Origin of the sequence: Streptomyces sp. NPDC001381 (genome assembly GCF_042895685.1) — a bacterium.
Lineage (GTDB): Bacteria > Actinomycetota > Actinomycetes > Streptomycetales > Streptomycetaceae > Streptomyces.
In genome coordinates, this window is sequence record NZ_JBIAWO010000015.1 from 55,948 (window position 1) to 110,355 (window position 54,408).

57 protein-coding genes (2 of these 57 cut by a window edge) are annotated in these 54,408 nt (G+C 72.8%); 26 read left to right on the forward strand and 31 right to left on the reverse strand.

Translation table 11 applies throughout. From position 1 onward, the window contains the following. Nucleotides 1-564: the beginning of a streptophobe family protein gene (locus ACFY2L_RS36450; RefSeq protein ID WP_390824484.1), read on the reverse strand. The gene continues 741 nt to the left of window position 1, outside the view; 564 of the gene's 1,305 nt are visible here — the first part of the coding sequence; its start codon is at nt 562-564; its stop codon lies beyond the left edge, outside the window. Between the two features lie 206 nt (nt 565-770). On the opposite strand from ACFY2L_RS36450, the gene ACFY2L_RS36455 reads away from it, so the two are divergent. Then, on the forward strand, nt 771-2,123 hold the full coding sequence (locus tag ACFY2L_RS36455) for a DUF6777 domain-containing protein (RefSeq protein ID WP_390824485.1): 1,353 nt from the start codon (nt 771-773) through the stop codon (nt 2,121-2,123). Nucleotides 2,124-2,241: 118 nt separating this feature from the next. Further along, nucleotides 2,242-2,694 (forward strand): ATP-binding protein, encoded by a 453-nt coding sequence (locus ACFY2L_RS36460; protein ID WP_390824486.1) that lies wholly within the window; start codon nt 2,242-2,244, stop codon nt 2,692-2,694. Between the two features lie 19 nt (nt 2,695-2,713). Here the strand turns inward: ACFY2L_RS36460 and ACFY2L_RS36465 are convergent, their stop codons facing one another. After that, nucleotides 2,714-3,601 (reverse strand): RNA polymerase sigma factor SigF, encoded by an 888-nt coding sequence (locus ACFY2L_RS36465; RefSeq protein ID WP_390657811.1) that lies wholly within the window; start codon nt 3,599-3,601, stop codon nt 2,714-2,716. Nucleotides 3,602-3,888: 287 nt separating this feature from the next. On the opposite strand from ACFY2L_RS36465, the gene ACFY2L_RS36470 reads away from it, so the two are divergent. Next, on the forward strand, nt 3,889-4,278 hold the full coding sequence (locus tag ACFY2L_RS36470; RefSeq protein WP_390657812.1) for a helix-turn-helix domain-containing protein: 390 nt from the start codon (nt 3,889-3,891) through the stop codon (nt 4,276-4,278). A gap of 22 nt (nt 4,279-4,300) precedes the next feature. On the opposite strand, the gene ACFY2L_RS36475 is transcribed toward ACFY2L_RS36470, so the two are convergent. The 3 genes from ACFY2L_RS36475 to ACFY2L_RS36485 form a co-directional block, all read right to left on the reverse strand. Then, nucleotides 4,301-4,903: a ClpP family protease gene (locus tag ACFY2L_RS36475; RefSeq protein ID WP_390657813.1), complete on the reverse strand. Its 603-nt coding sequence runs from the start codon at nt 4,901-4,903 to the stop codon at nt 4,301-4,303. Continuing rightward, on the reverse strand, nt 4,903-5,541 hold the full coding sequence (locus tag ACFY2L_RS36480) for an ATP-dependent Clp protease proteolytic subunit (protein ID WP_390657814.1): 639 nt from the start codon (nt 5,539-5,541) through the stop codon (nt 4,903-4,905). The genes ACFY2L_RS36475 and ACFY2L_RS36480 overlap by 1 nt, the downstream gene beginning before the upstream one ends. Before the next feature lie 128 nt (nt 5,542-5,669). Next, nucleotides 5,670-6,872, reverse strand: a complete 1,203-nt coding sequence (locus tag ACFY2L_RS36485; RefSeq protein ID WP_390657815.1) for an epoxide hydrolase family protein — start codon at nt 6,870-6,872, stop codon at nt 5,670-5,672. 121 nt (nt 6,873-6,993) lie between these two features. On the opposite strand from ACFY2L_RS36485, the gene ACFY2L_RS36490 reads away from it, so the two are divergent. After that, on the forward strand, nt 6,994-7,476 hold the full coding sequence (locus ACFY2L_RS36490; protein WP_390657816.1) for a VOC family protein: 483 nt from the start codon (nt 6,994-6,996) through the stop codon (nt 7,474-7,476). A 20-nt stretch (nt 7,477-7,496) separates the two neighbouring features. On the opposite strand, the gene ACFY2L_RS36495 is transcribed toward ACFY2L_RS36490, so the two are convergent. From ACFY2L_RS36495 to ACFY2L_RS36505, 3 genes are all read right to left on the reverse strand, one after another. Next, nucleotides 7,497-8,387: an aminoglycoside phosphotransferase family protein gene (locus tag ACFY2L_RS36495; protein WP_390657817.1), complete on the reverse strand. Its 891-nt coding sequence runs from the start codon at nt 8,385-8,387 to the stop codon at nt 7,497-7,499. Between the two features lie 75 nt (nt 8,388-8,462). Then, on the reverse strand, nt 8,463-9,341 hold the full coding sequence (locus tag ACFY2L_RS36500; protein WP_390657818.1) for a geranyl diphosphate 2-C-methyltransferase: 879 nt from the start codon (nt 9,339-9,341) through the stop codon (nt 8,463-8,465). 318 nt (nt 9,342-9,659) lie between these two features. Beyond that, nucleotides 9,660-10,676, reverse strand: coding sequence for a zinc-binding alcohol dehydrogenase family protein (locus tag ACFY2L_RS36505; RefSeq protein WP_390824511.1), 1,017 nt, complete (start codon nt 10,674-10,676; stop codon nt 9,660-9,662). Between the two features lie 147 nt (nt 10,677-10,823). On the opposite strand from ACFY2L_RS36505, the gene ACFY2L_RS36510 reads away from it, so the two are divergent. Beyond that, a complete protein-coding gene (locus ACFY2L_RS36510; protein WP_390824487.1) occupies nt 10,824-11,618 on the forward strand; it encodes a VOC family protein in 795 nt (264 codons plus the stop codon). 23 nt (nt 11,619-11,641) lie between these two features. Then, the gene (locus ACFY2L_RS36515) at nt 11,642-12,355 is read left to right on the forward strand and encodes a ribonuclease H (protein ID WP_390657820.1); all 714 of its coding nucleotides are present in this window, start codon (nt 11,642-11,644) and stop codon (nt 12,353-12,355) included. Between the two features lie 38 nt (nt 12,356-12,393). Here ACFY2L_RS36515 and ACFY2L_RS36520 read toward each other — a convergent pair whose 3' ends face one another. Together ACFY2L_RS36520 and ACFY2L_RS36525 are read right to left on the reverse strand one after the other, a co-directional pair. Further along, complete coding sequence (locus ACFY2L_RS36520; protein ID WP_390657821.1) at nt 12,394-13,218, reverse strand: tyrosinase family protein; 825 nt, start codon at nt 13,216-13,218, stop codon at nt 12,394-12,396. A gap of 32 nt (nt 13,219-13,250) precedes the next feature. Beyond that, nucleotides 13,251-13,637: a tyrosinase cofactor gene (locus ACFY2L_RS36525; RefSeq protein ID WP_390657822.1), complete on the reverse strand. Its 387-nt coding sequence runs from the start codon at nt 13,635-13,637 to the stop codon at nt 13,251-13,253. A gap of 356 nt (nt 13,638-13,993) precedes the next feature. On the opposite strand from ACFY2L_RS36525, the gene ACFY2L_RS36530 reads away from it, so the two are divergent. From ACFY2L_RS36530 to ACFY2L_RS36540, 3 genes are all read left to right on the forward strand, one after another. Further along, nucleotides 13,994-15,205, forward strand: a complete 1,212-nt coding sequence (locus ACFY2L_RS36530) for an FAD-dependent monooxygenase (RefSeq protein ID WP_390657823.1) — start codon at nt 13,994-13,996, stop codon at nt 15,203-15,205. Nucleotides 15,206-15,365: 160 nt separating this feature from the next. After that, nucleotides 15,366-16,349 carry an aldo/keto reductase gene (locus ACFY2L_RS36535; RefSeq protein WP_390657824.1) on the forward strand — a complete coding sequence of 328 codons (984 nt, stop codon included), beginning with the start codon at nt 15,366-15,368 and terminating at the stop codon, nt 16,347-16,349. 154 nt (nt 16,350-16,503) lie between these two features. After that, nucleotides 16,504-16,944 (forward strand): DUF6328 family protein, encoded by a 441-nt coding sequence (locus ACFY2L_RS36540; RefSeq protein WP_390657905.1) that lies wholly within the window; start codon nt 16,504-16,506, stop codon nt 16,942-16,944. Here the strand turns inward: ACFY2L_RS36540 and ACFY2L_RS36545 are convergent. The 5 genes from ACFY2L_RS36545 to ACFY2L_RS36565 all read right to left on the reverse strand — a co-directional run bounded on the left by ACFY2L_RS36545 (nt 16,862) and on the right by ACFY2L_RS36565 (nt 22,903). Next, complete coding sequence (locus tag ACFY2L_RS36545) at nt 16,862-17,554, reverse strand: DUF2238 domain-containing protein (protein WP_390657825.1); 693 nt, start codon at nt 17,552-17,554, stop codon at nt 16,862-16,864. The two genes, ACFY2L_RS36540 and ACFY2L_RS36545, sit on opposite strands and share 83 nt — an antisense overlap. Nucleotides 17,555-17,630: 76 nt before the next feature. Further along, entirely contained in the window at nt 17,631-18,677 is a 1,047-nt protein-coding gene (locus tag ACFY2L_RS36550) for a hypothetical protein (protein WP_390657826.1), read from the reverse strand. A 91-nt stretch (nt 18,678-18,768) separates the two neighbouring features. Beyond that, nucleotides 18,769-19,740: an LLM class F420-dependent oxidoreductase gene (locus ACFY2L_RS36555; protein WP_390657827.1), complete on the reverse strand. Its 972-nt coding sequence runs from the start codon at nt 19,738-19,740 to the stop codon at nt 18,769-18,771. Nucleotides 19,741-19,784: 44 nt separating this feature from the next. Beyond that, entirely contained in the window at nt 19,785-21,446 is a 1,662-nt protein-coding gene (locus ACFY2L_RS36560; protein WP_390657828.1) for a serine/threonine protein kinase, read from the reverse strand. Between the two features lie 263 nt (nt 21,447-21,709). Further along, nucleotides 21,710-22,903, reverse strand: coding sequence for a serine hydrolase domain-containing protein (locus ACFY2L_RS36565; protein ID WP_390824512.1), 1,194 nt, complete (start codon nt 22,901-22,903; stop codon nt 21,710-21,712). Nucleotides 22,904-23,253: 350 nt separating this feature from the next. Here ACFY2L_RS36565 and ACFY2L_RS36570 point away from each other — a divergent pair, with 350 nt between their 5' ends. Further along, the gene (locus ACFY2L_RS36570) at nt 23,254-25,047 is read left to right on the forward strand and encodes a M4 family metallopeptidase (RefSeq protein WP_390824488.1); all 1,794 of its coding nucleotides are present in this window, start codon (nt 23,254-23,256) and stop codon (nt 25,045-25,047) included. A gap of 18 nt (nt 25,048-25,065) precedes the next feature. On the opposite strand, the gene ACFY2L_RS36575 is transcribed toward ACFY2L_RS36570, so the two are convergent. The 5 genes from ACFY2L_RS36575 to ACFY2L_RS36595 all read right to left on the reverse strand — a co-directional run bounded on the left by ACFY2L_RS36575 (nt 25,066) and on the right by ACFY2L_RS36595 (nt 29,827). Beyond that, complete coding sequence (locus tag ACFY2L_RS36575) at nt 25,066-25,614, reverse strand: hypothetical protein (RefSeq protein ID WP_390824489.1); 549 nt, start codon at nt 25,612-25,614, stop codon at nt 25,066-25,068. A 202-nt stretch (nt 25,615-25,816) separates the two neighbouring features. Next, on the reverse strand, nt 25,817-26,170 hold the full coding sequence (locus tag ACFY2L_RS36580) for a UBP-type zinc finger domain-containing protein (protein ID WP_390657831.1): 354 nt from the start codon (nt 26,168-26,170) through the stop codon (nt 25,817-25,819). Beyond that, nucleotides 26,167-27,654, reverse strand: coding sequence for an ATP-binding protein (locus tag ACFY2L_RS36585; protein WP_390657832.1), 1,488 nt, complete (start codon nt 27,652-27,654; stop codon nt 26,167-26,169). Before ACFY2L_RS36585 ends, ACFY2L_RS36580 begins: the two co-directional genes overlap by 4 nt. Further along, nucleotides 27,651-29,327 carry an FAD-dependent oxidoreductase gene (locus ACFY2L_RS36590; RefSeq protein ID WP_390657833.1) on the reverse strand — a complete coding sequence of 559 codons (1,677 nt, stop codon included), beginning with the start codon at nt 29,325-29,327 and terminating at the stop codon, nt 27,651-27,653. Before ACFY2L_RS36590 ends, ACFY2L_RS36585 begins: the two co-directional genes overlap by 4 nt. A 143-nt stretch (nt 29,328-29,470) precedes the next feature. Then, nucleotides 29,471-29,827 (reverse strand): VOC family protein, encoded by a 357-nt coding sequence (locus tag ACFY2L_RS36595; RefSeq protein WP_390824490.1) that lies wholly within the window; start codon nt 29,825-29,827, stop codon nt 29,471-29,473. Nucleotides 29,828-29,897: 70 nt separating this feature from the next. On the opposite strand from ACFY2L_RS36595, the gene ACFY2L_RS36600 reads away from it, so the two are divergent. After that, nucleotides 29,898-30,770 (forward strand): universal stress protein, encoded by an 873-nt coding sequence (locus ACFY2L_RS36600; RefSeq protein WP_390657835.1) that lies wholly within the window; start codon nt 29,898-29,900, stop codon nt 30,768-30,770. Nucleotides 30,771-30,785: 15 nt separating this feature from the next. Here ACFY2L_RS36600 and ACFY2L_RS36605 read toward each other — a convergent pair whose 3' ends face one another. The 3 genes from ACFY2L_RS36605 to ACFY2L_RS36615 all read right to left on the reverse strand — a co-directional run bounded on the left by ACFY2L_RS36605 (nt 30,786) and on the right by ACFY2L_RS36615 (nt 33,578). After that, a complete protein-coding gene (locus tag ACFY2L_RS36605) occupies nt 30,786-32,021 on the reverse strand; it encodes a DUF4032 domain-containing protein (RefSeq protein WP_390657836.1) in 1,236 nt (411 codons plus the stop codon). 9 nt (nt 32,022-32,030) lie between these two features. Beyond that, nucleotides 32,031-32,780: an MBL fold metallo-hydrolase gene (locus tag ACFY2L_RS36610; protein ID WP_390824491.1), complete on the reverse strand. Its 750-nt coding sequence runs from the start codon at nt 32,778-32,780 to the stop codon at nt 32,031-32,033. A 162-nt stretch (nt 32,781-32,942) separates the two neighbouring features. Next, a complete protein-coding gene (locus ACFY2L_RS36615) occupies nt 32,943-33,578 on the reverse strand; it encodes an alpha-ketoglutarate-dependent dioxygenase AlkB (RefSeq protein WP_390824492.1) in 636 nt (211 codons plus the stop codon). A gap of 121 nt (nt 33,579-33,699) precedes the next feature. On the opposite strand from ACFY2L_RS36615, the gene ACFY2L_RS36620 reads away from it, so the two are divergent. Together ACFY2L_RS36620 and ACFY2L_RS36625 are read left to right on the forward strand one after the other, a co-directional pair. Next, nucleotides 33,700-34,335, forward strand: coding sequence for a TetR/AcrR family transcriptional regulator (locus ACFY2L_RS36620; protein ID WP_390657839.1), 636 nt, complete (start codon nt 33,700-33,702; stop codon nt 34,333-34,335). A 17-nt stretch (nt 34,336-34,352) separates the two neighbouring features. After that, nucleotides 34,353-36,026: an FAD-binding dehydrogenase gene (locus ACFY2L_RS36625; RefSeq protein ID WP_390824513.1), complete on the forward strand. Its 1,674-nt coding sequence runs from the start codon at nt 34,353-34,355 to the stop codon at nt 36,024-36,026. A 51-nt stretch (nt 36,027-36,077) separates the two neighbouring features. On the opposite strand, the gene ACFY2L_RS36630 is transcribed toward ACFY2L_RS36625, so the two are convergent. Then, nucleotides 36,078-36,425 (reverse strand): DUF488 domain-containing protein, encoded by a 348-nt coding sequence (locus tag ACFY2L_RS36630; RefSeq protein ID WP_390657840.1) that lies wholly within the window; start codon nt 36,423-36,425, stop codon nt 36,078-36,080. A 133-nt stretch (nt 36,426-36,558) separates the two neighbouring features. Between ACFY2L_RS36630 and ACFY2L_RS36635 the strand changes: the two genes are divergently transcribed. The 4 genes from ACFY2L_RS36635 (at nt 36,559) to ACFY2L_RS36650 (ending at nt 40,894) form a co-directional block, all read left to right on the forward strand. Then, the gene (locus tag ACFY2L_RS36635) at nt 36,559-37,974 is read left to right on the forward strand and encodes a M1 family metallopeptidase (RefSeq protein WP_390824493.1); all 1,416 of its coding nucleotides are present in this window, start codon (nt 36,559-36,561) and stop codon (nt 37,972-37,974) included. An 84-nt stretch (nt 37,975-38,058) separates the two neighbouring features. Continuing rightward, nucleotides 38,059-38,427: a hypothetical protein gene (locus ACFY2L_RS36640; RefSeq protein WP_390824515.1), complete on the forward strand. Its 369-nt coding sequence runs from the start codon at nt 38,059-38,061 to the stop codon at nt 38,425-38,427. Further along, nucleotides 38,376-39,071 carry a response regulator gene (locus ACFY2L_RS36645; protein WP_390824494.1) on the forward strand — a complete coding sequence of 232 codons (696 nt, stop codon included), beginning with the start codon at nt 38,376-38,378 and terminating at the stop codon, nt 39,069-39,071. Before ACFY2L_RS36640 ends, ACFY2L_RS36645 begins: the two co-directional genes overlap by 52 nt. Continuing rightward, nucleotides 39,068-40,894: a sensor histidine kinase gene (locus tag ACFY2L_RS36650; RefSeq protein ID WP_390824495.1), complete on the forward strand. Its 1,827-nt coding sequence runs from the start codon at nt 39,068-39,070 to the stop codon at nt 40,892-40,894. Before ACFY2L_RS36645 ends, ACFY2L_RS36650 begins: the two co-directional genes overlap by 4 nt. Before the next feature lie 218 nt (nt 40,895-41,112). Here the strand turns inward: ACFY2L_RS36650 and ACFY2L_RS36655 are convergent, their stop codons facing one another. Together ACFY2L_RS36655 and ACFY2L_RS36660 are read right to left on the reverse strand one after the other, a co-directional pair. Continuing rightward, a complete protein-coding gene (locus tag ACFY2L_RS36655) occupies nt 41,113-41,361 on the reverse strand; it encodes a WhiB family transcriptional regulator (protein WP_390657843.1) in 249 nt (82 codons plus the stop codon). 129 nt (nt 41,362-41,490) lie between these two features. Further along, nucleotides 41,491-42,708 (reverse strand): saccharopine dehydrogenase family protein, encoded by a 1,218-nt coding sequence (locus ACFY2L_RS36660; RefSeq protein WP_390657844.1) that lies wholly within the window; start codon nt 42,706-42,708, stop codon nt 41,491-41,493. A 151-nt stretch (nt 42,709-42,859) separates the two neighbouring features. Here ACFY2L_RS36660 and ACFY2L_RS36665 point away from each other — a divergent pair, with 151 nt between their 5' ends. Continuing rightward, nucleotides 42,860-43,567, forward strand: coding sequence for a TetR/AcrR family transcriptional regulator (locus tag ACFY2L_RS36665; RefSeq protein ID WP_390824496.1), 708 nt, complete (start codon nt 42,860-42,862; stop codon nt 43,565-43,567). Nucleotides 43,568-43,601: 34 nt separating this feature from the next. Here the strand turns inward: ACFY2L_RS36665 and ACFY2L_RS36670 are convergent, their stop codons facing one another. Then, complete coding sequence (locus tag ACFY2L_RS36670) at nt 43,602-44,501, reverse strand: LysR family transcriptional regulator ArgP (protein WP_390657908.1); 900 nt, start codon at nt 44,499-44,501, stop codon at nt 43,602-43,604. Nucleotides 44,502-44,570: 69 nt separating this feature from the next. On the opposite strand from ACFY2L_RS36670, the gene ACFY2L_RS36675 reads away from it, so the two are divergent. Both ACFY2L_RS36675 and ACFY2L_RS36680 read left to right on the forward strand, forming a co-directional pair. Continuing rightward, nucleotides 44,571-45,188 carry a LysE/ArgO family amino acid transporter gene (locus ACFY2L_RS36675; protein WP_390657846.1) on the forward strand — a complete coding sequence of 206 codons (618 nt, stop codon included), beginning with the start codon at nt 44,571-44,573 and terminating at the stop codon, nt 45,186-45,188. A 104-nt stretch (nt 45,189-45,292) separates the two neighbouring features. Beyond that, nucleotides 45,293-46,600, forward strand: coding sequence for an MFS transporter (locus ACFY2L_RS36680; protein ID WP_390824497.1), 1,308 nt, complete (start codon nt 45,293-45,295; stop codon nt 46,598-46,600). A gap of 42 nt (nt 46,601-46,642) precedes the next feature. On the opposite strand, the gene ACFY2L_RS36685 is transcribed toward ACFY2L_RS36680, so the two are convergent. Both ACFY2L_RS36685 and ACFY2L_RS36690 read right to left on the reverse strand, forming a co-directional pair. Next, nucleotides 46,643-47,098, reverse strand: coding sequence for a cyclic nucleotide-binding domain-containing protein (locus ACFY2L_RS36685; protein WP_390657848.1), 456 nt, complete (start codon nt 47,096-47,098; stop codon nt 46,643-46,645). Nucleotides 47,099-47,438: 340 nt separating this feature from the next. Continuing rightward, nucleotides 47,439-47,660: a hypothetical protein gene (locus tag ACFY2L_RS36690; RefSeq protein WP_390657849.1), complete on the reverse strand. Its 222-nt coding sequence runs from the start codon at nt 47,658-47,660 to the stop codon at nt 47,439-47,441. Between the two features lie 249 nt (nt 47,661-47,909). Here ACFY2L_RS36690 and ACFY2L_RS36695 point away from each other — a divergent pair, with 249 nt between their 5' ends. The 6 genes from ACFY2L_RS36695 (at nt 47,910) to ACFY2L_RS36720 (ending at nt 52,102) form a co-directional block, all read left to right on the forward strand. After that, a complete protein-coding gene (locus tag ACFY2L_RS36695; protein ID WP_390657850.1) occupies nt 47,910-48,353 on the forward strand; it encodes an ATP-binding protein in 444 nt (147 codons plus the stop codon). A gap of 211 nt (nt 48,354-48,564) precedes the next feature. Then, nucleotides 48,565-49,404, forward strand: coding sequence for a SigB/SigF/SigG family RNA polymerase sigma factor (locus ACFY2L_RS36700; protein ID WP_390824498.1), 840 nt, complete (start codon nt 48,565-48,567; stop codon nt 49,402-49,404). 44 nt (nt 49,405-49,448) lie between these two features. Beyond that, the gene (locus tag ACFY2L_RS36705) at nt 49,449-49,787 is read left to right on the forward strand and encodes a DUF5133 domain-containing protein (RefSeq protein ID WP_390657852.1); all 339 of its coding nucleotides are present in this window, start codon (nt 49,449-49,451) and stop codon (nt 49,785-49,787) included. A gap of 68 nt (nt 49,788-49,855) precedes the next feature. Continuing rightward, nucleotides 49,856-50,725: an ANTAR domain-containing protein gene (locus tag ACFY2L_RS36710; protein WP_390824499.1), complete on the forward strand. Its 870-nt coding sequence runs from the start codon at nt 49,856-49,858 to the stop codon at nt 50,723-50,725. Between the two features lie 80 nt (nt 50,726-50,805). Beyond that, nucleotides 50,806-51,642, forward strand: a complete 837-nt coding sequence (locus ACFY2L_RS36715; protein WP_390657854.1) for a DUF1206 domain-containing protein — start codon at nt 50,806-50,808, stop codon at nt 51,640-51,642. Between the two features lie 28 nt (nt 51,643-51,670). Beyond that, a complete protein-coding gene (locus ACFY2L_RS36720) occupies nt 51,671-52,102 on the forward strand; it encodes a hypothetical protein (protein WP_390824500.1) in 432 nt (143 codons plus the stop codon). Nucleotides 52,103-52,117: 15 nt separating this feature from the next. On the opposite strand, the gene ACFY2L_RS36725 is transcribed toward ACFY2L_RS36720, so the two are convergent. Next, entirely contained in the window at nt 52,118-54,328 is a 2,211-nt protein-coding gene (locus tag ACFY2L_RS36725; protein WP_390824501.1) for an FUSC family protein, read from the reverse strand. Between the two features lie 11 nt (nt 54,329-54,339). Beyond that, nucleotides 54,340-54,408 carry the end of an NAD(P)/FAD-dependent oxidoreductase gene (locus tag ACFY2L_RS36730; RefSeq protein ID WP_390657857.1) on the reverse strand. It continues 1,305 nt past the right edge of the window, so only the last 69 of its 1,374 coding nucleotides appear in the window; its start codon lies off the right edge, out of view; its stop codon occupies nt 54,340-54,342.

Below are 54,408 nucleotides of genomic sequence, written 5' to 3' on the forward strand. Positions count from 1 at the left end.
CAGCCCGACGAGCAGGGTGAGCGGCACATCGGTGGTGAAGCCGACCTCGGGGCGGACCCCGAACAGATCGCCGAGGTCGTTCAGCGTGTCGCCGCCGAGGGAGACCTCGAAGGTCTGGCGCGCGGCGAGTGCCAGGGCCAGCAGACCGAGCAGCCACACCACGGCGATCCGGGCCGCCCAGCCGGCCAGTTCCCGGGCGCCGGCGACCGCCCGGTGCCGCAACGGCCGCAGGAACCCGGCGGCGACTACGAGCGCCCCGACGAGGGTCACGGACAGCGGGATCACCGTCAGGCCGGCCCGGGTGTCGGCGAGGCCGCCGGCGTTCCCGGAGAGTTCGACGGTGCCGCCGACGGCCGTGACGACGGTCGCCGCCACCACCCGGGGGAACGCGTCCTGGGGCAGATCCGTGGCTCCCGCCGCCCACAGGCCCAGCGCGGCCACCACCACCATGGCGCCCAGACCGGCCAGCGCCACGGAGAGCGCGCTCACCCAGCCGTGACGGCGGACTGCCCGGTCGAAGCCGTGACGGCCGACCGCCTGGTCGGAACGGGTGCGCGGGCTCACCCTGCCACGCTAAGCAGCACCGCCACGGCCCGCCCGTCGGGAGGGGCCGTCCGCGTCCCGCTTGCGGGCGGTACCCGACCGGAGCACACAATGATTGCGTTGTGTCAGAAAGCGGTGCGTGTCGGACATTGATGGACAGATCACTTCGCCGGGCCGGACGAGGCCGGGCGGACGGGCACCGCCGGACACCCACTTCGGGAGAGCATGTGAGCGTCGAACCTCCGTCCTCCGGCCGCCCCACCGGACCGCCCTCCGGCCCGCTGTCGGGCCCCTCGCACCCGCCCCCCTCGGGACCGCCCGCCCCACCGCCCGGCGGTGGTTCGTCCGGTGGTTCCTCCGGCGGATCCTCGGGCGGCTCCTTCCCGGACGGAGCGCCCGGACCGGAGCCCGGGCCGGAACCGGGCCGGCCGTGGTGGAGGTCCACCCCCCGACTCGCCCTGCTCGGCACCGCCCTCGTGGCCGCGGTCGCCCTCGCCGTCCTGCTCACCCTGCCCGACGGTGGCGGCTCCGGCGGCGGCAGCAAGATCTTCACCTTGGCCGCGGCCAAGAGCGGCCCGGACCCGTTCACCGAGTCCACCGCCACCGACAGCACCACCGCCACGGCCTCGGCCGCCCCCGCGCGGGGCTCGGCCGAGCCGACGGGCAACGCCCTCAAGGGCGTCAACGGCGGTGCCGCCGGGGTGTACGGCGGCACCCGCAACGTGGCCAGCTGCGATGTGGAGAAGCAGATCGGCGCACTCCGGGCGGAGCCCGCCAAGAACCAGGCGTTCGCCTCCGTGGCCGGGGTGCAGCCGGCCGATGTCCCCGCCTATCTGCGCTCGCTCACCCCGGTACAGCTGCGCATGGACACCTGGGTCACCAACCACGGCTACCGCGACGGCGCCGTCACCACCTACCAGGCCGTCCTGCAGGCCGGTACGGCCGTCCTCGTCGACGCGCACGGCGTGCCCCGGGTGCGCTGCGCCTGCGGCAACCCGCTCACCAAGCCCGTCCCGCAGCGGACCGAGCCGGAGCGCACGGGGGACACCTGGCCGTCGTACGACCCCTCCGACGTCGTCGTGATCACCCCCGCGGTCAAGGTGGTCAAGCAATTCGTCCTCTACGACCCCGACCACGGCCACCACTGGTTCGCCCGGCAGCGGGGCGACACGCACGGCACGCTGGACCGGCCCGCCCCGCCGCCGAAGGAGCCCCTCCAGTTCGTGATCATCACCCCGCCGCCGGTCACGTCGACCGGTCCCTCCAGCCCCAGCCCCTCGACCTCGCCGTCGCCCTGCGACCCGAAGCGGACGACGTCCTGCCCTCCGGCCTCGCCCTCGTCGTCCTCCGAGTCGCCGAGCTCCAAGGCGCCCTCGTCCGAGTCGCCGAGCTCCGAGTCCCCGGCCTCCCCGTCGACCTCCGAGCCGCCCTCCTCCTCGCCGCCGAGCCCGCCGGAGTCGTCGGCCTCGAAGACGCCCCCGCAGCCGGAGGAGCCCGAGCCGCCGAGCACGTCGCTGCTCAGCTCCTCCAGCACCCCACCCCCCGCCCCCGGGTCCCCGTCCGGCTCCCCCGCCCTGTGAGACACGGCATGCGCCCGGCGCGCACAGGATGACGCGGACGGGGACTGCGCGGCGCGGCACGGGGTACGAGCACAGGTGCAGTAGCGTCCGGCCAGTCCGGCTTCCCAGAGAGAAACGCATGATCGAGCACCTGGACGGGGCAGTGATACCGACTGGTTTCGACGTACCCGTGGAACCGCTGCGGCGCGCGGCGCACTACACCGGTGAACCCGGTTGCATCGCCGAGGCCCGCAGTTTCGCCGCGCACTTCGTCGACCAGCTCAGGACCGAGTGGTGCGCGCGCATCGGCGAGCGCACCAGCGGCGAGGTGATGCTCGTCGTCAGCGAACTCGTCACCAACGCCGACCGGCACAGCAACGGCCCGTACATCCTGGAACTGGAGGGGACGGACTCCACCGTGACGGTGTCCGTCTACGACAGCAGCGACGCGCTGCCCCTGCGGTTCCCGAAGGACCCCGAGCGCGTCGGCCACCACGGGCTGGAGATCGTGCACGCGATCGCGGCGGAGGTCACCGCCGAGCGCGTGCCGGTCGGGAAGCGGGTCCGCGCCCGGCTGACGCTCGGCGGGTGAACCCCCGCCGGCGGGTCGCTCAGGCGCAGCCCAGCTCGCCGAGCATGCCCTGACGCAGCCGGGTGATGATCCGCTTGATCAGGCGGGAGACATGCATCTGGGAGCAGCCGAGCCGCTCGCCGATCTCCGCCTGGGTGGCCTCCTCCACGAACCGCAGATGCAGGATCTGCCGGTCGCGTTCGCTGAGTTCGGCCATGAGGGGGGCGAGCGACTGGAAGTCCTCGACGAGCCGCAGCCCGTTCTCCTCGACGCCGATGAAGTCCGCGAGGACCGCCTCGCCGTTCTCCGGACCGTCGCCGGTCAGGGCCGCGTCCAGCGAGGAGGAGTTGTAGCCGTTGGCGGCGATCTGTGCCTCCACGACCTCGTGCTCCGAGAGGTTCATCAGCGTGGCCAGCTCCGCCACGGTCGGCTCCCGGTCGAGTCGGCTGGCCAGCTCGTCACGTGCCTTGGCCAGCTCCACCCGCAGCTCCTGCAGCCGCCGCGGCACGTGCACCGCCCAGGTGGTGTCCCGGAAGAAGCGCTTGATCTCGCCGACGATGTACGGCAGCGCGAACGACGTGAACTCCACCTCGCGGGAGATCTCGAACCGGTCGATGGCCTTGATCAGGCCGATCATCCCGGTCTGGACGATGTCCTCCATGTCGTCCCCGCGCCCGCGGAACCGTCCGGCCGCGAACCGGACCAGGGACATGTTCATCTCGATGAGGGTGTTCCGCGCGTACTGGTATGCGTGCGTGCCCTCTTCGAGCTCGGTCAGCCGCTTGAAGAACTGGCGGGACAGCTCCCGTGCGTCGCGCGGAGCCACGCTCCGCGGGTCCTCGACTCCCGGCAACGATGCTCCACCCGTGCTGGTCCCGGCAGCGTCCTCGACGACCTGAGCCTCCGACCCGATCACGGCGGTGTGCATTCCCTCTCCCCACGAAGTCACGGTTCGACGTCTTCTGCTCTCGTTCCGTGAGCGGGCGCGCATGAGCCCGATCCGCTCAGGGGGCGGGTACCCCGACTCGCACGAGGCATGCGTCCCTCATCCGAGGGATGCGTTCCGGTTGCCGGGAGTGGCGCAGGAACACGCGCCGGCGCAACCCGCCGGGGGACCGGACCGGAGGGGAGGAGTCCGATCCGTGGGACACCGATTCCACCGAGGGCGGAACGCCGGCCCCTTCCCGTCACGGGCCGGACTCCTAGGCTGGAGCGGTGAGCAACCAAGCGCCGAACCGAGCCCGAGTGATCCCGCTGCGCCCGCCCGCCGAGCGCCCGGCCCCCGAGCGGTCCGCGCCCAGAGAGCCGCTCTGGCGCGACCTGGTCGGAGACGTCCTGCGCCGTGAGCGCCAGGCACAGGAACGCACCCTGAAGGACGTCGCCGACCAGGCCCGCATCTCCATGCCGTATCTGTCGGAGGTGGAACGCGGCCGCAAGGAGGCCTCCTCGGAGGTCCTCGCGGCCGCCGCCCACGCCCTCGGCCTGAGCCTCGGCGACCTGCTCGCCCGGGCTCAGGGCGAACTGGTCCGGCTCGGCAGCCGGCTTCCCGCCCGGAGCCGTACGACGACGACCTCCTCGTACGACGGCCTCTGCCTGGCCGCCTGACGAACCCGCGCCGGCCGGCGTCTCACCCGGTCACCAGACGCCGGCCCAGCACCTCGTCGGCCAGCCCGTACTCCACCGCCTCCCGCGCGGTGAACACCTTGTCGCGGTCCATGTCCGCGCGCAGGGTGGCGGGATCGTGCCGGGTGTGCCGGGCGAGCACCTCCTCCACCTGGGCGCGGATGCGGACCATCTCCCTGGCCTGCAGCGCCAGGTCCGACACCGTGCCCTGGCGGCCGCCGCTGGCCGGCTGCCCCAGCAGCACCCGCGCGTGCTCCAGCACGAACCGCCGGCCCGGGTCCCCGCCCGCCAGCAGCACGGCCGCCGTCGAGGCCGCCTGTCCGACGCAGAACGTGGAGATCGGCGACCGCACGAACGTCATCGTGTCGTAGATCGCCATCAGCGAGGTGAACGAGCCGCCGGGGGAGTTGAGATAGACCGAGATCTCGCTCTCCGGGGCCGCCGACTCCAGATGGAGGAGCTGCGCGATGACGACGTTGGCCACGCCGTCGTCGATCTCCGTGCCGAGGAAGATGATCCGCTCCGACAGCAGCCGGCTGAACACGTCGTAGGACCGCTCGCCCTGCGGGGTGCGCTCGACGACGTTCGGAATCGTGTAGGTCCCCATCACAGCCCCATCCGTCGCCGCGCCGGGACCGGCCGGATGTCGGCGAGCGACTCCACCACCCGGTCCACCATGCCGTACTCCCGGGCCTCCTCGGCCGTGAACCAGCGGTCGCGGTCGCCGTCCCGGGAGATGGCCTCCGGCGTCTGGCCGGTGTGCTCGGCGGTGATCCGCTCGATGGTCCTCTTCGTGAACTCCAGGTTCTCCGCCTGGATCTCGATGTCCGCCGTGGTGCCGCCGATCCCGGCCGACGGCTGGTGCATCATCACGCGCGCGTGCGGCAGGGCGTACCGCTTGCCCGGCGCGCCGACGCTGAGCAGGAACTGGCCCATGCTGGCCGCGAACCCCATCGCGAGCGTCGACACGTCGTTGGGGATCAGCCGCATCGTGTCGTAGACGGCCAGCCCCGCGTGCACCGACCCGCCCGGGCTGTTGATGTACAGGGCGATGTCGGTGCGCGGGTCCTCCGCCGAGAGGATCAGCAGCTGCGCGCAGACCCGGTTGGCGGAGACCTCGTCGACCTGCGTGCCGAGCAGCACGATGCGCTGCGCGAGGAGCTGGGCGGCGAGGTGGTCGTCGAACCGGGTGGGCGGGGTGTCGCCCTCCTCGGCCCGTGGAGCGAGCGCGCTGAGTGGGGTCATCGGTTCTCCTCGTGGTCGCGGGGATGCCGTCGACTCCACTCTTGACCTCGGACGACACCCGCAGACGGATTCTCTGCCCGGGGCAGATCGGCCACGGGCAGAGCGTCCGCCGCCCGGGCCGAGCCGTCTCAGCCGCGGTCGCGCAGCCGGCGGAAGAAGGCCCGGACGTCGTCCACCAGCAGATCGGGCTCCTCCATGGCCGCGAAGTGACCACCGCGGCCGAACTCCGTCCAGCGCACCAGGTTCTCCGTCCGCTCCGCCTTCCTCCGCAGCGGGATCTGCGGCTCCGCCGGGAAGAGCGCGAGCGCGGTCGGCGCGGCCGACGGCTCCTGCGGCGCGGCCGTCCGGCCGGTGGCGTGCTGCCGCTCGTAGTAGATCCGTGCGGACGAACCGGCCGTCCCGGTCAGCCAGTACAGCATCACGTTGGTCAGCAGCCGGTCCCGGTCGACGGCCTCCTCCGGCAGCTCCCGGGAGTCCGTCCACGCCTGGAACTTCTCGACGATCCAGGCGAGCTGACCGACGGGGGAGTCGGTGAGCCCGTACGCCAGGGTCTGCGGGCGGGTGGCCTGCTGCGCGTAGTAGCCGGTCCCCTCGGCGGAGAACTCCGCCCACCGGCGCCAGGACCTGAGCGTGCGCTCCCGCTCCTCGGGGCTCATCGCCGCGAGCTCCTCGGCCGTCGGCTCCCGGGTCGCCTGTGCCCCCGGCAGCAGGTTCAGATGGACCCCGATCACCCGGCCGGGGTGGGCACGGCCCAGCTCGCGGGAGATCGCGGCGCCCCAGTCGCCGCCCTGCGCCCCGAAGCGTTCGTAGCCGAGCCGGGTCATCAGCTCCGCCCACGCGTCGGCGACCCGGCCCGCCTCCCAGCCGGCGCCGGTGAGCGGGCCGGACAGCCCGAAGCCCGGGATGCCCGGCACGACCACGTGGAAGGCGTCGGCCGGATCCCCGCCGTGCGCCGCCGGATCGGCGAGCGGGCCGGCCACGTCCAGGAACTCCACGATCGAGCCGGGCCAGCCATGGGTGAGGATCAGCGGGGTGGCGTCCGGCTCGGGGGAGCGGACGTGGGCGAAGTGCACGTTCGTGCCGTCGATCGTGGTCGTGAACTGCGGCCACTCGTTCAGCCGCGCCTCGGCCGCCCGCCAGTCGTACGTGTGCCGCCAGTGCCGTACGAGGTCCCGCAGATAGCCGGTCGGCACGCCGTAGTCCCAGCCGGTCTCGGGCAGTCCCCTGGGCCACCGGGTCCGGTCCAGTCGTTCGTGCAGGTCGTCGAGGTCGCTCTGCGGGATGTCGAGACGGAAGGGCCGGATGTCTTGGTCGGGGCTGGATGAGGTCATGAACCGGATGCTAGTTCCGTCCCGGGCGCGCCCGTACGGGTCAGTCACCGGCCCGACCGATGAGTTCCGCGTCGCGCTCCGGTCGACACTGATGACAGCGATCCACGTCCAGGAGGTACTCATGAGCACCGACGGATTCACCACGTGTCTCTGGTTCGACGGCAAGGCCGAGGAAGCCGCCCACCACTACGTGTCGATCTTCAAGAACTCCAGCGTCGGGCGCATCGCCCGCTACACCGAGGCAGGGCCCGGGCCCGCCGGATCCGTGGTCACCGTGGAGTTCACCGCGAACGGCCAGAAGTTCGTCGCGCTCAACGGCGGCCCGGAGTTCACGTTCAGCGAGGCGATCTCCTTCCAGATCGACTGCGCCGACCAGGAGGAGGTCGACTACTACTGGGGCAAGCTCACCGAGGGCGGCGGCGAGCCCGGACCCTGCGGCTGGCTGAAGGACAAGTACGGCGTGTCCTGGCAGGTCGTCCCCCGCGTCCTGCTCGAGATGGTCACCGGCGCCGACCAGGAGAAGGCCGCCCGCGCCACCAAGGCCATGCTCGCGATGGGCAAGCTCGACATCGCCGCCCTGCGCAAGGCCTACGACGGCGAGTAGGAGCCGGGTGGCAGGGCGCGCTAACGGGTCTCGGCCAGGATCTCCCTGATCACATGCCGGGAGTTCTCCGCCAGCGGCGGATTGGTCTCCCAGTAGAACGGCAGCTGGATCAGCGAGATCGACAGCGCCCAGCCCCGGCCGCGCGCCCATTCGTCGTCGTCCGCGCCGACCGCTTCGCGGAACGTGCCGCGGGCCGAGGCGGGCAGCAGGTTCCAGGCCACGACGAGGTCGACCGCCGGATCGCCCACGCCCACACAGCCGAAGTCGATCACCGCCGCCAGCCGTCCGTCCGCGACCAGCACGTTCCCGGGCGACAGATCGCCGTGGGCCCACACCGGCGGCGCCGTCCGCCCCGGCACCCGCAGCGCCTCCTCCCACAGCGCGGTGACCGCGCCGGTGTCGATCCGCCCGTCGAGCCGCGCGATGGCGTCACGGGTGAACGCGTCCCGCTCGCGCAGCGGCACACCCCGGTGGTTCGGCGGCCCGTCCCGTCCGTCGGCCTCCCGCAGCCCCGCCACGAACGCCCCCAGGTCCGCCGCCAGCGACTCCGGCTCCTCCACGGCACCCGCCACCGGGTTGTGCCCGTCCAGCCACCCGTAGACGGACCACGGCCAGGGGAACCCCTCGCCGGGGCCGCCCTCCGCCAGCGGCACCGGCGTGGCGACCCGCAGGCCCGGGCCCAGCCGGGCCAGCCAGCGCCGCTCGTGCGCCACGCTCTCGACGGCGCCGGGGTACCGGGGAAGGCGGACCACCTTGTCGGGGCCCAGCCGGAACATCGCGTTCTCGGTCCCGGAGGACGTCAGCCGCTCCACGGGCTGCCCCGCCCACCGGGGGAACTGGGCGGCGACCAGCCGGCCCACCAGCGCGGCGTCGACGTCGACTTCGTCCGGGCGCATCCTCACGGCACACATGCCGCTCATTCCACGGGATCAACGCCCGTGCCGTCCAACGAGAATCAGGTGTGCGGAGCGGGAGACGTCACCCCCTCAGACCCGGTCGGCCGCGATCAGCAGGTACTGCAGACTGCCGTTCCTGTAGGCGTTCAGGAACGTCTCCTCGATGCCGGTGACCAGATGGTCGGCCTGCCGGCGCAGTTCCCAGTAGGGCACGGCCACCTGGGTCAGGTCCTCCACATGGACCGGCACCAGCCGGTGACGGGCCAGCGCCCGGAAGTAGGCGGACCGGCGGTGGATCTCACACATGTAGTGGGCGTTGATGAGGGACACCTCGCGCGAGGCCTGTCCGTAGGTGTCGTTGTGGCAGCCGGTGATGACGACATAGCGGCCGCCGCGGCGCAGCAGCCGGGCGTGCTCGGCGAACAGCAGGTCCAGCTCGACGTACATGGTCGACTCGTTGTTCCACGAGGCCGTGTACGCGCCCGTCTCCAGCCCGGTGTCCAGCATGTTGCGGTGGTGGTGGCGCACCTTGTCGTCGATGCCCCGCCTGCGGGCCTGCTCGTTGGCGAAATCCGCCTGCTTGGCGGAGATCGTGACCCCGTCGGCGTGGCAGCCGTAGCGCAGATGGGCCGTGACACTGCCGCCGCCGCGTCCGCACCCGGCGTCGAAGACACGGTCGGACGGGGTGAGCGGGCCGAGGCGGGCCACGAGGAGTTCGGCCTGAGCGTGCTCCAGCCGGTGCAGCTCGCCGGTGATCCGCTCCCTGCGCAGCGCGGGATCGGGCTCGTCGAGCACGGACCAGTCGGCGTCGCCCACGCCGTGATGGTGGTGGTAGAGGTCGTCGATCCGGCCGAGTTCGAGGTTGACCGGCTTCTCCTCGGCGTTCCAGTAATCCGCGACGCGGCGCTGGTAGATCGACTGGGTCGGAAGCTGCACGGCCGCGGTGATGGCGTCGGGTGTCGTGGTCAACGGTGACTCCTTGCGGTGCTGTGCGGGTCGCTGTGTCGACAGGCGGCTGTTCACCAGGAGGCGGAGGCGGGTTCGTCGACGGCGGGACCGGTGGCGCTGTCCGGTGTGGACACATTGCCTCCAGGAAGGTGCGCAGGACGGTTGCGGATCCGTGAAGCCCGGTCGGTGATCCACGGACACCAGACAAACACCCTCCGTGACGGACGCATACCGCGCGAAAGGGGCGGTTGCGCGCCTTGGAGGTGCAAACCTTCGGAAAGGTGCGGAAGGCGCACCATGTGTGCAACCGCTTCCCCCATGTGCTCCCGCACGCCGCGATCAAGGGGATTGGGACAGGTCGTTCACCAGAACGGCGGCCCCGTCGAAACGGCCGGCCGCGAGGTCCCGCAAGGCCTGCGGGGCCGTCGAGAGGGGATAGGCGTGGGTCGTCGCACGGACACCGAGCCGGGCCGCCAGCGTCAGGAACTCCCGCGCGTCGGCCCGGGTGTTCGAGGTGACGCTGCGCACCTCCTTCTCGTAGAACAGCTCGCTCTCGTAGTGCAGCGGCGGTACGTCGCTGAGGTGGATCCCGGCGACGGCCAGCACCCCGCCCCGGTCCAGCGCCCGCAGCGCGACCGGGACCAGGTCGCCGACCGGCGCGAAGAGGATCGCGCTGTCCAGCGGCTCGGGCGGCATCTCGTACGCGTCCCCCGCGGAGGCCGCCCCCAGCTTCAGCGCCAGCCGCCGGGCCGCCGCCCCGCGCGTCAGGACGTGCACCCGGGCGCCCATGGCCAGGGCCAGCTGTGCGCACAGATGGGCGCTGCCCCCGAAGCCGTACAGCCCGAGCCGTCCGCCCGGCGGCAGCGCGGCCCGCCGCAGCGCGCGGTAACCGATGATGCCCGCGCACAGCAGCGGCGCGATCGCCACGTCGTCCAGGCCGCCCGGCAGGGGGTGGGCGAACGACGCCGGTACGGTCGTGTACTCGGCGTAGCCGCCGTCGGCGTCCCAGCCGGTGTAGGCCGACCGGGGGCACAGGTTCTCGGCTCCCCGGGCGCAGTACGCGCACACCCCGCAGGTGCGCCGCAGCCAGGCCACCCCCACCCGGTCGCCGAGCGCGAACCCGCTCACCGCGGAGCCCACACCCGCCACCGCCCCGACCACCTCGTGGCCGGGCGTCACCCCGGGGCGCCGCACCGGCAGGTCCCCCTCGGTGACGTGCAGGTCGGTCCGGCACACGCCGCAGGCGCGCACCCGTACGAGCAGCTCGTCCGGGCCGGGCACCGGCACCGGCCGCTGGACCAGCCGCAGGGGCTCGCCCGTCACGGGCCCCGGCTCGGCCACCGCCCACGCGCGCATCGATCCGTCCGTCATGACCCGCCCCGTTCCGCCGGAGACCCGTTCCCTACCAGTCTGGGGCGGAGGGACGCGTTCGGCGCGCGAGCCGACGGGCGGGTGACTAGCGTGAGGAACCGGACAAGTCGTCTCACCGGAAGGGCCGCCGTCATGGCCGTGCAACCAGAGGGAACCCCGTGCTGGGCCGACGCGATGTTCAGCGACGTCGAGGGCGCCAAGAACTTCTACGGCGACGTCCTCGGCTGGACGTTCGGTGAGTCGCGGTCGGAGTACGGCAACTACACGCAGGCCTACGCCGACGGAAAGGCGGTCGCCGCGGTCGTCCCGCCGATGCCCGGGCAGGAGGGCCACTCCCAGTGGTGCCTGTACTTCGCCTCCCCGGACGCCGCCGCGACCGCGGCGAAGATCCGGGCGCACCACGGCGAGGTGCTGATGGAGCCGACGCAGGTCGGCGAGTTCGGCACGATGTGCCTGGCGCGGGAGCCCAGCGGCGCGGTGTTCGGCGTCTGGCAGGCGGGCACCCACGAGGGCTTCGAGGCGCAGGCCGTCCCCGGGGCCTACGGCTGGGCCGAGGTCTTCACGCGTGAGCCCGAGCGGGCGGACACGTTCTTCTCCTCCGTCTTCCCGTACACCGCGCGGCAGATGGAGGACGACAACATCGACTTCCGCATGTTCAACGTGGGCGACACCACGGTCCTCGGCAGGATGAGGATGACGGAGGAGTTCCCGCCCGAGGTGCCCTCGTACATCAACGTCTACTTCGTCGTCGAGGACTGCGACGACGCCGTGGCGAAGGCGACCAAGCTCGGCGGGATCCTGCGGTTCGGGCCGATGGACAGCCCCTACGGCCGGTTCGCGGCGCTCAGCGACCCGCAGGGGGCGAACTTCTCGGTCATCGACCTCGCGAACACGAAGGGTGAGCTTCCCGAGACCAGGCCGGTCTGACCGGACCCCCGCCCGGCCATGGCATGATCGTGCTCATGCGTGAACGTGTGGTGGCCGCCTGCGACGGGGCTTCGAAGGGGAACCCGGGGCCGGCGGGCTGGGCATGGGTGGTGGCCGACGACGCGGAGGCGCCGGCCCGCTGGGAGGCGGGAGCGCTCGGCAGGGCCACCAACAACGTCGCCGAACTCACCGCGCTGGAGCGCCTGCTGGCCTCGACCGACCCGGCCGTGCCGCTCGAGGTCCGGATGGACTCGCAGTACGCGATGAAGGCCGTCACCACCTGGCTGCCCGGCTGGAAGCGCAACGGCTGGAAGACCGCCGCCGGCAAGCCGGTCGCCAACCAGGAACTCGTCGTGCGGATCGACGAACTGCTCGACGGACGCTCCGTCGAGTTCCGCTACGTCCCCGCCCACCAGGTCGACGGCGACCGGCTCAACGACTTCGCCGACCGCGCCGCCAGCCAGGCGGCGAGCGTCCAGGAGGCGGCGGGCAGCGAACTGGGCTCCCCGGAGCCGCCGCCCTCGCCGGACACCCCGAAGAGCAGGACCTCGTCGAATCCGGCGCGCTCCGGCGCGGCGAAGTCCGCCCGGCGGAGCGGCGGTTCCTCGTCCCGCACCATCAAGGCCAAGTTCCCCGGCCGCTGCGTGTGCGGGCGGACGTATGCCGCGGGGGAGCCGATCGCCAAGAACGACCAGGGCTGGGGTCACCCGGAGTGCCGGACGGCCGCCGCCGGGTGACCGCCGCGCCGGACGGGCGGGTCGAACCGCTTCGCCGGTCAGTCCGTGTCGAACGTGTAGTGAGCGGTGTGGTCGAGCAGCGCCGCCGGGGTCGTGTCGTTCCAGGGCTTCATCGTCTCGTTCAGATCGACGACGTTCGGCGTCCCGGCCGCGGGGACGTACGAGGACCCCGGGTGCCGGCGCTGCCACTCGGCCCACAGCTTGTCGATGTAGGCGTGGTGCAGCCAGAACACCGGATCGTTGGGGGAGACCCCGGTGGCCATCTGCCCGCCGACCCACACATGCACCCGGTTGTGCAGATTGACCCCGCGCCACCCTTCCAGATGGTTGCGGAAGCCGTCGGAGGCGCTGTTCCAGGGCGCGGTGTCGTACGTGGCCATCGCCAGCACCGAGTCGACCTCGGCCCGGGTCGGCAGCTCACGCACGCCGGTGCCGAGGGACCGCCGCAGGAAGGTGCGGCCGTCCACCCGGACGTTGATCGGCCACTTCCCGGCCGGTGCGGCGAACGGACCGTCCGTCACCTGTCCGTCCCGGCTGCGTCCGGTGCCGCCCAGGAAGTCCGGTGCCCACAGCGAGGAGCGCGGCGAACGGTCGGTGGTCCAGTCCCAGTACGGCAGCGCCACCGACGCGTCCACCGACTGCAGCGCCCGCTCGAACTCCAGCAGGAACCTGCGGTGCCAGGGCAGGAAGGACGGCGAGCGGTGGCCCGTCCGCTCGCCGTTGTCGGTGTCCCCGACGATGAAGGCGTTGTGCGTGGTGACGAAGGTGTCGTAGCGGCCGCTGCGCTTGAGTTCGAGGACGGCGGCTACGAAGCGCCGCTTCTCCTCCGCGCTGAGGGACGCCTGGTTCTTGCGGACGGTCATGTGCGGATGCTCCCGAGGTGCGTGCGGGCGGGTCAGTGGGCGGAGGGGGCGGGGAAGGGCAGCAGCCGGGCGCCCTGTAGTTCGTCGACCGCGGCACGGGCGGCGGCCCTCGGGGTGGGCACCGGGTCGTAGTGGCTGACCACGCTGATCCAGCTGCCGTCGGCGTTGCGCATCACGTGCAGCTCGACGCCGTCCACGTACACGGCGTAGCCGCCGCCGTGGTGATGGCCGCCCCCGGAGGACGGCCGGCCCTGTATCCGGCGGCCCTTGTAGACCTCGTCGAAGGATTCGGGGGAGCCGGTGCCGTGGTCGTGGTCGCTCGCCCGGGCGGCGGTGGCGGTGGCGGCGGCGGTGATCATCGTGGCGCCGGCGAGGGCGGTGGCGGCCGTGAGCGCGCGGCGACGGCTGAGCTCGGGCATGCGGCATCTCCTGGGGTGGGTTCGGTGGACGACCCCGCATGCCTATCGAGCGCTCCGAGCGCGGGAGAAATCCTTCGGGACCGGTTGGCTGCGATCCGGACAATCCCGCACATGTAGTGCAATCTTTAACCGAGATGATCTTGGCGCTTTCGGGCTCCCGAGGAGGCGGAAGGGGCAATTCCTTTCCGTGGAGGCCCCCCTTCCGGTGATCTTTCGCCCGGAGAAGGCGCGCCCGTGGTGTGGCTCACGTGCGGAAAGTGGCGGAATCGAGGGGATGGGGTGTCCGGGACGGGGCTCCGTGCGCTGCTACCCTGCGTCGTCCCTTGCTCACGTCCGGTCATTCCTAGGGGTAATGCGTGAAGGTCGCCTGTGTCGGCGGCGGGCCCGCCGGCCTGTATCTCTCGATCCTGCTCAAGCGGCAGGACCCGTCCCACGACGTCACCGTCTTCGAGCGCGACCCGGAGGGCTCGACCTACGGCTGGGGCGTCACCTACTGGCAGGGACTCCTCGACAAACTCCGTGTCCACGACCCCGAGTCGGCCCGCGCGATCGAGGAACACTCCGTCGTGTGGAACCAGGGCGTCGCCCATGTGGGGGACCTGTCGACCCGTCAGCCCGGCGACGAGGGCCACGGCATCGGCCGTCACAAGCTTCTGGAGATCCTCGCCGCCCGCGCCCGCGCACTCGGCGTCCGCCTGGAGTTCGACCACGAGATCACCGCCGAGGACCCGCCGGACGCCGACCTGCTCGTGGCCGGCGACGGCGTCCACAGCGCCCTGCGCACCCACCACGCCGACCACTTCGGCGCGGAGCTCACCCCCGGCCGCAACTCCTACGTCTGGCTCGGCACCACCAAGGTCTTCGACTCCTTCACCTTCGCCTTCGTGGAGACCGAGCACGGCTGGATCTGGTGCTACGGCTACCCCTTCAGCCCCGTACAGAGCACCTGCGTCATCGAGTGCGCCCCCGAGACCCGCGCCGGACTCGGCCTCGACCGGGCGAGCGAGGCCGACGCGCTCGCCCGTCTGGAGAAGCTGTTCGCGCACATCCTCGACGGCCACCCCCTGATCGGCCGGTCCGCCGCCGACGGCAGCTCCCAGTGGCTCACCTTCCGCACCCTCACCAACCGCACCTGGCACCGCGGCAACCTGGTCCTCCTCGGCGACGCCGCCCACACCACCCACTACTCCATCGGCGCGGGCACCACCCTCGCCCTGGAGGACGCCATCGCCCTGGCCGACGCGCTGCGGGAGAACGACGGCCTCCCACGGGCCCTCGCCCGCTACGAACGGGAACGCCGGTCCGCCCTGCTCTCCCCGCAGAGCGCCGCCCGCTACAGCGCCCAGTGGTACGAGAACCTCACCCGGTACATCCACCTGCCCCCGGAGCGGATGTTCGCCCTGCTCGGCCAGCGGCACTCGCCCCTGCTGCCGTACGTCCCGCCCCAGCTGTACTACCGCCTCGACCGGGCGGCCGGACAGCTGGAGGCCCTGCGCCGGTTCAAGCGCTGGCTCGGGCCGAAGATCGCCCGGAGCGCGCACACGAGGGCCCTGGCCTCCCGCAAGTAGCGCCCCGCCCGGGTGAGGGCGGGCGTCCCGTCGCAGGCCGGCAGCGGGAACCGCTCCGTTGAACGCATCCTCGATGGGGGCCGTGATCACCGTGCCGGGGCGCAGGCGGGACGGAGCCGCCGGTTCCGCGCCCGGCCACGACGGATGACAGACTGACGCCATGGAAGAGCGCGAATTCGGCAGGTCCGGTCAGCACGCATCCGTCATCGGTCTCGGCACCTGGCAACTGGGCGCCGACTGGGGCGACGTGGACGACAAGCAGGCCCTCACGGTCCTGGAGGCGGCGGCCGAGTCGGGGGTGACCTTCTTCGACACCGCCGACGTCTACGGCGACGGACGCAGCGAGCAGACCATCGCCACCTTCCTGAGCAGCCGTCCCGATCTGCACGTGCTGGTCGCCACCAAGATGGGCCGCCGCGTCGAGCAGATCCCCGAGAACTACGTCCTGGACAACTTCCGCGCCTGGAACGACCGCTCCCGCCGCAACCTCGGCGTCGACCGCATCGACCTGGTGCAGCTGCACTGCCCGCCCACCGCCGTCTACTCCAGCGACGAGGTCTTCGACGCCCTCGACACCCTCGTCGAGGAGGAGCGGATCGCCCACTACGGGGTCAGCGTGGAGACCTGCGCCGAGGCGCTCACCGCCATCGCCCGGCCCGGAGTGGCCGGCGTGCAGATCATCCTCAACCCCTTCCGTATGAAGCCCCTGCTCGACGTGCTCCCGGCGGCCCGGGAGGCCGGCGTCGGCATCATCGCCCGCGTCCCGCTCGCCTCCGGCCTGCTGTCCGGCAAGTACACCAAGGACACCGTCTTCCCGGAGAACGACCACCGCACCTACAACCGGCACGGCGAGGCCTTCGACCAGGGCGAGACCTTCTCCGGCGTCGACTACGCCACCGGCGTCGAGGCCGCCGCCGAGTTCGCCGCCCTCGCCCCCGAGGGGTACACCCCGGCCCAGCTCGCCCTGCGCTGGATCGTCCAGCAGCCCGGGGTGACCACGGTGATCCCGGGGGCCCGCTCGCCCGAGCAGGCCCGTGCCAACGCGGAGGCCGCCAGGCTGCCCGAACTCTCCGGGGAGACCCTCGCGGCGGTCCGCGACCTCTACGACCGGAGGATCAGGGAACAGGTCGAGAGCCGCTGGTAGCGGGCCACGGGAGCCGATCGGAGAAGATCGCCGTTCTCGGGGTACTCGCGGGGAGAGACGGACCAGTCACGAACCGGGAGGACACGTGTCGGACACGGCGGGGACCGAGCGGCGCAGAGGGCGCGACGAGACCGAGGAGGAGAGAGCGGACCGGATGTGGGGCGAGCTGATCCAGGAGGTCCGCGTCGCCCAGACCGGTGTGCAGATCCTCTTCGGTTTCCTGCTGACCGTCGTGTTCACCCCGCGCTACGCGGACCTGCAGCAGATCGACAAGAACATCTACATCGTGACCGTGGTGCTCGGCGCCTGCGCGACCGGTGCCCTCATCGGGCCCGTCTCCCTGCACCGCATCGTCGCCGGGCGGCAGGTCAAGCCGCAGGCCGTGCGGTGGGCGTCCCGGCTGACCTTCGTCGGCCTGATCCTGCTGCTCGCCACCATGACGGCCGCGCTGCTGCTGATCCTGCGCGTGGCCACCCACGACGCCTTCGTGCCCTGGCTCGTCGCGGCCGTGTTCATGTGGTACGCGCTGTGCTGGTTCGGAATACCGCTGTGGACGCGCCGCCGTCATACGTCGCGCTCGGAGCGAGCGCGCTGAGCTGACGGTCGTGCAGCCGCGCGAGCAGCAGCACCGAGACCGTGGCGCCGATCAGCGCGCAGAACATGTCCCACTGCGTGTCCCACACATCGCCCTGGGTGGCGAGGAACGCGTCCGCGGCCTGCCCGCCGATCACCGCCGCCGCCCATTCGAACATCTCGAAGACGGCGCTGAACGCCAGGCAGGCGCACACGGTCAGCGGCGCCAGCCAGCGGCTGCCGCGCAGCGGCGACGTACGGCTGAGCAGCTCCCGTACCAGGATCGCCGGTACGAACCCCTGCATGAGGTGGCCGAACCGGTCGTACGGATTGCGCTCCAGGCCGAACGCGTCCCGCGCCCAGTCGCCGAGCGGCACACGCGCGTACGTGTAGTGGCCGCCCAGGGCGAGGACCAGCGCATGGCACGCGAGCAGACAGCACAGCAGACCGGTGAGGGGGAACCGCCGCCAGGTCAGCACGATCACCGGCAGACCGACCAGCGCCCACACCGTCTCCAGGAGCCAGGTGGTGGGGTCGTAGGCGTGCCAGGCCGACAGGGCCAGGCCCGCGACCACCAGCCCGGCGCACACGGCGGGCAGGGAACTGCGCGGTGCGGGACGTACAGCGGACATCGGGGCGCTCCTTGAAGGATGAACGTCTTGGAGCCCCCATCGTCGGGCCGGGTGTCCGGCGGCGGCATGAGTACGGCTACTCAGCTCCGGCTGTGTGTCCGCGCGCTCCGCGCAGGGCCGCGATGCAGGAGCCGAGCGCCTGCTGGAGTTCCTCCAACTGCCGCACCATGTCGTCCTCGTAGAACTCCTGGGCGTCGTCGAAGGTCAGCTCCTCGAAGACCTTCGTCGCGCGCTGCAGGCCGCTGTAGAACCTGGTGCGCCGCTCCTGGACCCGCAGTTCGGGATCGGCCTCCACGGTCTCCACCACGAGGGTCCGCATCGTGTCGTAGGCCTCGGCCGCCCACTCGCCGGCGTCCTCGCCCTCGTCCAGCTCGTCGATCAGCGACAGGTGCCGCTCGGCCTCCCGGCGCAGCGCGGCGGGCGCGTCGACGATCTGTCCGGCCGGGGTCTTGACCTGCCCCGACTCGGCGATCTGGCGGACATAGCCGATGCGGTCCGCCGAGCGGCTCTCGGTCGCCACGGCCTTCTTCAGGTCGTCGGTGCGCACGACGTCCCGCGCCAGCTCGGCCTGGAGCTCCGGGTCCTCCTTGAGGCGGTCCAGAAGAGCGGCGCGGGCCGCGCGGGCGGTGGAGGGGTCGGCGAGGATCGCGGCGCGCAGGGCCGTCGGGTTCTCGGCGACCTCCAGCGCCTTCGTCGGCCGGATGCCCTCCGCCTCGGCGGCCTCGGCGATCGCCGTACCGCGCTCGGAGGCGGCGCTGGACCGGGAGGCGTAGTACGCCGGCCAGACGTCGGCGTCCGGCAGCTCGACCTCCTGGCCCGGCGCCAGCTCCTCGAAGTGCGGGACGAGACCGTCGTCGGCGGCGCGGTCCCAGGCCTTGTAGTAGCGCATCACGCGCTCCGGCGAGCAGCCCGCCAGCTCCGCGAACTCCCGCGCGGACACCTTCGGGGTCTCGTCCGCGCCCTGCCCGCCCGGCCGGACACTGCGCGCCACCCTCAGTCCGAAGGCCCACCCGCCGGTGCGCGCGTAGACTCCGAACTCCCGCGCGTCACGCGTCACGAGGTCGGACAGCGGCGCGGGGCCGTCCTCGGCGGACGTCTCGGGCAGGTCGATCGCCAGGGTCACGGAGGGTCTCCTCGGGAGGCTGCGGGCGTGGGCAGGTGCCGACCGGCAGCCTATATGCACCCGTTGACCCTGGTTTGCCGGACGGTGACGGTCAGCCGAAGGCATCCCGCAGCGCGGGCAGCAGCGTCTTCTCCGACCAGTCCAGATACGCCGGCTGCGTGTCCCCGCCGATCTGCACCAGGGCGACCTCGGTGAACCCGGCCTCCGCGTACGGGCGTACGGCCTCGACGAAGTCGTCCGGGTCGTTCCCGCAGGGGATCGAGGCGGCCACGTCGTCGGGTGTCACGAACTGCGTCGCGGACTCGAAGGAGTCGGGGTGCGGCAGTTCGGAGTTCACCTTCCAGCCGCTGCCGAACCAGCGGAACTGCGCGTGCGCCCGCTTCACGGCCGTGTCGCGGTCGGGGTCGTGGCAGACGGGGAGCTGCCCGACCCGTGGCTTGCCCGTTCCGCCGTGCCGGTCGAACGCCTCCAGCAGACCCGCCTTGGGCTCGGTCGCGATCACGAGGTCGGCGAGCCGCCCCGCGATCCCGCAGGACCGCTCGCCCGACACGGCGATCCCGATCGGCGGCGGCTCGTCGGGCAGGTCCCACAGCCGCGCCGAGTCCACGTCGAAGTGGGTGCCGTGCCGTGTCACATGACCGCCCTCGAACAGCGCGCGGATGATCTCCACTGCCTCCTCGAGCATCTCGTGCCGTACGTCCACCGACGGCCAGCCGCCGCCCACCACGTGCTCGTTGAGGTTCTCCCCGGAGCCCAGGCCCAGCCGGAAGCGCCCCTCGGACAGCAGTTGCATGGTCGCCGCCTTCTGCGCCACCACCGCCGGGTGGTAGCGGAAGGTCGGACACGTCACGTACGTCATCAGCGGAATGCGCGAGGTGGCCTGCGCGGCCGCGCCGAGCACGCTCCACGCGTACGGCGAGTGGCCCTGGGAGCGCAGCCACGGGAAGTAGTGGTCCGACGTCACCGAGAAGTCGAAGCCCGCCTCCTCCGCGCGCACCAGATGGCCGACCAGTTCACGCGGGCCGGCCTGCTCGGTCATCATCGTGTATCCGATTCGCACCATGGGGCCCGAGTCCCCGTCGGCCCGGGGAGGAAACCGGCCCCGGGTCAGGCGGCCGAGCCCGGCCGGAACGTCCTCAGGAACGTGTCCAGTGCCTGCCGGTTGGCAGCCTCGTCCCAGTCGGCGGCGGGCGTCGTCCAGCGCAGCGAGAAACTGCGGTTCCCGCCGAGCAGGAAGCCCCGCCCGAAGGTGCGGACCTGCTCGCCGTCGAGGTCCGTCACCCACTCCATGTCGGCGGCCCTGTACCCCTGGTAGGTGGTCGCCTCGATCGCGCCGATCCGCCGGAATCCCGCCTCCTTGCGCAGGCTCGGCTCCACGTCGTCGCGCCAGACGGCCACCGGGTCCGTTCCGGCCCGCGTGCTGTAGGTCACCGCGAGGGTCCGCGGATCGCCGTCCGCACCGAAGGTGACCCGGTACGCCACATCGGTCTGTTGCCGCGTGTCCAGCCGCTTCCACCCCTTGGGCAGGGCGACCGAGAAGCCCTCGGGCGCGCGGTAGACGCGGTATCCGGCCGGGAGGGCGTCGACGGAGGCCGTGGGGGAGGGAGTGGGGGAGGCCGTGCGGGAGGGCGGGGTGGCGCCGGGTGACGCCGTGGGTGCGGCGGAGGGGGCGCCGGTGGACGCGCCGGCCGTCGGAGTGGCTCTGTCGCCCGCCTCACCGGAGTCCTCGCCGGAGGACGTGGCGGACACCGACGGCTGGGCCTGGGGTCCGCCGGCCGACGTGTCCTCGGCGCCGGGCAGCTGGTGGGTCACGGCGAGGGCGGCGACCGCCACCGTGACGACGGCCAGCGCCGTCCCGGCGGCCATGGCCCGGCCGCTCCACTGCGGCCCGATGTGCCGGGCCGCGGCGCAGGCGCGCCGCAGCCGGGGGGCCGGCAGGACGGCGTGCGGGTCCTCGTCCAGCACCCGGGTCAGGGCCTGGCGCACCGCCGTCCGGGTCAGCCGTTCCCGGGAGTCCTTGCGCAGCAGCCCCTGCACGGTCGGGGCGAGCGGGCCCGCCCGCAGCGGGGTGCGCAGCGGCAGCCGGTCCACGCTCCGCAGGGTGCTCTCGGGCCGGTCCCGGTCCCGGTACGGCGGCCGCCCCTCGACCATCGTGTAGAGGATCGCGCCCAGCGCCCAGAGGTCGGCCGCCGGACCGATCCGCTCGTCACGGGCCTGTTCGGGGGAGGCGTACGCCGGGGCCGCCAGCCTCGGCACGAGCGTCGCGCCCGCCAGACCGAAGCCGGTGACCACGAGCGGGCCCCGTGCCCGTACGAACAGCTGGCCCGGGCTGAGCTCGCCGTGGGTGATGCCCTCGCCGTGCGCGGCCTCCAGCACGTCGAGCAGCCCGAGTCCGATCGTGGCCGCCCTGGCCGGGCTGAAGGGGCCCTTCTGGTCCATGAGCTGGCCGAGCGGCAGACCGTCGATCCACTCGGTGACGGTCCACAGGGAACCCCCTTCCGTCAGCGCGTCGACGACCGTGGCGATCCGGCCGGGGCACACCGCGGCCATCGTCTCCGACATCCGCACCACCCGGTCGGCGGCCTGGCCGGCCTCCTCCTCGCCCAGGCCGGGCGGCAGCGCGATCCGGGTGACCAGGCACGGCCGCGCCCCCTGCACGTCCTCGCCGTACCAGCTGACCCGGTTGGTCTCGCGGTGTACGACGTCGAGGAGCCGGTACCTGCCGGCGATCAACTCGTGCGTGGAGTCATGCGCCTTGACCATCGTCATCCTTCGCTGAACCCCCGGTGTTCTCCTTTCCCGGGAGTACGGGGGGCGCGTGGGGGTCCGTTCAAAGGAACCGTGACTCCGGCGTGATTCCTGTCTTTCATTCAAGGGTGCCGAGCGTGTGTGCGAAGAAATGAATTACCGAGAGGCGTCCGGGCGTGTAACCAGCGGTAAACGGCTCCCGGACGGCCGGACCGTGCCACCGGTGAAATCGCTCCAGCGGCGCGCGTCCCCTTTCGTCCGGACGCCCCCGGGGATTTCTCCTTTTATCGGCGCGGGTGCTCGGCGTCGTCCTGTGGAGCGACGGCCGCGCGGGTGGCCGCGTCCTTGCCGCAGAACGCCGCCTCCAGGGTGCGCAGCATCGTGGCGTGCAGGCGGGCGTTGTTCGAGGCGTTGGCGAGCGCCGCGAGGCTGCGCCGGCCGTCGCCGGAGGTGAACGCGTAGGTGTAGTAGCCCTGCACGGCACCCGTGTGACCGTACACGGACACCCCGCACGACAAGGTGCGGCGCCGCAGCCCGAGGCCGTAGGACTGGGTGCCGCCCGCCGGGATCCAGCGCCGCATCTCCTTCAGGGAGCCGGAGGACATGAGCCTGCCGCGCAGGAGTGCCGACAGGAACGTGTCGAGGTCCTTCGTGCTGGAGATGAGGGCGCCCGCGCTCTGCGCCCAGGACACCGTCTGCCGGGTCGCGTCGACCAGGGCGCCGCCGGTGGTGTCCGGGGTGAGGTAGCCGTGGGTGTGACGGCCGGGGACGGCCGTGCCGGGGTGCACGTAGAAGGTGTCGCTCAGCCGCAGCGGCTCGATGACGCGCTTGCGGTACGCCGTGGCCACGGGCTGCCCCGTCAGCTTCTCGATGAGCAGGCCCGCGACGACGAAGTTGGTGTTGGAGTAGGAGTAGGCGCCGCCCGGCGCGGTCGTGCGTGCGTGCCGCAGGGAGCGGTCCACCAGCTGACGGTAGGTGAACACCTTGGTCCGGACCGCCTCGAAGCCGGAGACGGACCGGGCGAACATGTCGTCGCTGTAGTCGTACAGGCCGCTGCGGTGGCTCAGGACGTGCCGCACGGTGATCCGGTCGTCGGGCAGCAGCCCCGGCAGATAGCGGTTGACCGGCGCGTCGAGCACCAGCCGCCCCTCGTCGACGAGTTGCAGCAGTACGACGGCGGAGAACGTCTTGGTGACACTGCCGATGCGGAAGCGGTCGGCGTTGCTCAGCGCCCGGCGGGTCTGCCGGTCGGCGACACCCGCGGCGGCCTTGTGCACGGTGCCCCGGTCGTCGAGCCGCGCCATCGCTCCGGGCGCGCCCTGGTTCACCGCCGTGCGCAGCACGCCCCGCAGCGCGGTCAGGTCGGGTCGCGGCAGCGCGGCGGCGGCCGGCGCGGGACGTGCCGGGGTGGGGAGAGCCGGGGCGGGGAGCGGACGGGCCGGCGCGGCGTGGGCCGAGGCCGGCAGGAGGGACACCAGCGCGGCGGCCGCGCACAGCGCCGTCGGGACACCGCCGAACCGTCCTGGCCGGCGCGCCGCCCGGCGGTCGTTCGATGCGAGATCGGTCACATTCACCCGGGGCAACCTTCTTCCGTCATGTCACATCTCCACAGACGACGCACAGTTGGTCGCTCGGCGCCCACCCTGCGTCACGGTTTCGCCAAGTATTGCCATGAAGGACCGGTAAAGCGATGATTTCCGCTTTACATGCACATGACTCATCCGTAAGGGTGGGGCTCCGGGGCCCGACCAGCCCCCTTGGCGCTCAACGGCGCCATGTCTCACGGCGGTTGGGGATCCCGGCCGCCTGAACGAAGGAACCCTCACCTTTGCGTAGAGCAGCCATACGCAGCCTGGCGGTCGCCGTCGCCGTCACCACGGCCGCAACGGGCCTGGCAGGCACGGCCTTCGCGGGCCCGTCCGCGGGGGAGACGCGGGCCACGACCTCCGCCGACGCGCAGGGCACCGCCGTGGTGCGGGCCGCCCGCGCCGCCGCGTTCGCCCACGCCGCCGCCACCGGCGTCGGCCAGGACGACGAACTGCAGCCGCAGGACGTGCTGATCGACCCCGAGGGCGGCCGTCACGTCCGGTTCGTGCGGACCCATCAGGGCCTGCCGGTCCTCGGTGGCGACCTCGTCGTCCACCTCACCAGGAGCCTCGCCTACGCCGGCGTGACCCGCGCCGCCGACCACACGGTCGCTCCCGGCACCGCCAAGGCCAAGCTGACGGCCGCCCAGGCCGAGGCGAAGGCCGCCGCCGTCGCCAAGGGCGACGCCGAGAGCGCCGAACTCGTGGTCGACGCCCGCGGCGGCGCCTCGGCCCTGGCCTACCAGGTCCGGGTGACCGACAGCGACACCACCGAGGCCGGCGGCTCCCGCACGGTCGTCGTCGACGCCGTCACCGGCAAGGTGCGCAGCAACACGCCCGACAGCGACGAGTTCCTGTCGCCCAAGCTGGTCGACACCCTGCGCGAGCGCGGGGAGACCCTCGACCCCGCCACCGGCACCGCGCCGCTGTCCTCGGGCCTCACCGCGGCGCCCTCGGCCGCCGCGCGGTACCCCACCACCGCCAAGGGCACCGGCAACTCGCTCTTCGTCGGCAAGGTGCCGCTCACCACCACCCGCACCGCGGCGCGCAGCTACCTGCTGAAGGACCCCACCCACTGGGGCACCGAGACGCGGGACGCGAAGAACAAGGAGCAGGAGAACTTCGCGCGCGGCACGAAGTTCACCAGCAGCACCAACAAGTGGGGCAACGGCGCCGTCTCCAGCCGCGCCAGCGCCGCCGTCGACGCCCAGTACGGCATCACCCAGACGCTGGACTTCTACAAGAAGACCTTCGGCCGCAAGGGCATCGAGAACAACGGCAAGGGCGCCCGCGCCATGGTCCACTTCGGCAACAAGGTGGCCAACGCGTTCTGGGACCCGGCCTGCGACTGCATGCTGTACGGCGACGGCGACGGCCAGATGTTCAAGAAGCCCCTCGTCGTCCTGGACGTCACCGGGCACGAGCTCACCCACGGCGTCGTCGACGCGACCGCCCGTCTCGAGCCGACCTTCGTGGACGGCGAAGGCAACCAGTACGGCGAGCCGGGGTCGCTGAACGAGTCCCTCGCGGACATCTTCGGCTCCAACGTCGAGTTCAGCGCCAACAACCCCAAGAACCCGCCGAACTACCTGATCGGCGAGAAGCTGGGGCTCGACCAGAAGTTCCTGCGCCGCCTCGACAAGCCGTCCCTGGACGTCCTCGAGGGCACGATCGACTACTGGTCGCCGGAGACGTACTACACCGAGGTCCACGCCGGCTCGGGTGTCTCCTCGCACGCCTACTACCTGCTCGCCGAGGGCAGCGGGGTCAAGAAGATCGGCACGGTCACCTACGACTCGCCGACCTACAACGGCGCCGCGGTGAAGGGCATCGGCCGCGCCAAGGCCACCAAGATCTTCTACCGGGCCCTGACCCGCTACATGGTCTCCTCGACCGACTTCCACGACGCGCGCGTCGCGACGCTGAAGGCGGCCCGGGACCTGTACGGCCAGGACAGCGTGGAGTTCAAGACGGTGAACAAGGCCTGGGCCGCCGTCAACGTGACCTCGGCGAACGTGCCGCCCGCCGTGCGCTGACGGCGACGGCCCGCCCCGTCAGTAGTCGGGGCAGAGGTTGGTGTGGACGGCGTCGACGATCCGCGTGCTCTTGACGCGGCCGAAGCCGTCCGGGTGGCCGGGAGAGGTGAAGCGCTGCATCGCGGCGCCGATCTGCTTCTCCCGGTCACCGGGGTGGTCGTGGATCGTGGCGCACTGGTCCCGGCCGCGCTCGACGGCCTTGTCCTCCTCGTCGTGCACGATGTCCGGATCGATCGCGGTCAGCGCGCGGACGTAGGCGGCCTCGCCGTTGGCGTCGGGGCGGGGCGGCAGAGCCGCCCCGCCCTTCTTCGTCTGCCGGCTCGTCGCGGACGGGCGCGCGGACGTGCCGCTCGCCGGCTCCGGAGCGGCGGAGGCGGAGGCCGTGCCGGAGGCCGCCGGCGCCTTCGTGCCGGCCGGCGGAGCCGTCGTACGCGCGGCGGCCGAGGTCTGTCCACCGGCCGCGGGCTCCCGGCCGCTCGCGGCCGGCTCGCCCGAGCCGCAGGCGGTGAGGACGGCGGCGGCGAGCGCGCAGGACGCCAGAGCGGCTGCGGTGGTGCGGTGGTTCACGGGTCTCCTGGTGCCTGCGGTACGACGGCTGAGCTCCGTGAGCATATGGGCTGCTTGTATGCCCGCGAGAGGCGTTCACCTCCCTTGCCGGGGTGGTGAGGAGGTGTCAGGGGGCGTGCGGACCTGGCGCGCGCGCCCATGCCTGCGGAAACCCCGCGAGAGGACGCACCTCGCCCGACCACCCGCGGCCCCCGGCGCCGCCTCAGCGGTGCAGTGCCCGTGCCCAGTCCGCCGGCACCCGGCCCGCCGGCCCCGGTGCCGGCTGGTCCGCGGGACGGCTGACCGGCGGCGCCAACTCCGGCCCCGATTCGTAGAGTTCGTCGGTCGAGTAGTCCCAGAACCACTCCTCGCCCGGCTCGAAGCTGCGCACGATCGGATGCCCGGTCGCCCTGTAGTGGGCGGTGGCGTGCTGGGCGGGGGAGGAGTCGCAGCAGCCGATGTGGCCGCAGTCGGCGCAGCGCCGCAGATGGAACCACCAGCCCCCGGCCTCCTCGCACTCCACGCAGCCGGTGCCGCTGGGCGGGACGGTCGGGTCGATGGCGTTGCCGTCGGTCATGCGGGCTCCTCGGCGGGCTGGGACTCGGGCTCCGGCCCGGGATCCGAAGGGGGCGCGGGCGCGGTCAGCGGCAGCAGGACCTGGAAACGGGTGTCGCCCGGCGCGGACTCCACCTGGAGGCTGCCGTGGTGCTTGTTGACGACGATCCGCCAGGAGATGTCCAGACCGAGACCGGTGCCCTCGCCCACCGGCTTGGTGGTGAAGAACGGGTCGAAGATACGGCCGCGGATGTCCGGCGGGACACCGGGTCCGGTGTCGCGGAACTCCACCAGCAGCCGGTCGCCCTCCCGTGCCGTGCGCACGGTCAGCGTGCCGTCCCCGCCCGCGCTGTCGATCGCGAACACGGCGTTGTCGACGAGGTTCGTCCACACCTGGTTCAGCTCCGCCGGGTAGGCCGGCACCTCCGGCAGCGTCCGGTCGTAGTCCTTGACGACCTCGATGCGCTGCCCGATCTTCCCCGACAGCATCAGCAGGGTGCTGTCGAGGAGTTCGTGGACGTCGACGGTCCGGAACGGCGCGCGGTCGAGCTGCGAGTACTGCTTGGCCGCGTCGACGAGGTGGGAGATGCGGTTGGTGGAGTCGTCGATCTCGTCCATCAACAGCTCTGTCTCGACCGTGTAGTTGAGCCACCCGACCGCGCCCGGCAGGGTGTCCTCGTCGACGGCGTCGGCGACCTGCTCCAGCCAGTCCACGTCGAGTCCCGCCTGCACGAAGGTCGGCGCGATCCGCCAGCCCTCCGGAATGCCGTGGTCGTCCAGCCAGTCGCCGAGCGCGTCCTCCCGGTCGGACGCCTCAAGGGGGCTCAGCACCGGTGCCTTGGCGACCAGTTCGGCCGTGCGCTCCTGGATCTCGATCAGCCGGGTCAGCGCCTCCGGGTCGTACGCGCCGGAGGCGATCACGGCGAGCTTGTGCCGCATCTTCGCCACCCGCTCGCGCAGCGTGGCGGTGGCCCGGACGGCCGCCGCCGCCGGGTTGTTCAGCTCGTGCGTGAGCCCGGCCGACAACGACCCCAGGGCCAGCAGACGCTCCCGCTGGCCGATGGCCCGCTGCGTGTTCTTCGAGCCGAAGAACAGCCCCTCCAGCAGATGCGCGGCCATCGGGAACCACTCCTGCATGACGGCCGCGAACGACTCGGCGGGCAGCACGAAGAACCGCGTCGGCTCGGTCACCCGCATCGAGTTGTTGTAGACCTGCGGCACCCGGTCCCCGAGATACGCCTGCATGGCCCCCGAGTACACCCCGCGCTGCGAGGTGCGGCTGACCTCCACGTCGTCCCCGCCGACCCGGCGGGACAGCACGACCGTGCCCTCGATCATCACGTAGAAGCAGGTCGCCGGATCGCCCTCGGTGTAGACCGGTCCGGGATCGAACCGCTCCACCCGCCCCTCCTGGCACAGCCGTCCGAGCTGCTCCGGGGAGAGCTTCTCGAACAGGAACAGCGAGCTGATCTCCGCCGGGTTGCACGGCAGCGGACGCCCGCTCATGACTGCTCCAGATACCGGTGGACGAGCATCACGGCCATGGCTCCCTCTCCTACGGCGGACGCGACCCGCTTCGCGGACTCGGCGCGCGCGTCGCCCGCCACGAACACGCCCGGAACGCTGGTCTCCAGGTGGTACGGCGGCCGGTCCAGCTCCCAGCCCGCCGGCGGCCGCCCGTCCGGCGTGAGGTCGGGCCCGGCCAGGATGAATCCGCGCTCGTCGCGCAGGACGGTGCCGTCCAGCCAGTCGGTCAGCGGGGCCGCGCCGATGAACACGAACATCCACTGGGCGTCGACGAGTTCGGTCTCGCCCGTCGTCACGTCCCGCAGCGTCAGCCGCTCCAGATGGCCGTCGCCGTGCGCGGACTCCACGACCGTGCGGCCGCGCACGAAGATGTTGGGCGACTCCTCGATCTGCTGGATCAGGTAGTGCGACATCGACGCCGCCAGGGACTCCCCGCGCACCAGCAGCGTCACCGACTTGGCGCCCCGCGCCAGGTACATCGCCGCCTGCCCGGCCGAGTTGGCCCCTCCCACGATGTACACGTCCTGCCCCTGGCAGGACGCCGCCTCGGTCAGCGCCGACCCGTAGAACACCCCGCAGCCGGTCAGGTCGTCACAGCCCGGTGCCGCCAGCTGCCGGTAGGACACGCCCGTCGCGAGGATCACGCTGTGCGCGGCCACCGCCGAGCCGTCCGAGAACCGCACGACCCGCGCTGATCCGCTGACCTCCAGCCCGGTCACCTCGCGCGCGGTGAGGATCTCGGCGCCGAACTTCGCCGCCTGCCGGCGCGCCCGGTCGGTGAGCTGCGCCCCGGACACGCCGTCCGGGAAGCCCAGGTAGTTCTCGATGCGCGAGCTCTGCCCGGCCTGCCCGCCGGTCGCCGACCGCTCCACGAGCACCGTCCGCAGGCCCTCGGAGGCCCCGTACACCGCCGCGCCCAGCCCCGCCGGACCGCCGCCGATGACGACCAGGTCGTAGAAGCCGGCCGTCGGCGTCGTCGCCAGACCCACGTGCGCGGCCAGCTCCGGCGCGTCCGGCTCGACCAGCGGCCGGCCCTCCGGGGTGATCACCAGCGGCAGGCGCTGCCCGTCCGCCCCCGCCGCGGCGAGCAGCCGCTGTCCCTCCGGCTCGTCGGAGGAGTACCAGCGGTAGGGCACCTGGTTGCGGGCCAGGAACTCCCGTACGTCCGAGGAGCGGGCCGACCAGCGGTGCCCGACCACCTTCGTCGCGGGCACGGGCCGGTGGTCGCTCGCCCGCCAGGCCTCCAGCAGATCGTCCAGGACCGGGTAGAGCTTCTCCTCCGGCGGGTCCCAGGGCTTGAGCAGGTAGTGGTCGAGGTCCACGACGTTGATGGCGTCGATCGCCGCGTTGGTGTCCGCGTACGCGGTCAGCAGCACCCGGCGGGCGCCCGGATACACGTCCAGGGCCTGTTCGAGGAACTCGATGCCGTTCATCTGCGGCATGCGGTAGTCGGCCAGGATCACGGCCACCAGGTCACCGCGCAGCTTCAGCTCGCGCAGCGCCTCCAGCGCGGACTCGCCGGACTCCGCCCGCACGATCCGGTACGAGGCGCCGTAGCGGCGCCGCAGGTCACGGGCGACGGCACGGGAGACCCCCGGGTCGTCGTCCACGGTCAGGATGACGGTCCGCGCTGTTTCGGCGGCCTGTGCCATACGTCTCCCACCCCGAGAGCGGTCAGGACTCGCGGACGCGGCGTACCCCGCGCCGGCTCCGCCCATCGTATGTTCGATCGTGGCGGTCCGCGCAGGCATGACCGGAGGCGGTGCGCTCCCGGTTCAGAACGGGGCGCGGGCGGTCAAGGCGCCGGCCGCTCGCCCAGCACACAGAACTCGTTGCCCTCGGGGTCGGCCAGCACCACCCAGGGCTGCTCGCCCTGGCCGACGTCCGCGTGCCGCGCCCCCAGGGACAGCAGCCGGTGCACCTCGGCCCGCTGGTCGTCGGGGCGGAAATCCAGATGGAGCCGGTTCTTGCCCTGCTTGCCCTCCGGGACCGGGGCGAAGAGCAGGCCCGGCAGCCGGTCGGCGGCCGGACGGATCTCGTACTCGTCGGGCGCGTTGCTGACCACCACCCAGCCGAGCGCCGTCGCCCACCAGCTGCCCAGAGCCACCGGATCGAGGGCGTCCACGTTCACCTGTTCCCATTCCAAGGTCATGTTCCGCAGCGTAGTGAAGGTAGTGAAGACTGTGCGGGAACGAGTGATCACCACACGAGGAGGCAGCGTGATGACGGGCCCGATCACGGCAGGGGTCGACGGGACCGACGAGAGCCTCGCGGCGCTCGCCTGGGCGGCCCGCGAGGCCGTACGGCGGGACACGGCGCTGCGGGTGGTGCACGCCTGGCGGTTCGAGCCGGACACGGCGCCCGAGGTGGCCGACCGGGACGCCCAGCAGGAGTGGGTGCGGGACGCCGTCGAGCGGGCCGTCGCGACCGCCACCGGGCGGTACCCGGGGCTGTCCGTCACCACCGACGTCGTCGAGGGCCACCCGGTGGAGACGCTGGTCGCCGCGGCGGCGGACGCAGAGCTGCTGGTGCTCGGCTCGCGCGGGCACGGCCCGGTGGTCGGGTTCCTGCTGGGCTCCGTCGGCCAGCAGGTGATCGCCGAGGCGACCCGCCCGGTCGTCCTCGTCCGGGCCGGCGACAAGGCGTCCTCCGAGGTGGCCGGGCACGAGATCGTGGTCGGCCAGCAGGGCGAGCCCGAGGACAGCGCCCCCACGCTGCGGTTCGCCTTCGAGACGGCCGCCGCGCGCGGCGCGAGCGTGCGTGTCGTCCGCGCCTGGACCCTGCCCCCGGTGTTCGCCTACAGCCCCGGTTCGCTCAGGCTGCTCGACGAGGCCGGCGGCCTGGAGCCGTTCGAGCGCAAGGCCCTCGCCGACGCCGTGCGGCCGTGGCGCGAGCGGTATCCGGACGTGCACGTCGTGGAGCACGTGGAGATCGGCAGCGCGGGGCAGGTGCTGCTGTCGGTGGCCGGCCGGGCCCAGCTGATGGTCGTCGGCCGGCGGGCCCACCGCACCGCCGTGGGCGCCCGCATCGGTTCCGTCGCCCACGGCGTCCTGCACCACGCCGACTGCCCGGTCGCCGTCGTCCCCCACGACTGAACCCGGCGCCCCGGCTCACTCGGGCACGGTCGGCTCCAGGGTCTCCCGTGCCCGGGGCAGGATGTTCCTGATGTAGTCCTCGACCGCCGTGTCGAGGCCGATGTCGTGCTGCGCCTGCTCCGACAGGTACCAGCGGTGCTCCAGCAGTTCGTGGTAGATCTCCGCCGGATCCATGGAGCCGCGCAGTGCGAGCGGTACTTCGCGCACGGTGGGCCGGAACACGTCCCGCACCCACCGGTGCGCCAGCACCTCGGGCCGCGCGGCGAGGGGGTCGCCCGGCGCGTAGTCGTCCTGGGTCGCCATCCAGCTCTCCAGGTCGTTCAGCAGCCGCCGGGCCTGGTTCTCCTCGGTGTCCAGACCGGTCAGCCGCAGCAGTTGCCGCTGGTGGTGGCCGGCGTCGACGACCTTGGGCACGAAGGTGACGGTGTCGCCGTTGGAGGAGTGCTCGATCTGCATCTCGGCGACGTCGAAGCCGAGGTCGTTCAGCCGGCGGATCCGGCGCTCGATGTAGTGGTACTTGCCCGCCGGGTACACCGAGGTGCGGGTCAGCTCCTCCCACAGCGCGCCGTACCGGGCGCAGATCTCCATGCCGAACTCGATCGGGTCCACCGAGGGGTGCAGCGCCCCGGACGCCTCCAGGTCCAGCAGCTCCCCGCTGATGTTGACGCGGGCGAGGTCGAGGTCGTACTCCCGCTGGCCGGGGCTGAGCTGCGGGTGCAGATCGCCGGTCTCGGCGTCCACGAGATAGGCGGCGTAGGCGCCCGCGTCCCGCCGGAACAGCGTGTTGGACAGCGAGCAGTCGCCCCACGCGAACCCGGCGAGATGCAGCCGCACCAGCAGCACGGCGAGGGCGTCCATCAGCCGGTGCATGGTCGCCGGGCGCATCGTCGTCTCGAACATCGACCGGTACGGCATCGAACCGCCGAGATGCCGGGTGACCAGCACCGACTCCAGCGGGTCGCCGGAGCCGTCGGTACGGCCGGTGACCACGGCCAGCGGATCCACGGAGGGGATGCCGATCCGGTCCAGGTCGCGCAGCAGCTCGTACTCGCGCAGCGCCGGACGCTCGGCCAGCTCCTTGACGGCGATCACCTCGTCACCGGCGCGCGCGTAGCGCACCACGTGACGGGAGATGCCGCGCGGCAGCGGGACGAGGACCTCCTCGGGCCACTCCTCCAGGGGCAGGTGCCAGGGCAGCTCCAGGAGGAGTGCCGGATGCTCCGGGTTCGTGGCGCTGATCTGCAAAGCCATGGCCCGACCTTAGACGGCGCGTTCGCGGGCCTGCTGGGCGGCCGCCTTGACGGACCCCCGGTGCAGCGGCCCGTGCCCCGGCAGCAGCACGTCGGCGTCCAGCGTCTCCAGCACGTCCAGCGAGGCCACCGCGCGGGCACGCTCGTGGTGGAACATGTCCGGCAGCAGCTGCGGCCCCCGCAGCCGGGAGGTCCGGTGCCCGCTCACCAGGGCGTCGCCCGAGATCACCATCCCGGCGTCCGGAAGGTGGAAGACGGTGTGACCGACCGTGTGTCCGGGGGTGTGCACGGGAACCGGCCGGCCGGGCAGGTCGAGCGGCGCGTCCGTGACCGGGAACGCCTCGGGCGCGGTCACCGGGTGCTGCTCGGTGCCGCCGCGGCGCAGCACGTGCACCGTCCACGGCAGCACCCCGGGGCGCCAGGCGTTCCGCAGCACCTCCCCGACGGTGACCTGCTGGAGGAAGTCCCGGCGGGCGTGCGGGACTTCGGCCTCGTGGAGAAGGACCGGGGTGCCGTACACCGAGCGCAGATGCTCCGCGGAGCCCAGGTGGTCGTTGTGGGCGTGCGTGATCAGTACGGCCGCGACCGCCTCCGGCGAACTGCCCACCGCCGCCAGGGAGTCCAGCAGCTGCCGCCGGTCGCCGGGGTAGCCGGTGTCGACGAGGGTGACCGCGTCGCCCTCGCCGAGGATCACCCAGTTGGTGTGGGAGCCGTGTACCAGGTGGATGCCGTCCGCCACGTGCCGTACGTCCACGCCCATGATCGTCGTCCCGAGTGGTGAGAAGCCTGTCCGACGAGCACAGCAAAGCAGATCAGGACGGGGATGCCGACGGCGGGGCGGCGCGCATCCCGAAGAGGAACCTCGTCACCCCGGTCCGCCGCACCAGGGGGTCTTCGCCGCACCGGCCCGGCCCGCCCCGGCTCACCGCACCCCGCGCGGCCGGAACTGGACGCTGATGCGCGGTCCGGCCGCGCGCGCCGACTTCGGGACGCAGTGCTCCCAGGTGCGCTGGCAGGAGCCGCCCATCACGATCAGGTCGCCGTGGCCCAGGGAGCGCCGTACGGTCTCGCCGCCGTGCCCGTGCGCGGGGCGCAGCAGCAGGTCGCGCGGTGCTCCCACGGAGAGGATCGCGACCATCGTGTCCTCCAGGGCGCCCCGCCCGATGCGGTCGCCGTGCCAGGCGACGCTGTCCCGGCCGTCGCGGTAGTAGCACAGGCCGGCCGTCACGAAGGGCTCGCCCAGCTCCTCGGCGTAGTGCGCGCTCAGCGCCCGGCGGGCTTCCGTCAGCAGGGGGTGCGGCAGGTCCTCGTCCGCGGCGTAGAAGGCCAGCAGGCGCGGTACGGCGACGACGTTGTCGTACATCTTCCGGCGCTCCGCGCGCCACGGCACCTCGGTCACCAGGTGTTCGAACAGCGTGTCCGACCCGGTGAGCCAGCCCGGCAGTGCGTCGATCCACGCGCCCGAGCCGAGCGCGCTGCGCCGCAGCCCGGTCAGCGGGCCGAGCCGCGGCTCCTCGGTCTGGTCGAAGAGCGAGCCCTGGAGGTGGTGCGCGGTCATGGTGCCAGCCTACTGCTAATCGAAAGTGTGTTCCATGCGACCGATTTCGAGCGGGACTGTCCGAGCTCTTTCGATACATCGGTGTATCCGATACATTCGCGTATCGAACGGAGGTCCGGCAGTGGCGACGGAACAGAACGAACGAGCGACCGGGCGGGTCACCAGACGCCGGGTGCGGACCCGTTCCAACCTGCTCGACGCCGCCTTCGACGTGTTCGCCGCCAAGGGCTTCGGACGGGTCTCCATCGAGGAGGTCTGCGAGGCGGCCGGCTACAGCCGAGGCGCCTTCTACTCCAACTTCGCCACCCTGGACGAGCTGTTCTTCGCGCTCTACCGCCAGCGCGCCGAGCTGATCGCCCGGCAGGTCGCCGACGCCCTCGCCGGCGACGGACCCGACCTGGACGTGCCGGCCTCCGTGGACCGCGTCACCGACGTGCTCCTCCTCGACCTCGACTGGCTGCTGGTGAAGACGGACTTCCTGGTGCACGCCGCCCGTGACCCGGGCGTCGCGCAGAGCCTCCTCGAACACCGGGCCAGGCTGCGCCGCGCGATCGCCGACCGGCTCGCCCGGGCCCGCGGCCACACGCCGCTGCCCGCCGTCCTCGGCGACGCCGATGCCGCCGCCCACGCGGTCGTCGCCGCCTACGACGGCGTCACCACCCAGCTGCTGCTCGACAAGGACGTGGACGGTGCCCGCGCCTGGCTCAAACAACTGCTCACCGCGCTGCTGACCGACGGCAGCACCCCTACCGAATGAGAAAGGCAACGGTCGCCATGGACGCGGACGTCATCGTCGTCGGAGCGGGCCTCGCGGGCCTCGTCGCGGCGCACGAACTCACCAGCAGGGGCAGGCGGGTCGCCCTGGTCGACCAGGAGAACGCCGCCAACCTCGGCGGCCAGGCGTTCTGGTCCTTCGGCGGGCTGTTCCTCGTGGACTCCCCGGAGCAGCGCCGGCTCGGCATCAAGGACTCCCTCGACCTCGCCTGGAACGACTGGCAGGGCAGCGCGCGCTTCGACCGTACCGAGGACGAGGACTCCTGGGCGGTGCGCTGGGCGCGTGCCTACGTCGAGTGGGCGGCGGGGGAGAAGCGGAGCTGGCTGACCGGGCACGGGATCAGCCTGCTGCCCACGGTCGGCTGGGCCGAGCGCGGCGATCTGCGCGCCGACGGGCACGGCAACTCCGTCCCCCGCTTCCACGTCGCCTGGGGCACCGGGACCGGAGTGGTCGAGCCGTTCGTCCGCCATGCCGAGCAGGCCGCGAAGGACGGGCTGCTGACCTTCCACCACCGCCACCGCGTCGACGAACTGGTCATCGAGGGCGGCACGGCCCGCGGGGTGCGGGGCACGCTCCTCGCCGCCGACGACTCGCCACGCGGTGTCGCCTCCAACCGCGACGTCGTGGGCGAGTTCGAGCTGACCGCCCAGGCGGTGGTCGTCACCAGCGGCGGCATCGGCGCCAACCACGAGATGGTGCGCCGCTACTGGCCCGAACGGCTCGGCACCCCGCCCACCGAGATGGTCACCGGTGTCCCCGCCTACGTCGACGGCCGCATGCTCGACATCAGCGCCGAGGCGGGCGTCCGGCTGGTCAACCGCGACCGCATGTGGCACTACACCGAGGGCATCCAGAACTGGGACTCCATCTGGCCCGGCCACGGCATCCGCATCCTGCCCGGCCCGTCCTCGATGTGGTTCGACGCCCTCGGCCGCCGGCTGCCCGACCCGTGCCTGCCGGGCTACGACACCCTCAACACGCTCAAGCACCTGCGCACCACCGAGGACATCGCCGCGTACGACCACTCCTGGTTCGTGCTCAGCCGGAAGATCGTCGAGAAGGAGTTCGCGCTCTCGGGCTCAGAGCAGAACCCCGACATCACCGCCAAGGACCGCAGGGCCGTCCTGCGCGACCGGCTCCTCGGCAAGGGAGCCCCCGCCCCCGTGCAGGCGTTCCTCGACCACGGCGCCGACTTCGTCGTCGCGGACACCCTCGACCGGCTCGTCGAGAAGATGAACGCCCTGACCGACAAGCCCCTGCTCGACGCGGACGGCCTGCGCCGCCAGATCCGGGCCCGCGACCTGCAGATCGACAACCCGTACAGCAAGGACGCCCAGGTGCAGGGCATCCGCAACGCCCGCCGCTACATCGGCGACCGCCTCGGCCGCGTGGCGACCCCGCACCGCATCCTCGACCCGCAGGCCGGCCCGCTGATCGCGGTCAAGCTGCACGTCCTCACCCGCAAGACCCTCGGCGGCATACAGACCGACCTCGACTCGCGCGCCCTGGGCGCCGACGGACAGCCGGTCGAGGGCCTGTACGCGGCCGGCGAGGTGGCCGGCTTCGGCGGCGGCGGGGTCCACGGCTACAACGCGCTCGAAGGCACCTTCCTCGGCGGCTGTCTGTTCTCGGGCCGCGCGGCGGGCCGGGCGGCGGCGAAGCAGACGGGCTGACAACCGCGACCGGAGCGGCCGGGACCGGCGTCCGCGGCGCGAGCCGGCGGACTAGTCGAGCAACCCGAGCAGTACGGCCGCGTGGCTCTCCTGCGGAGTCTTCGCGGCCGTCAGCAGCGTCACCGGTCCCTCGCGGACCGACGCGCGCAGGCGGTCGAGGAGTTCGGCCGCCTCGGGAGCGGCCAGCTCCGCCTCGTAGCGGCGGGCGAACTCGTCGTAGGACCCCTCGCCCGCGTGGTACCACTTGCGCAGCTCCGTCGAAGGGGTCACCGCCTTCGGCCACTCGTCGATCCGCGCCGCTTCCCTGGCCAGGCCGCGCGGCCACAGCCGGTCGACGAGGACACGGACGCCGTCCTCGGGCTCGGGCGGATCGTAGACACGGCGCACACGCACACTCATGCCGCCGAGCGTAGGGTCTGTCCGCGGCGGCCCGGCGACGGCACGCGGCCCGACCTGAATCAGGAGGTGTCCCGGCGTCACGTTGCCTACGCTGAGGGGCGTTTGATCACCCGCCACCCCCCAAGGAGCGCACGTGACCCACCCCCGCAGACGCCCGGCCCCGCTGCGCCGCGAAGCCGTCCTCGCCACCGTCCCCGTCGCCGTGGCGGCCCTGCTCACGGCGGCCGGACCCGCCACCGCGGCCGGCACCGCGGGCGCCTCCGGCGTCGGCGACCCGTACTTCCCGCTGGCCGGCAACGGCGGCTACCACGTCTCCCACTACGGTCTGACCCTCGGTTACGACCCGGCGAGCCGCCACCTCACCGGCAAGGCCGTCCTCACCGCCCGCGCCACCCAGCGGCTGAACCGCTTCGACCTCGACTTCAAGGGCCTGAAGATCACCGGCCTGACGGTCGATCACGTCAAGGCCGGCTACCGGCGGGACGGGCAGGAACTCGTCGTCACCCCCGCCCGCCCGCTGCGCAAGGGACGGTCCTTCCGCGTCACCGTCACCTACCAGGGCAGGCCCGGCCCCGTCACCGACCCCGACGGCTCCCTCGACGGCTGGATCCCCACCGACGACGGTGCCTTCGTCGCCGGCGAACCCCAGGGCGCCATGACCTGGTTCCCGGCCAACAACCACCCCCTCGACAAGTCCTCCTACGACATCACCGTCACCGTCCCCAAGGGCAGCACCGCCGTCGCCAACGGCGTCCTGCTCGGACAGCGCACCAGGAACGGCAGGACCACCTTCCACTGGCGGCAGAAGGAACCCATGGCCGCCTACCTCGCCACCGCCACCGTCGGAAAGTTCCAGGTCAAGCAGTACACGACCCGCGACGGGCTCAAGGTGTACGACGCCGTCGACCCGCGCGAGGCCGCCGCCGCCGCGCCCGTGCTGAAGAAACTGCCGTCCGTCCTGGCGTGGGAGAGCAAGCTGTTCGGGCCCTACCCGTACCGTGCCGCCGGCTCCATCGTCGACCACGCGCCGAACGTCGGCTACGCGCTGGAGACCCAGTCCCGGCCGGTGTACGACGGCGCCCCCGACCTGAGCACGCTCGTCCACGAGAGCGCGCACCAGTGGTTCGGCGACTCCGTCTCCCTCACCTCCTGGAAGGACATCTGGCTCAACGAGGGCTTCGCCACCTACGCCGAATGGCTGTACGCCGAGCAGCACGGCGGCGACAGCGCCCAGAAGGCCTTCGACGCCCTGTACGCCCGGCCCGCGACCGACGGTCTGTGGGCGTTCCCGCCCGGCAACCCCGGCAGTGGCGCCAACATCTTCGGCACCCCCGTCTACGCCCGCGGCGCCATGACCCTGCACGTCCTGCGCACCACCGTCGGCGACCGCGTCTTCCTGCGCATCCTGCGCGCCTGGGCCGAGCAGCACCGCTACGGTCACGGCACCACCGCCCAGTTCGAGCGACTGGCGGAGCGGCAGTCGGGGAAGGACCTCGGCCGGCTGTTCCAGACCTGGCTGTACGACCAGGGCAAGCCGCAACAGCCGTAGAAGACGGCCTGAAGACAGCCGTAGAAGTCCGAACAGGCCCCGGAACCTGACAGGTTCCCCACATCCGTGGGGCAGGGTCGACTCATGACCAGGCACCGTCCCCGTGTCGCGCTGCTCGCCGCATCCCTCCCGCTCACCGGATGCGGCAGCGGCGCCACGGCCTCACCGGGACCCGAGCCGTCCGCCACGGCCCCGGCCACACCGAGCGGCCCCGCACCCTCGGCCGCGGCGGAGACGGTGCCGCGGTTCCACGTCGGCCACGGCGGACCCACGCACGGACGCGTGAGCGTCGCCGGCAACCACGTGAAGGAACTGCTGCGCACCCTCGACCCTGCCCTGCACCCGGTCGTCGTCATGGGCGACCATGCCTCTCTGGCCCGCCGAGAAAGGGGAGTTGTCGCGTGTGCGCACACGTACTGGTCGCCGAGGACGACACGATGCAGGCCGAGCTGATCCGGCGCTCCCTGCTCGCCGAGGGACACACCGCCACCGTCGTCCATGACGGTCCCGCCGCCGTCGACGCGGCCCGCAGGCTCGGGCCCGACCTCGTCGTCCTCGACCTGATGCTGCCGTTCCTGGACGGTTTCGCGGTGTGCCGGGCACTGCGCCGCGAGAACGACGTCCCCGTGCTGATGCTGACCGCCCGCGCCGCCGAGGACGACGTGCTTCTCGGCCTGGAGGTGGGCGCCGACGACTACATGACCAAGCCGTACAGTCCGCGCGAGCTGATGGCCCGGATCCGCACCGTGCTGCGGCGCAGCGGGCGGGCCGCCGGCCGGCGCGAGGATCCCGTGGTGCGCGCGGCCGGCGTCGTCGTCGACCCGGTGCGGCACGAAGTGCACTGCGACGGTGTGCCGGTGGAGTGCACACCGGCCGAGTTCCAGATCCTGCTCGCCCTGGCCGGGGAACCCGAACGTGTCTTCTCCCGGCGCCAGTTGCTGCAGTGCACCCGCGGCTTCGACCGGTCCTCCACCGAACGGGCCGTCGACGTGCACATCATGAACCTGCGCCGCAAGATCGAGGCCGACCCCCGCAGACCGACCCGGCTGCTGACCGTCTTCGGGGTCGGCTACAAGCTCGGCGGCGGCCGCGCGTGAACCGGATACCGCTGCGCAAACGGCTGCTGGTACGGCTGCTGTTCGCCTCCGTCCTGATCGCCGTGTGCTCCGTGGCCGCGACCGCCTGGCTCGCGGTCGCCACCACCACCCGCGCGCTGCGCGAGGAACAGGGCCAGGCCCTCGCCGACGACATGGACATCCTCGCCGAACTCAGCGGTTACGCCGCCGGCCACCCCGACTGGACGGGCGTCCGGGCCACGGTGCGCGCCCTGTCCGCGAAGACCGGCCGGCGCATCGCCCTGACCACCGCCGACCGCACCCCGCTCGCCGACTCCGCGGCCGAGGGAGCCTCGCTGCCGCCCCGCGCCGCCGCCACCATCGACCCCCTGCGCACCGACACCTACACCGAGCGCGGCGCCCAGCTCAGCGGCCTCGACCCGCGCGTGGTCGGTCCCTACCGGCTCACCGAGGCCGAGCGCACCGAACTCGACAGCCTGGCCCGGGCCCGGCAGAAGTGCTTGGCGCGCGACGGCTACGAGCTGACCGTCGTCCGGACGCCGAGCGGGCGCCCGGTCCTCACCGAGGACGACGGCACCCTCGGCTCCGAGTACCTGGGGGACTGTGCCGACGGCCGGCTCGGCACCCCGGCCCCGAGCGAGGAGAAGGCGCTCGCCGAACTCCAGGAACGGGCCCGGGGCTGTCTTGTCCGAGCCGGACTCGAAGCCCATCCGCGGTTGTTCTCCACGGTCGACGTCACCGGCAGCGGCAAGCTCGTCCCGCAGATCGCCTCGAAGCTCACCCTGGCCGCCGCCGGCACTCCCCAGCGTGCCGCAGTCGCGTGCATCGAGGACGCCCGGCGGGCGCAGCTCGATCCGTATGTCGCCCCCGTCGCCGAGCTCTTCCTCGGCGGCGGCGACAGCGGTGCGGCCCCCCGCTGGAACATGTCCCCGGCGAACAAGGCGAAGGTCGCCGGTACGGCGGGGGTGGTGCTGGCCCTCACGGTCGCCGTGTCCGCCGTCGTCGCCACCCGGCTGGTCCGGCCGCTGCGCGCCCTGACCGAGGCCGCCCAGCAGCCGCCGGACCGGCACGTGCGGGTGCCCGTCACCACCCGTGACGAGACCGGGATCCTCGCGGAGGCCTTCAACGACCTGGCCGAGCGCCGGGAACGCCTGGAGACCCAGCGCAAGGCCCTCGTGAGCGATGTCGCCCATGAACTGCGCAGCCCGCTGACCAACATCCGGGGCTGGCTGGAGGTCACCCGCGACGGACTCGTCGAACCCGACCCCGCCCTGCTCGGCGCCCTGCACGAGGAGGCCCTGGTCCTCCAGCGGGTCATCGACGACCTGCGCGATCTCGCGGCCGCCGACGCCGGCACCCTGCGGCTGCACCGCGAGCCCGTGCCCGCCGACGATCTCCTCGCCCAGGTCGCCGCCGCCCACCGTGTCGCCGCCGACACCGCCGGGGTGGCCCTGCGCACCCGGACCGACGGGACGCCCTGGCTGGACGCCGACCCCCTGCGATTGCGTCAGGCGCTGGGCAACCTCGTCACCAACGCGGTACGGCACACCCCGCCCGGCGGCACGGTCACGCTGGGCGCCCGGAGCGACGGGGCGGAGGTCGTCCTGACGGTCGCCGACACCGGCACCGGTATCGCGGCCGAGGACCTTCCGCACGTCTTCGACCGGTTCTGGCGCGCGGAGAAGTCCCGCAGCCGCCGCACCGGAGGCAGCGGACTCGGCCTGCCGATCGTCCGGCAGTTGACGGCCGCCCACGGCGGCACCGCGGAGGCCGCGAGCACACCGGGGACCGGCAGCGTCTTCACGCTGAGACTGCCCGCCGCCGCGGCGCCCGCGGAGGACTGAGTCCGGGGCCGGTTCCGAGGGGCCCCGTACGCGTACCTGCCGCACGGCAAGGGCCCCGGCCGGCCCCCGGTCCTGACAGGACGGGAGACCGGCCGGGGCCCCGACGAACCCTTCGTGGGCCGGTGCACGCCTCGTTCGCCGGACCGGTTCCGAGGTCACCGAGGAGGCGTGGTCCGAGGTGCGGCGGAAGGCGGCCCCGAGGGGGTGCGCCGCGCCGGTCATGACCCTCGGCGCACCTTGGCGCGGCGCTTGATCGCGCGCCGTTCCGTCTCGCTCGTGCCGCCCCACACACCGAGGGTCTGGTCCGTGTTCATCGCCCACTCCAGACACGGCTCCCGCACCGGGCAGCGTCGGCAGACCGCCTTCGCCTGTTCCGTCTGCAGCAGGGCCGGGCCCGACGTGCCGATCGGGAAGAAGAGGTCGGGGTCCTCGTGGCGGCACACCGCGTGCTGTCGCCAGTCGTCCATCGAAGTCACCTGCGATCGAAGTCGTCTGTGCCTTTGCGGATGCGTTGCTCCCGGTCGGGTCACCGGAGGGACGCGAGTGAAACGGCCGCGGACGAGGAAAGCGGGAAACGGGGGCGACCGGCGGGCGGTTCACTGCTCGCGCATGCCCCAGGGAGAGCCGTACGCCGTCAGCAGGTCGAGGAACGGACGGGCGGGGAAGGCCTCCGGGCCGAGGACACCCGCACCCGACCAGGCGCCCGTGGCGAGCAGTTCGAGGGCGACGACCGGGTTGACGGCCGTCTGCCACACCACGGCCTGGCTGCCGTACTCGGCCATGGACCACTGGTTGTCGACCACGTGGTACAGGTACACCTCGCGCGGCGCCCCGTCCTTCACGCCCCGCACCCATGTGCCGGCGCAGGTCTTGCCGTGCATGCGCTCGCCCAGCGTCGCCGGGTCGGGCAGACAGGCGGCGACGACGTCCCGGGGCGAGACCGGCACCGGGCCCGCCGCGCTCGGCACGGTCACCGGCGCGGTGCCGTCCAGGCCCAGCCGGTGCAGCGTCTTGAGCGTCTCCACGAACTCGCCGCCCAGACCGTATTTGAAGGTGACCCGGCGCGCGTCCACCCAGCGGGGGACCAGCAGCACCTCCTCGTGCTCCACGTTCACGCACTCCACCGGGCCGATGCCCTCGGGGAAGTCGAACACCTCCGGCTCGCTGAAGGGTTCGGTGGTGAACCAGCCGCGGTCGGCCTCGTAGACCACCGGAGGGTTCAGGCACTCCTCGATCGTGGTCCAGATGCTGAAGGAGGGCGCGAAATCGGCGCCGTCGACGGTGAGGTTGGCGCCGTCGCGGATGCCGATCTCCTCGATCGTGTCGAAGAGTTCGTCGGCGGCGTAGCGCGCGAAGACGTCCGACAGTCCCGGCTCCACCCCCATGCCGACCAGGGCCAGAGCGCCCGCCTTCGCCCATTCCCCGGCCTGCGCGAACTGCGCGTCGCCGAGCTTGACCCCGCACTCCTCGTACGGCCGGTCGGGGTGCGGCCGGGACAGGGACATCGCCATGTCGACATAGGTGGCCCCGGCGGTGCGCGCCGCGCCGAACAGCGGCATCACGAACCGCGGGTCGGTGGCGTTGAGGAGCACGTCGCAGCGGTGACGGGCGAGCAGCCCGGCCACCGCGGCCTCGTCGGCCGCGTCGACGCGCTCGGCGAGGAACCGGTCGTCGCCGTCGAGCGCGGCGACGGCGGCCGTGGCCCGCGCGGGGTCGTGGTCGGCGACCACCATCGCCTCGAAGAACGGACGCCGGGCGGCGATCCGGGTGACGGCGGTACCGACGCCGCCGGCGCCCACGAGCAGGACACGCATGACGAGAACTCCCTCGGTCGAAGACGGGTGAAGTGGCGCGAAGCCGCGCGAAAGGTGTGTGAAGGGGCCCTGCCGGAGATACAACGCCCCCGGCTCGCGTAAGGTCAATGGTGTTGGCATAAGGAGCGATGGGAGCGGGAGGTGCGCGGACGTGCCGAAAGCCGTCGTGCCCGAGGAGAAGCGGCGCCGGCGCCGGCCCACGAAGAGCGGCACCGTGCTCTCCGAGCGGCTGATCGTCGAGGCCGCGCTGCGGCTGCTGCGCGAGCACGGCAGCAGCGGTCTCACCGCCCGCCGGCTGGGCCTCGCCCTCGACTGCGACCCCAGCACCCTGTACCGGTACTTCCGGGGCATGGACGAGCTGACCCTGGCCATCGGCGACGCGCTCATCGGCGAGGCGTTGCGCGGCTGGGCGCCGACCGGGCGGTGGCGGGCGGATCTGCACGCGATCGGGCTGCGCATCCACGCCGCGTACGTCGCCCATCCGCAGGCCGCCCAGCTCACCGCGAGCCGGGTCACCGGCCGGGCCAACGAACTGGCCGCCGACGAGGCCGTCCTGGACGTCCTGCGCGCCGCCGGCTTCCCGCTGCCGGACACGGTGCGGATCTACCACGCGTTCATCGACCAGACCCTGGCCTTCGCGGCCCTCGACGCCGCGTCGCTGGCCCTGCCCCGGGCCTCGCAGCGCGCCGACGACGCCAAGTGGGCCTCGACGTACGCCCGCCTGCCGGCCGCCACCCACCCGCGGATCGCCGAGGCGGCCCCGCTGCTGTCGACCCGTATGGTCACCAGCGCCTATCCGACGGCCCTGGAGATGCTGCTGGACAGCGCGGCGGCGACGCTGGCCGGGCTCGGTTCCTGAGTGCCCGCGGGCCAGGGGGGCCGCAGGCCGGTGTTCAGGTCCTGAGTTCCCGCGCGGCCGTCGCCGCCACCGCGTCCGCGACCGCCGCCAGGGCGGGCGAGTCGAGTTTCCACTGCTGCCAGTACAGCGGGACGTCCAGCGGGCGGTCGGGTGCCAGGGACACCAGCCGGCCGGTCCGCAGCAGGACGCCGGCCTGCGCCTCGGGCACCATGCCCCAGCCGAACCCGGCGGCGACCGCCGCCACGAAGCCCTCCGAGGTGGGCACGGCGTGCCGGACCGCGCTCGCGCCGGCGGCGCCCCGCCGCAGCCGCCGCACGAACGCGTCCTGGAGGTCGTCGCTGCGGTCGAAGGTCATCACGGGCGCCCGGCCCAGGCTCTCCGGCAGGGCGGCGTCGGCGAGGTGGCGGGCCACGAACTCCGGGCTGGCGGCGGCCAGATAGCGCATCGTGCCCAGGGTGCGCACGGAACAGCCGGACACCGGTTCGGGCGAGGAGGTGACCGCCGCCATGACCAGGCCCTCCCGCAGCAGTTCCGCCGTGCGCGTCTCGTCCTCCCGGTGGAGTTCGAAGCACAGCGGCGGTTCCTGCGACACGCGGCTCAGGGCCGGCAGGAACCAGGTGGCCAGTGAGTCCGCGTTCACCGCCACCGTCACCCGGGTCGGCTCACCGGCGCCGCTCATGCCCAGCTCGGACCGCGTGTCGCGCTCCAGCCGGGCGAGCTGGCGCGCGAACCGCACGACGATCTCCCCGGACTCCGTCGGCCGCACCGGCTTGGTGCGCAGCAGCAGGACCCGGCCCGTGCGCTGCTCCAGTGCCTTGACGCGCTGACTGACCGCCGACGGCGTCACGTGCAGCGCGGCGGCCGCCGCGTCGAACGTGCCCTCGTCCACCACCGCCAGCAGGGTCCGGACCTGGTCCAGGGGAAGGTCGATCATCACGAGCGCTAATGATACGTAAGAATCTTTAGCTGTACGCGCGGTGATCGCCTCCCTAGCGTGGAAGCCATGTCAACCGCTCTCGCCGCCGCGGCCGCCGGCTTCGGCACCGGTCTCTCGCTCATCGTCGCCATCGGCGCCCAGAACGCCTTCGTCCTGCGCCAGGGGGTCCGCCGGGACGCCGTCCTGGCCGTCGTCGGGATCTGCGCCCTGTCCGACGCCGTCCTCATCGCCCTCGGCGTGGGCGGGGTCGGCGCCCTGGTGGTGGCCTGGCCCGGGGCGCTGACCGTGGTCGGCTGGATCGGCGGCGCCTTCCTGCTCGGGTACGGGCTGCTCGCGGCCCGCAGGGTGATCCGGCCCGGCGCGGACGCCCTGCGCACCGACGGCGAGGCCGCGGGCTCACGCCGCCGGGCGGTGCTCACCTGTCTGGCGCTGACCTGGCTCAACCCGCACGTCTACCTCGACACGGTCTTCCTGCTCGGCTCGATCGCCGCCGACCGCGGCCCGCTGCGCTGGACCTTCGGCCTCGGCGCCGCGTTCGCCAGCCTGTGCTGGTTCGCCGCCCTGGGCTTCGGCGCCCGGCTGCTCGGCCGCTTCCTGACCCGGCCCGCCGCCTGGCGTGTCCTGGACGGCCTCGTCGCCGCCACGATGATCACCCTCGGCGTGCTGCTCGTCACGGGCGCCTGACGTCCACATCATGAGATCGCATGTCCAAAAGGGCCGCGAAACCCCAGGCAGTACTGGGATAGTGGCCCCCGAAGCGAAAGATGTAACGAGCAACCAGGAAGCGCGTGGACACCAGCGAGAGCAGCACCGCACCCGAGGCCGAAGCCGACGACGACCCGAGTCCGCCAGGCGGCGCCCGGAGCGGCTGGCGCCGCTGGGCCATGGACACCCGCCCCCTGCGCCGCCCCGCCTACCGGCGGCTGTGGTCCTCCACCGTCGTCACCGCCGTCGGCAGCCAGCTCACCGCCGTGGCCGTGCCCAAGCAGATCTACGACATCACCGGCTCCTCGGCCTGGGTCGGCTACGCCGGCCTCGCCGGGCTGGCGCCGATGGTGGTGTTCGCGCTGTGGGGCGGCGCGGTCGCCGACACCATGGACCGGCGCAGGCTGCTGCTCGTCACCAACAGCGGGATCGCCGTTACCTCGGTGCTGTTCTGGCTCCAGGCGGTCTCCGGGCTCGGCTCGGTGGCCGTCCTGATGCTGCTGCTCGCCGCCCAGCAGGCGTTCTTCGGCCTGAACGCGCCCGCCCGCAACGCCTCCATCGCCCGGCTGGTGCCCGCCCGGGAACTCGCCGCGGCCAACGCCCTCGGCTCCACCGTCATGCAGACCGGCCTGGTCGCCGGCCCGCTGCTGGCCGGCGCCCTGATCCCGGTGATCGGCCTGCCCGAGCTGTACCTCATCGACGCCCTCGCCCTGTGCGTGACGCTGTGGGCCGTCTTCCGCCTCCCCCCGCTGCCGCCGTCGGCGGCCGTCACGGCCCGGCGCGCCGGGGTGCGCGAGATCGCGGAGGGCTTCCGTTACATAGCCGGCCACAAGGTCCTGCTGCTGTCCTTCCTCGCCGACGTCGTCGCCATGGTCCTCGGCATGCCCCGCGCCCTGTTCCCGCAGCTCGCCGCCGAGACCTACGCCTCCTACGGCGAGGGGTTCGCCCTCGGACTGCTGTTCGCGGCGATCCCCGTCGGCGCCGTGCTGGGCGGGCTGTTCTCCGGGACCTTCTCGCGGGCCCGGCGGCACGGCTGGATGGTGATCGGCGCGGTCGTCGCCTGGGGCGCCGCGATCACCGGGTTCGGGCTGAGCGGCGGTCTGTGGCTCGCGGTGGTGTTCCTGGCCGCCGCCGGTGTCGCCGACATGGTCTCGATGGTCTTCCGGGGAGCGATCCTGCTCTCCGCCGCCACCGACGAGATGCGCGGCCGGATGCAGGGCGTCTTCACGGTCGTCGTCGCGGGCGGCCCGCGTCTCGCCGACGTGCTGCACGGCACGGCCGGCGCCGCCTTCGGCCCCCGCGCCGCGGTCGCGGGCGGCGGTCTGCTGGTCGTCACCGTGATGCTGGGCCTCGCCGCCGCCGTACCGGCGCTGCGCCGCTACCGCGTCTGAGGCCGGTGGCGGCGCCGCCACCGTGTCCGGGGCCGGACGCGGCTACAGCACCCTGCGGCGCTGCGTCCCGTACTGCTCCAGCAGCCTGTTGCGGGTCATCTCCAGCCGGTGCGCGAGGATCTCGGCGACGATCCGCACCAGCGTCACCCCGAGCGCCGGGTCCTCCTCGCAGAGCTTCAGCACCGCCTGCGCCTCGAACTCGTAGGCGCGGACCGGGCTGAAGGCCTCGGCGCCGAAGTCCCACTGGTACGGCGGGAACAGCCAGGACCAGCCGAGCAGGTCGCCTGCGCCCAGGCTGGCGACGGTGACCCGCTGCAGCGAGGTCACCGGCTGGACGAGGGAGACCGCGCCGGAGCGGATGACCCAGAAACGGTCGGCCTTGCCGCCCGCCTCGAAGATCCGGGCGTCCTCCGGGAAGGCGACCTCACGGGCGAGTTCCATCAGACGCTGGCGCTGGGGCGGGGGAAGGGCGTTCAGCAGTTTGGTCGCTTTGGTCATGGCGCGGTGCTCCTCGCCGGGCGATCGGTCGCGGTGCTTTCTCCACAGCCCATTTCAGCCGCTGCCGGGCCGCCGGGCACCTCGGCGGAGGCGACTTTCGGCGCGCGGGCAGGAAAAAGCCCTGGCTGGACGGGGGAAGCCAGCCAGGGCTGTCAAGGAAGGCGCACGGAGGAGGATTCGTCTCGACCCCGCTCACCACCTATGGATGAACGATAAACCATCTGCCGGGCTTTCACTCCACCAGAAGCCGGTCACGTGACCGGTTTCACTTCCCTCCCCGGTCTTCGCTCCGTCGGCCTCGTGCTCCACGGCGGTGCGGCACCGCGCCGCACGGGCCGGCTCACCGCTCCACGACGTGCCGGCCGGGCGTCACGATCTCGTCCAGAACCCTGAGCACCGCCTCGTACGCCAGGCCCCGTACCCGTGCCTCACGCGCCGCGTCGGGATCAGCCCGCTCCAGATCCCCGCTCCGGGCCCGCCAGGTGCGCAGTTCGTCGCGCGCACAGGCCCTCGCGCGCTGGATGCGGCGCAGCAGTTCGTCGGAGTCCACGACATCGGTCATGCCCTACTTGTACCCCCGCACGGCGCGCCGACGACTCCCCGTCCCGCAGGTTTGGGGTCGGTTCAGAGGGCCAGCCGAACAGGGAGGGTCGCGCTGCCCGGCGGGGAGAGCGCCGGGCGGGGGAGCGGCACCGGACGCGGACACGGCCGCAGGAGCCGTGCGCGGCCGGTCCGGCCCCCCCGCCGTGCCGACCGGTGCGGCCACTCGTCTCACACCACTCGCAGCGCGAACAGCCAGGGGAGCGAAAGGATGCGTGTCAACAACTCGACCGACCGCGCGAACACACCGGACGGGCCGGACCCGTGCACCGGTCCGGGGTCCTGCCGGCCCGCCGACGTCCGCCGGGCGGTGCGGCGGGCGGTGGCCGGACGGTGCGGTGCCACCGGCTGCCCGTACGACGAGGAGGCCCTCTCCGACGCCCTGCTCGTCGCCTCGGAGCTCACGACCAACGCCATTCTGCACGGCGGCGGCGTCACCGCCGTCGACGTGGACGTCCACGGGCGGGCCGTACGGGTCTCCGTCAGTGACCGGAGCGACCGGCTGCCGGTGACCGCCGAACCGCGCGACGAGCGGGGGCGGTACCGGTCGGGAGGCCGGGGCTGGCCGATCGTGTGCCGGCTGGCCCGGGACGTGCGGGTGTCCGACCTGCCCTCCGGCGGCAAGCGCATCACCGCCGAGGTTCCCGTGTTCTGACCCCTCCCGTGCCCTCCGTCGACACGGCCCGCAAAGCCTTTTCCCGGGCGGAGTTTGTTCCTCCGGGGGCAGGGCAGACGGAGGTTCGTGCTTCGGACAGGAGGCGCGCCGACGGGAGTGGTGCGTCCGCTCCGGGGCGCTCCTTTCGCCCCGGACGGCAACGGCCCTCCCGTGGTCTATCCCTCAGACGACCGTTCAGGAGCGATTCCGCATGCTCATCGACATGTCGACAAGCCGTCCCGCAGCATCCGCCCCCGCCGCCCCGCAGACCCGGCGGACGCACGACGACGCCCCTGACACCGCGCGCCGGTTCGCGCGCCTCAGCACCCTGGAAGAGGGGCCCGAGCGGGACGCTTTGCGCGACGAGATCGTCACCGCATGGCTGCCCATGGCCCACCGGATCGCCGGCCGATTCCGCGACCGCGGTGAGTCCGTGGAGGATCTCCGCCAGGTGGCCGCGCTCGGCCTGGTGAAGGCCGTCGACCGCTTCGACCCCGAACGCGGCGCTTTCGAGAGCTACGCCGTGCCCACCATCACCGGCGAGATCAAGCGGCACTTCCGCGACCGCATGTGGGCGCTGCGCGTGCCCCGCCGTGTCCAGGAACTGCGCAACAAGGTGCGGATCGCCCGCAGGGAACTCACCCAGAACCCGGGCTCCCCCGAGCCCTCGGTGGCCGACATCGCCACCCACACGGGACTCACCGAGGAGGAGGTCGGCGCCGGCCTGGAGGCCCTGGAGAGCTTCAGCACGCTGTCGCTCGACGCCGAACTCCCCGCCGGCGACGACGGCTACAGCCTCGCCGACACCCTCGGCGGCCCCGACGCCTCGTACGACACCGTCATCGACCGCGAGTCCGCCAAGCAAGGACTGCGCAGTCTCCCCGAACGCGAGCGCGCCATCCTCTACATGCGCTTCTTCGAGGACATGACGCAGAGCCGCATCGCCGACCGGCTGGGCATCTCCCAGATGCACGTCTCCCGGCTCATCAGCCGCAGCTGCGAGCGGGTGCGCGAGCAGGCCATGGGTCACCGCCGCGACGGCCGCGCATGAACCACACACACATCCGGACCACTGCCAGGGAGAGGAACAGACCGATGCTGAGGCCCCACCCCGCCGTGCTGCGCGCCCTCGTCGAGGAGTACGGGACGCTGACGGCCACCGCCACCCCCGAGGCGCGGGCACGGGCTCAGGACCTCGCGTACACCCTGTGTGTCTCCACCGGAACCCGGGACGTGGGCAGCGCGCTGGAGACGGCGCGGGGCTGGCTCGTGGCGGCCGAGGCCGCGGACGTGGCCGAGGGTGCGGCACGGCGGCTGGTGGGGCGCGCGGCAGGAGTCCGGGCGAGGAGCGGGACCGCGGACCTGATCGGTGACCGGGCGGGTGACCTGGCGGGATGTCCGCACCCGGACGAAGGTCCGCACGTGTACGCGTGAGCGGCCGGGGCAGGCGTGTTGCTGCAGCCGTGTGAGCGGTTGTGCGACGCCGACCGGACGGAGACGTGATGACCGCGGCCGCACCACGAGTGGCGGACGGGGACCCGGAGCGCGACGAGGTGCTGCGGCTGCGCGCCGAGGTGCGCGCCCTGCGCGCCCGGGTCCGCGCCCACCCGCTGATCTCGCAGGCCCAGGGCATGCTGCAGGAGCGCTACGCCCTTCCCGACGCGGACAGCGCGTTCACGCTCATGCGGATGACCTCGCAGCGGTTCAACATCAAGATGCGCACCCTCGCCGGGGCGCTGGTGACCACACCGCGACCGGACGAGCAGGCGGCCCTGTGGTTCCCCCGGCGGGTGCGCCGCCCCGAACCGGCGCTCGGCTTCATGGAGCAGGAACCGCCGGGCGGCCGCAGCCGGGGCGCGGTCCTCGGCGCCGTCCTGACCAGGACGCTCACCGTGGTCGGCGCCGACATGGGCAATGTGCAGACGGTCGACCGCGTCAACGGAGGCCTGCGCATCGAGCGGCACACCGGGCTGACGGAGGAGTTCCTCGACTTCTTCGCGCATGTCGAGGAGGAGGGCACCTCCTGCGCGAAGGCCGCCCGGGAGGTCGCCCAGGTCACCGTGCGGGACGTGGAGGAGGACCCGGTGTTCACCGAGCCCGCGCGCGAGGCCATCCTCGCCGCGGGCAGCAGGGCCTGCCACAGCGTCCCGCTGACCGCGTCGTCCGGCGCGTGCGTCGGCATGGTCTCGGCACACGTCGACCGCCCCCTGCCCGAGCTGCGCGCGGTCCAGCTCAAGACCCTCGACGCCCTGGGCGCGGAAGCCGGCCGCTGGCTGGCCTGGCACGAGCGCACGGTCGTCGGGGACGCCCTGGAGTACCTGCACGCCCTGGGCCGCAGGGAACGCGGGGCGGCGCGGCGCGGAAGAGCGTGACGACGGCCGGCCGGCCCCGGCCGGGTGTGCCCGGCGGTCCTCGGGGCATCCGCCAGTCACGAAGGTGAGGGGAGGCCGGAATGAACACGAGTGCCCTGGCACACGACGGCAGGATCGAGGCCCGGCGGGCGGCACGGGGAAACGTGGTGAAGGGAGCCGCGCGGGCCGGATTCACGGCGCGCGGCGTGATCTATCTGCTCGTCGGGATGCTGGCCCTGCAGATCGCCTTCGGCGAGCGGGGCCGGCAGGCCGACCGGCAGGGCGCCCTGGGGGAGATCGCGGAGCAGCCGTTCGGTGCCGTGATGCTGTGGGCGCTGGGCATCGGGCTGGCCGGGATGGCCCTGTGGCGGCTGTCCGAGGCCGTCTTCGGCGCGGCCGGGCCCGAGGGACGCACCGCGAAGAAGCGGCTGCTGGCACTGGCCCGGTGCGCGTTCTACTCCTTCGTCGCCTACTCGGTGCTGGCGCTCGCCGCGGGCTCCGGCAGCGGGGGCGGCTCCAGCGACAAGCAGTCCAAGGACGTCACCGCCCGGCTGCTCGAGGTGCCCGCGGGCCAGTGGATCGTGGGCGCCGCCGGCGTGGGGATCGTCGTCGCCGGTCTGTGGATCGGCGGCCGGGCCGTCACCCGGGCCTACCACGACAAGCTGCGGCTGGGCGAGATGTCCCCGCGCACCCGGCGGCTGGTGGACATCACCGGCGTGGGCGGCGGCGCGGCCCGGGGCCTGGTCTTCGCCGCCGCGGGCGCCTTCGCCGTACGCGCCGCCGTCGACTACGACCCCGACCACGCCAAGGGGCTCGACGACACGCTCCGCTCGTTCGCCCACACGCCCGTCGGACCGGGGCTGCTGGCCTGCGTCGCGGCCGGGCTCGTCCTGTTCGGGCTGTTCTCCTTCGCGATGGCCCGCTGGCGCAAGGTCTGACGTCCGTCCGGGTGGGAACCCGGAGCACATGAACGAATCCGAGTTCCCGCCGGACGGACGGCCCGTCGACATGTACCTCGACCTCCTGCGCGTCCGCATGGACAGCGAGGACTACCGACTGCTCATGAAGGTCGTCGCCCCCGCGCTGCGCGCCCTCGACGAACAGCCACCCGAGAGTCTCGACTTCGCCCTGGACCCGGACGACAGCGACGACCTGCCCCAGGAGATCCGCGACGAGGCCGCCCTGGTCATCGCCACCGCCGTCACCGGCCAGCTGGACAACCAGCTGGTCGAGATACACGTCGACGGCACCGGCCCGGTCCGGGTCGTCACCGACGCGGTCACCGCGAAGGACCCCTCCCGCCTCGCCGAGATCGCCGGCTGCATCAGGCAGCGGCAGCGCGACACCGAGGAACTGCGCGGCATCGCCGCCGCGAGCGATCTGCCCACCGACTTCTGACCGTCGCCCCCGACGTCACCGCGGGCCGGCCACCGGCACGCCGAGCGGCCGTGCCAGCCCCAGCACCGCCTCGTCCAGCCGCTGCAGATGCCGCAGCACCCGGTCGGTCACCCGCCCGTAGCGGGGCGTCCGGAGACCGCCCGGCTTCAGCAGCGAGGCGATGCTCGGCCCGGTGCGGACCTCGGCCGCGCCGGGCTCCTCCGCGACCCGGGCGGCGATCGCGCCGATGTTGTGCAGGATGCGCTGCCCGGGCCCGCTCAGCCGGGGATCCGCCGCGATCGACGGATGCGAGGGCAGCAGCTCCGCCGTCGCCGCCAGCGACCGGGCGTGGTACGCACAGGTCTCTAGCAGCGCGACCACGTACCGGGCCGTGTCCCGCCGGGTCCGCAGCGGGGTCACCGGATGCGTCAGCGGCTGGGTGGCCGCCCGCAGGTCCGCCAGCGCCTGGTCCAGGTCCCGGGCCCGGTCCAGCAGATCGGCCGGCGGACCGCCGCTCAGCTGGTCCACGGCGGCCGAGGTGACGTCGGTCAGCCGGTCCAGGACCGTCGTCAGCAGCTCGTTCGTACGCCGGTCCGTCCGCACCGGCAGCACCAGAGCCGCCGCGACCACCCCGCAGGCCGCCCCCAGGGCCGTCTCCTCCACCCGCAGCACCAGCACCGACAGGCTGTAGGTGTGCAGCAGCGTGTACAGCACCCCCAGCGCCGCCGTGACGAAGAACGACATCAGCGTGTACGACAGCGGCGCGGTGTAGAACATCGCGAACACGCACAGCAGCACCACCGCGAACGCCGTCCCCGTGTGACGGCCGACGACCCCCGCGAGCGCGATGCCCGCGACCACCCCGAACACGGTCCCCAGCAGCCGGCGGTAGCCCTTGACCAGGATCTCCCCGGTCGACGCGGTGTTGAGGAACACGATCCAGCAGGTCAGCACCGCCCAGTACCAGCGGTGCGCGGACAGGAGCTCGCCCCCCACCATGGCCAGGGACGAGCCGACGGCGACCTGCACGGCGGCCCGCGTGGTCGGCCTGCGCAGGCCCGTCTCCGGCGGCTCCTGCTCGGCCTCGATCGCCGCGTCCTCCGCGTCCAGCTCCTCCCGGGAACGGGCCGTCTCGGGACTGTCGTCGGACTCGTCCTGCGGCCCGTCGAGCGCGATCCGCAGCCCCAGCACGGCCCGCGCCGCCTCACCCAGCCCCCGGAACACGTCCTGCACGGCCGGCGAGGCCTTCGGCAGGTTCTCCTCGTCCCGGTATCCGAGCAGCCGGTTGCGCACCTGTGCCGTACCCGCCCCCTCCGTCACCGGCTGCCGTACGAGCAGCCCCAGGGCCGTCAGATCCCGGCGCAGCGTGTCCAGCGCCTCGTCCCGGACCGGCAGACGACCGCCCTCCGGCACGGGCGCCCCGGGCAGATGCAGGGTCAGGGTGTCGGCCCGCTCCGCGCTGCGCGCCGTCAGCAGCAGCAGGCCGAGACGCTCGGCGGCGATCTCGGCGTCGGCGATCCGGCGCTGCACCAGCCGGGCCACCGACTCGTCCGAGGTGCCCTCCTCCAGCCGGCCCTGGATCATCATGGCCGTCTCGTGCAGCCGCGCGGTGCCCTCCCGCACATGCGCCAGGGCCTTCTCCACCTCGTCCGGGCCGGCGTCCAGCAGCTCGAGCTGGGCGTCGATCAGCTGCGCCAGCCGGGCGCGGAACGCCTGCCGCAGCCGCTCCAGGATCCCGGCGGGGGTCTGCGGCACCAGGGCGAACCGCGCCACCGCGCCGCACCCGAACGCGAGGACGACCACCCCGCAGAACCCCGCCAGGCTCCCCGCCGTGACGCCGACGAACAGCGCGAGGAAGTAGACCTGGAAGCCGATCAGCCCCAGCGCGGTGCCCCGGTCGCCGAACCGGCGGCCGTACACCGCGCAGAAGATGAGCACGACGAAGAACACGTCACCGACCACCTGGCGGGAACTGAGCGCCGACGCCAGCGACAGCGACGCGAGCGCCACGGGCAGCCCCAGCGCCAGGGTGACCGCCTGCTTGTCCCGCTGCTTCTCCCGTACGGCGAACGTGGCCACCATCGCCGCGATGGCCCCCGCGACCAGATGCTGGACGTCCGCTCCCAGCAGCGAGAGCACGAGCAGCGTGAGCGAGATGGCGGCCACCGTCCGCAGCCCCGCCGCCAGCCGCAGCAGCCCCGGATCGGACGCGGCGACCCGGTCCCGCCACCGTGCCGCCGCGCTCACCCCCGCTCCCGTCACCCCGAACCGGAACCCGGGCCCTCGACGTGCGCCCGCACCTGCTCGGGCGTCAGATAACTGTCCGT

Excerpts from the sequence above, each read along its gene's own strand:
- ACFY2L_RS36460 (WP_390824486.1), top strand. The coding sequence starts at position 2,242 with ATGATCGAGCACCTGGACGGGGCAGTGATACCGACTGGTTTCGACGTA.
- ACFY2L_RS36465 (WP_390657811.1), bottom strand. The coding sequence starts at position 3,601 with ATGCACACCGCCGTGATCGGGTCGGAGGCTCAGGTCGTCGAGGACGCT.
- ACFY2L_RS36475 (WP_390657813.1), bottom strand. The coding sequence starts at position 4,903 with ATGGGGACCTACACGATTCCGAACGTCGTCGAGCGCACCCCGCAGGGC.
- ACFY2L_RS36480 (WP_390657814.1), bottom strand. The coding sequence starts at position 5,541 with ATGACCCCACTCAGCGCGCTCGCTCCACGGGCCGAGGAGGGCGACACC.
- ACFY2L_RS36485 (WP_390657815.1), bottom strand. The coding sequence starts at position 6,872 with ATGACCTCATCCAGCCCCGACCAAGACATCCGGCCCTTCCGTCTCGAC.
- ACFY2L_RS36490 (WP_390657816.1), top strand. The coding sequence starts at position 6,994 with ATGAGCACCGACGGATTCACCACGTGTCTCTGGTTCGACGGCAAGGCC.
- ACFY2L_RS36495 (WP_390657817.1), bottom strand. The coding sequence starts at position 8,387 with ATGTGTGCCGTGAGGATGCGCCCGGACGAAGTCGACGTCGACGCCGCG.
- ACFY2L_RS36505 (WP_390824511.1), bottom strand. The coding sequence starts at position 10,676 with ATGCGCGCGTGGGCGGTGGCCGAGCCGGGGCCCGTGACGGGCGAGCCC.
- ACFY2L_RS36510 (WP_390824487.1), top strand. The coding sequence starts at position 10,824 with ATGGCCGTGCAACCAGAGGGAACCCCGTGCTGGGCCGACGCGATGTTC.
- ACFY2L_RS36515 (WP_390657820.1), top strand. The coding sequence starts at position 11,642 with ATGATCGTGCTCATGCGTGAACGTGTGGTGGCCGCCTGCGACGGGGCT.
- ACFY2L_RS36520 (WP_390657821.1), bottom strand. The coding sequence starts at position 13,218 with ATGACCGTCCGCAAGAACCAGGCGTCCCTCAGCGCGGAGGAGAAGCGG.
- ACFY2L_RS36525 (WP_390657822.1), bottom strand. The coding sequence starts at position 13,637 with ATGCCCGAGCTCAGCCGTCGCCGCGCGCTCACGGCCGCCACCGCCCTC.
- ACFY2L_RS36535 (WP_390657824.1), top strand. The coding sequence starts at position 15,366 with ATGGAAGAGCGCGAATTCGGCAGGTCCGGTCAGCACGCATCCGTCATC.
- ACFY2L_RS36540 (WP_390657905.1), top strand. The coding sequence starts at position 16,504 with ATGTGGGGCGAGCTGATCCAGGAGGTCCGCGTCGCCCAGACCGGTGTG.
- ACFY2L_RS36545 (WP_390657825.1), bottom strand. The coding sequence starts at position 17,554 with ATGTCCGCTGTACGTCCCGCACCGCGCAGTTCCCTGCCCGCCGTGTGC.
- ACFY2L_RS36555 (WP_390657827.1), bottom strand. The coding sequence starts at position 19,740 with ATGGTGCGAATCGGATACACGATGATGACCGAGCAGGCCGGCCCGCGT.
- ACFY2L_RS36560 (WP_390657828.1), bottom strand. The coding sequence starts at position 21,446 with ATGACGATGGTCAAGGCGCATGACTCCACGCACGAGTTGATCGCCGGC.
- ACFY2L_RS36580 (WP_390657831.1), bottom strand. The coding sequence starts at position 26,170 with ATGACCGACGGCAACGCCATCGACCCGACCGTCCCGCCCAGCGGCACC.
- ACFY2L_RS36585 (WP_390657832.1), bottom strand. The coding sequence starts at position 27,654 with ATGAGCGGGCGTCCGCTGCCGTGCAACCCGGCGGAGATCAGCTCGCTG.
- ACFY2L_RS36590 (WP_390657833.1), bottom strand. The coding sequence starts at position 29,327 with ATGGCACAGGCCGCCGAAACAGCGCGGACCGTCATCCTGACCGTGGAC.
- ACFY2L_RS36595 (WP_390824490.1), bottom strand. The coding sequence starts at position 29,827 with ATGACCTTGGAATGGGAACAGGTGAACGTGGACGCCCTCGATCCGGTG.
- ACFY2L_RS36600 (WP_390657835.1), top strand. The coding sequence starts at position 29,898 with ATGACGGGCCCGATCACGGCAGGGGTCGACGGGACCGACGAGAGCCTC.
- ACFY2L_RS36605 (WP_390657836.1), bottom strand. The coding sequence starts at position 32,021 with ATGGCTTTGCAGATCAGCGCCACGAACCCGGAGCATCCGGCACTCCTC.
- ACFY2L_RS36610 (WP_390824491.1), bottom strand. The coding sequence starts at position 32,780 with ATGGGCGTGGACGTACGGCACGTGGCGGACGGCATCCACCTGGTACAC.
- ACFY2L_RS36615 (WP_390824492.1), bottom strand. The coding sequence starts at position 33,578 with ATGACCGCGCACCACCTCCAGGGCTCGCTCTTCGACCAGACCGAGGAG.
- ACFY2L_RS36625 (WP_390824513.1), top strand. The coding sequence starts at position 34,353 with ATGGACGCGGACGTCATCGTCGTCGGAGCGGGCCTCGCGGGCCTCGTC.
- ACFY2L_RS36630 (WP_390657840.1), bottom strand. The coding sequence starts at position 36,425 with ATGAGTGTGCGTGTGCGCCGTGTCTACGATCCGCCCGAGCCCGAGGAC.
- ACFY2L_RS36640 (WP_390824515.1), top strand. The coding sequence starts at position 38,059 with ATGACCAGGCACCGTCCCCGTGTCGCGCTGCTCGCCGCATCCCTCCCG.
- ACFY2L_RS36655 (WP_390657843.1), bottom strand. The coding sequence starts at position 41,361 with ATGGACGACTGGCGACAGCACGCGGTGTGCCGCCACGAGGACCCCGAC.
- ACFY2L_RS36660 (WP_390657844.1), bottom strand. The coding sequence starts at position 42,708 with ATGCGTGTCCTGCTCGTGGGCGCCGGCGGCGTCGGTACCGCCGTCACC.
- ACFY2L_RS36670 (WP_390657908.1), bottom strand. The coding sequence starts at position 44,501 with ATGATCGACCTTCCCCTGGACCAGGTCCGGACCCTGCTGGCGGTGGTG.
- ACFY2L_RS36675 (WP_390657846.1), top strand. The coding sequence starts at position 44,571 with ATGTCAACCGCTCTCGCCGCCGCGGCCGCCGGCTTCGGCACCGGTCTC.
- ACFY2L_RS36685 (WP_390657848.1), bottom strand. The coding sequence starts at position 47,098 with ATGACCAAAGCGACCAAACTGCTGAACGCCCTTCCCCCGCCCCAGCGC.
- ACFY2L_RS36690 (WP_390657849.1), bottom strand. The coding sequence starts at position 47,660 with ATGACCGATGTCGTGGACTCCGACGAACTGCTGCGCCGCATCCAGCGC.
- ACFY2L_RS36695 (WP_390657850.1), top strand. The coding sequence starts at position 47,910 with ATGCGTGTCAACAACTCGACCGACCGCGCGAACACACCGGACGGGCCG.
- ACFY2L_RS36700 (WP_390824498.1), top strand. The coding sequence starts at position 48,565 with ATGCTCATCGACATGTCGACAAGCCGTCCCGCAGCATCCGCCCCCGCC.
- ACFY2L_RS36705 (WP_390657852.1), top strand. The coding sequence starts at position 49,449 with ATGCTGAGGCCCCACCCCGCCGTGCTGCGCGCCCTCGTCGAGGAGTAC.
- ACFY2L_RS36710 (WP_390824499.1), top strand. The coding sequence starts at position 49,856 with ATGACCGCGGCCGCACCACGAGTGGCGGACGGGGACCCGGAGCGCGAC.
- ACFY2L_RS36715 (WP_390657854.1), top strand. The coding sequence starts at position 50,806 with ATGAACACGAGTGCCCTGGCACACGACGGCAGGATCGAGGCCCGGCGG.
- ACFY2L_RS36720 (WP_390824500.1), top strand. The coding sequence starts at position 51,671 with ATGAACGAATCCGAGTTCCCGCCGGACGGACGGCCCGTCGACATGTAC.